The organism is Geomonas paludis, from assembly GCF_014193585.1.
GTDB lineage: Bacteria > Desulfobacterota > Desulfuromonadia > Geobacterales > Geobacteraceae > Geomonas > Geomonas paludis.
Window position 1 is genome coordinate 1 of sequence record NZ_BLXY01000018.1, and the last position, 51,038, is coordinate 51,038.

Below are 51,038 nucleotides of genomic sequence, written 5' to 3' on the forward strand. Positions count from 1 at the left end.
ACAAAAGGCGGAAGAGCATGTGGAGAGGACCTGTGCGAACCGGGCGGATGGCTTTGACTTGGAACACGCCGTGGAGCGAGTTGCTGGGTTGCTTAAGATGGATGTCGCGCAAGTTTGGCGACACGGCAAAGAACCTTTGCTCGTGAAAGCAAGAAGCCTGCTGTGCTACTGGGCAACGTCTGAACTAGGCATGACTGAAACTGAGGTCGCCACCAGACTGGGCATCACGCAGTCATCAGTGAGCAGGTCGGCCGTCCGGGGCGAGGCTTTAGCTGCCGCGAACGGATGGAAGCTGAGAGATTAGAGAGAAACGCATAATTTCATGGGCGTCCCCCTGCTTTTTCATTAGCTGCCGCGAACGGATGGAAGCTGAGAGATTAGAGAGAAACGCATAATTTCATGGGCGTCCCCCTGCTTTTTCAGCACCCTCGCAAGACCGTTTTTGAGATTTTGACATTTGATTGGCTGGTGTTAATGTTTCTGCCATGCCAAGACTTGCCCGCCTTGATGCCGTCGGTGCCCTGCAGCATGTCACGGTCCGCGGCATCGAGAAGCGTGATATCTTCTTCGATGACAAGGACCGCCACTCGTTCCCTGACCACCTGTCAACTCTACTCATCAAGACCGACACCACATGCCTTGCCTGGGTTTTGACGACCCACCATCTTCACCTCTTGCTAAGACCACAACGGTTTAAACTCGTTAGCTGTTTTTAAATCCACTGCTGGAAAAGGAGGCTCCCATGGACGTGGTTCGCGAGAAGAGCATGATCCTCTCACCCGCTTGGCTGGTGACTGCCATTGTCACCTTTATTTTCGGGTTCACGGTGCTGGGCTACCTTGCATACCGGAACGGAACCGACCAGCCTCCGATCCCGCGCGAGGTGCGGTCGGCCGACGGCGCCGTGCTCTACAGCGAGCAGGACGTGCTTGCCGGGCAACAACTTTTCCAGAAGTATGGCCTGATGCAGTACGGCACGCTCTTCGGTCATGGCGCGTACCTCGGGCCGGACTTTACCGCGGAGTACCTGCACACAAGCGGCCTCAAGGCACACGCCTACTACCTGGCCCAAGGGGTTCCGCAGGCTGAGGCGGCCGAGAAGGTGCGCGCCGAGTTGAAAGCGAACAACTACGATCCGCAGACCGGGACACTCACCTTCACCCCGGCGCAGGCCAGCGCGCACACCGACCTCATCGCCTACTTCGGCCAGATGTTCGGACCGGTCGAGACGCAAAAGGGATTGCGGCGCCCGTACCTGCAGGACCAGGAGGAAGTTAAAAAGCTCACCGCCTACTTCTCCTGGGCTGCCTGGGTGAGCGCTGCCACGCGCCCCGGAACCAACCATTCCTATACCAACAACTGGCCCCCGGACGACCTGGCCGGAAACCGGCCCACTCCGGGAGTCCTCATGTGGAGCGTGATCAGCCTCGTCGCGCTCCTGTGCGGCGCCGGCTTGATCTTCTTCCTCTTCGGCCGCTACGAGACGCTGGGTTGGCACGGTTCGGAAGAAGCCCCTCAGGGGAAGTACCCGGCTCCCGAGGACACGCGCTTGACCCCGTCGCAGCGCACCGTGGCGTGGTATTTCCTGATCGTGGCCGGACTGTTTCTGCTTCAGGGTCTCCTCGGGGGGATTAACGCCCACTACCACGTGGAGCGCGCCGGATTTTACGGGCTGGCGTTGGGCGACTTTCTGCCCTACAACCTCTCCAGGATGTGGCACGTGCAGTTGGCCCTCTTCTTTGTCGCCTCCAGCTTCCTCGCCATGGGGATCTTCCTGACGCCGATGATCGCGGGGAAGGAGCCGCGCCACCAGGACAAGCTCGCCCTCATCCTCCTGGGTGCGCTGGTGGTCGTGGTGCTCGGTAGCCTTTCCGGCGAGGCGATGAGCCTGCTCGGTAAGCTTGCCACCGCCGGCCCCTGGTTCTGGGTCGGATCGCAGGGGTGGGAATACCTCGACCTGGGGCGGCTCTGGCAGATACTTCTCACCGCGGGGATGATCATCTGGCTCGTGATCCTGATCCGGGGCATGGCCGACCGGCTGAAGGGGGAGCACCCGGGCAACATGCCGTGGCTTTTCATTTACAGCGCGATCTCCATTCCGCTCTTCTACGCAGCCGGGATGCTGTTCGGCAAAACGACCCACTTCAGCCAGATCGAGTTCTGGAGATTCTGGGTGGTGCATCTTTGGGTGGAGGACTTTCTGGAACTCTTCACCACCATCATGGTCGCCTACGTCTTCCTGCTTCTGGGCGTGGTCCGAGCCCGGGTCGCGACCACCATCATCTACCTGGACATCATCCTCTATTCCATAGGCGGCGTGATCGGCACCATGCACCACCTCTACTTCAGCGGCACGCCCGAGATCCACATGGCCCTCGGGGCGTTCTTTTCGGCGATGGAGGTCATCCCGCTGCTCCTTCTCACCTACGAGGCGTGGAAATTCATGCGGCTGGGGGCTCCGGCTGGAAGCTCGATGCTGAGCACCCAGGCCAACGTGTTCCCCCACAAGTGGGCGGTGATGTTCTTGATCGCGGTCGGTTTCTGGAACTTTCTCGGGGCAGGGGTGTTCGGGTTCCTGATCAACCTGCCGATCGTGAGCTACTACGAGATCGGGACCCAGTGGACGGCCAACCACGGGCACGGAGCCATGATGGGTGTCTACGGGATGCTGTCGCTCGGGTTTTTCATGTTCGTCGCGAGGTACTTCCTCCCGATGGACCGCGCCAGCGACCGTGCCATGGGCATCGCCTTCTGGTGCACCAACATCGGACTGGCCCTGATGCTGTTCATCAACCTCTTCCCCGTCGGCATGCTGCAGATGAACCAGATTCTGGCGACGTCCTACTGGGAGGGGCGCCAGCCCGAATTCTTCCTGCTCCCGCTGGTGCGATTATTCGAGTGGCTGCGGCTGCCGGGGGACATACTCTTCCTGGTGGGGATCCTCCCCGTGGTCTACCTGGCGGTCCGGATGTTCGCGAACCGCAATCGCGAGGTGCGGGAGCCCGGCAAAGGATAGCCGGAACGACGGACAAAGAAGGGAATCTCGGTCTAAACTGATGAGGCGATTGAAGGACACTAAATCTATGCCTGCTGGAGCTGGACCTGCCTTTGCCTCGTCAGCAAATAAAAAAAGGCACTTGCGCTTGGGGCGCAGGTGCCTTTTTTACTATTTCCCGGACAGCCGCCGTGCAGCTTGAAAGGTCTTCTTACCTTCAGTTCAACGGGCATTCACCGTCATTATGCGATTCAAACCTGTTTTTTACCGTTTCTATGATATCGCCGTTGTTGAGCGCCCCACAGAACTTCTCTATCACCTGTTGTGTCGTGTAGCTGTAATGCGATACGGCTTTAGAGTTCAGTAGCGCCGCCACCGCTTGCCGCTCTAAGGCATACAGCCCCCCACCGTTCGCATTCAACCCTTCTATCAGCGTGGTGGAACCACCGCAACCAAAGGCAGATTGAAAGGTCTGGTCAGGGGTGTATCCGATCCAAGAATCGAAATGCTGGGTCTGCTTCCAATAGCCGGGAGTGCAGCCGACATCCCATCCGAACGAGTAGGTGCTGAACCCAAGCAACATCGCGGCGGCCAGTACGACAGCTTTCTTTTTCATTGTTTTCTCCTTTTGAATTTGATGGTTACGGACATGCCAAATGTGTATTCCTCGAGCCACAGACGGCATCCAGCAGCCCCCAAATCTAAATTAGTTTGGTCAAATGTAAAGCGGGGACGGCTTAAGGGAATTTCTTATCTCGAATATCGGCGATAATGATGCGGTAGCCTGCCCGGTCCCTTGACCCGCTCGAGAATTCCCGTTCGCTGAGGACGACGGTTGCCGTGCTGGGATCGTCTTCCACAACAGAGACCGTCTCCGTCAGGAAAATACCGAGCCCCCGAAGAAAAAGTCTTCCCGCAGCCCGCCTAACCCGTTGACACTACACCCTTTCCCGTCTCGCCCCGTCGCGGCCCGTGCTGGACATGTCCCCACCCTGTGCTACCTTGGGGCCTGTTTTAGAGGTCGCTAATCTGGTTTGTTTGGGAAGCAGCGCCGACAAACACGTGGATCAGGTGAGCAGACGGACTTATGCCTGGAGCGGAAAGGGGGTGAGATCAGGTCACTTGTGGAAGCGACGTCATCTTAAACTAAAAACAACGGGAGGAACTATGCGCTTCAGATGGTTTACGTGGTTTGCAGCTTGCGTGTTGGCGCTGTCCCTTTGGGGATGCGGAGGGGACGGCAAATCAGGCGATGACCCGGTGATTCGAGGGACTATCACCAAGGTCAGCCCAAATTCCATCACGGTGAACGGCGTGGAGTACGACACCTCCGCTGCCACCATCACCATGGCTGACCCCTCGGATCCCGCGGTCCTCGAGCCTGGCATGGTGGTGACCATCATCGGAGAGATCGACGATCCCATTCGCGGCAGGGCAGTTGTGGTCAGGATGGCAAACGACCTGAAGGGCCCGGTCTCAGCCTTCAACAACATCTCGAGTTCCATCACCGTCCTCGGACAGAAGATTCGCATCGATCCGACGACTACCACCTTTTCCAATTTCTCGGGTGGCACCACCAGCGCCACCAGTAGGCTCGCAACCGGCCAGATGGTCAGGGTGAGCGGCCTGGTCGATCCGGGGGGGACGGTGCATGCCTCGTTCGTCCGGCGCACCCTGACCAACTGGACCCCGACCACCCCGGTAACCATAACCGGAACCGTAACCAGCGCGCCGGGGAGCACCACCCTCACCATAGGCGCCCTCACCGTCAATTTCTCGGGCACCACGTTGCCCGCCGGCACGGCCACGGACTCCCTGGTCCGGGTCACCGGCACGATCCCCACGTTGAGCAGCACCACCTTGACGGCAACCTCGGTGCAGTTGCTCCAGGCGGGTATCCAGCACCTGGCGCCGACCGGCGAAGCCGAGACCGAAGGATACGTGACGCAACTCTCGGGGAACACCTTCACGGTGGACGGGACACCGGTCAATGCCGGTACCCTGCCGCTGACCGGGATTGCGAACGGGTCAAAGGTGGTGGTGCACGGCAACCTCAGTAACGGCGTCCTTTTGGCCACCAGCGTCAACCTCAACAACCCCGCCTACCAGGAAACCATCCTGGTCGGCAACATCCCGGGCGTCGCGCAGGTAACCGACCCGAACTTCGTCAATTCCTGGGGGCTGGCACGGTCGCCGACCGGAGCCTGGTGGATCGCCAACAACGGCACCGGCACCGTATCGGTCTATAACGGATCAGGACAGCCGTTCCCCGCGGGTACGCCGTTGACGGTTACCGTGCCGCCTGCCTCAGGCGGAACGACGCCGGCACCGATTACCGGCATCGTCTTCAACAACTTCACCGGCTTCAACGTGACGGCAGGGGATTCGACCACGTCGGCCCGGTTCATCTTCGTGACCGAAGACGGGACCATCTCGGCATGGAACACCGGGGCTACGGCCACCCAGAAGGTCAACAACTTCGTCAGCGGGGCCGGGGCGGTCTACAAGGGGGTCGCCATGGCCTCCGATGCCGGCGCAGGGAGGCTCTACGCCGCCGACTTCCGGGGCGGGAAAATCGACGTGTTCGACTCCAACTTCGCACCGGTGACACTGCCCAACACGTCGACCGGCGCGCCCTTTACCGTTCCGAGTTCGCATGCGGTTCCGCCGACCGGCTACGCGCCGTTCAACGTGGTCAACATAGGTGGCAAACTCTACGTCACCTATGCCCTCAGGAATCCGGACACCAACCTGGATGACGTGCCGGGTGAAGGGCATGGTTTCGTGGAAGTTTTCAACCCGGATGGCAGCTACGTCATGAGCCTGCAGGGTGGCCTGTGGCTCAATTCACCTTGGGGAATAGTACAGGCGCCGGAATCGTTCGGAAAGCACAGCAACATGCTGCTGGTGGGTAACTTCGGCAGCGGACAAATCGCGGTCTTCGATCCGGCAACCGGCATGTTCCAAGGGCTCTTGCGCGATGCCTACGATGATCCCATCAGGATCAACGGCCTGTGGGGACTCGGCGTCGGCAACGGCGGCAACGGAGGGGCCACCAACACCATGTTCTTCACGGCAGGCCTAAACGATGAGTCTGACGGCCTCTTCGGCACGCTAACCCCCACGGCAGCACTGGTCGGCCAGGTCCGGTAGGGGAGGAACCGGAATACGACAACGATGTGTGACGGTACAGACGAGGGCACCCGGTAACGGGTGCCCTCTTTTTTGTTGAGGCGCGGATAGGGGCAAATCCCCGGCGGCCTGAGGACAGTCTGGTCGACGCCAAGCAGCCGTGTGTGTGGCCCGGAGTGCAATGCAAATGATGGGTGCTGCTGAATTAAGTGGAAATAGTTATTGACGTATGATATGAGTTACTGCTTTGTAGGCATTTTTTTTACTGCCTGTATTGAGCTTGCTTTAAAAGCTTATGTGATCTGATAATTTTTTTGTAATGTAGCGTTTGGAATTTCTATGTCTGACATAATCATTTTAGCTCATAGTCCCAACAGTTTTTCTGGTGAGCTTGGGCTAATCAATTCGCAACCGAAACAAGTACAATTTCATAGCAGCAACAATAAATCTGCTGTGATACAAGTAAGCAGTAAAGCTGGTGCCGACGCCGGATTAGTGGCTGTAGATATCGTACCAGAGTACAGTTATTCGATACCAAGAAGGATCGAGAGTATCGCTGACCCCACGCCGTTGCCCCTTCCTGCCCCGGATCCCAAATCCTACCACCTGCAAGCAAGACTGGCTTACGAGAACGCAGTGAGCCTGTGGGACCCCCCAAAAAAGATCCTGAGTATCTCGGTCTGACTCGGCTTCAATGCCCAATGACCATCGCTAACCACTTCCATCGGCACTACTCCCCTCTTTTAATCCTTTCCTCCCGCTGCTTCTTCCCTGCTCTCGGCGGGCCTGATCCAAATCGCAATCCATTGAGCGCTGCCCCTTTTTGTTAACAGGCCACAAAAACAGCTAATTCCTTGTCCATGGTTGAGCATTCCCCCACTGCCCCACTCACCTGCTTGACAATTTGTTGGCGCAGTCTAATCTGGCATCTTGTTCAGGCACACTTATTGGGGAAAACGGGTAAGGCGCTTTAGGTGCTGCATAGTGACAGTGAACAGGGAGGGCCTGGATATGAGAGTGCTACTTGCGTTGGTCTTCATGGTTTTTATAGCAGGGACTGCGCCGGCTAAGGAAATCGAAGGGGTGAAGGTCGAACCGCAGGTGACGGTGAACTCTGAGGCGCTGAAACTGAACGGCAGCGGCATCAGAAAGAAATTCCTCTTCAAGGTCTACGTCGGCTCCCTGTATTCCGCGAAACCCCTGGCCAGCGGACCGGAAGCGCTGAACAACACGGGCGACAAGTTGGTCAGGATGGATTTCGTTTACCCGAAGGTGGAGAAGGAGAAGATCGTCGAGGCGTTCCAGGAGGGCTTTCGTAACAACACGCCTCACCTCGCCGATAGCGCGGAGGTAAAGAAGTTCCTGTCATTTTTCACCGACGACTTCAAGCGCGGCGACCAGGTCGATATCTTTCTCGGCGGCGACGGCACCGTCATCGCGAAGCATAACGGCAAAGTCCTCGGCACCCTGGTCTCCCGCCCCCTCGCCAACGCCATCCTCGCCATCTACCTCGGCGACCATCCCGCCGATACAAACCTGAAGAGGGGAATGCTGGGCAAATAGTGGGTGTTTCAAAACTCGGAGGTGCTTGCATGAAGGTCGAACAGCACGTGTGCCTGGTTTGCGGCTTTAACATGATCGGCTTTCATCCCGACCGCTGCCCTTTCTGCGGAGCGGCGAAGAGCCATTTCATCACCGCGGAGGAGTGCTCTGCCCGGTTTCAAGTCACCAGCACTCGGGTGAACGACAAGGTGACGCGACTTAACTCGGACCCGCCGCTCGGCCTGGAGCATGCCGCCTACCGCGTCGAGACGGCTCACGGTCCCTGCTGGATCGACTGCCCATCGTCCTTCGACCGCTCCCTGGGCCGCGCCGACGCGATACTCTTCACCCACCATCACTTCCTGGGGGCGTCCAACCTCTACCGCGAGCTCTTTTCCGCACAGATCGACATACACCACGCGGACTCGGTCCACGACATCTGCCGCCCCTTCCCCTTCGACGTCACCTTCCACCAGGATTTCGTCCACAACGGCATCGAGGCCTTCCACATCGGCGGTCACACGCCGGGATTCACCTTCTACATCTTCGAAGACGTCCTCTTCATCTGCGACTACGTCTTCCTCCATGGCGACGGCCTGAAGTACAACCCGTTCGGGCCGGCGGACCAGACCATGGCGGGTGGGGATCGCATCCGGGACTACCTGGAGGGGAGGCAGCTAACAACGGTGTGCGGTTACAACTACACTATCGGGTACGACGACTGGAAAGCCAGGTTCGACGCGGGGCCGGTTTTCGGGGGATATTAAGGCGGGCAAGGGAGGGCAGATGGGAACAAGTGGAAGGTTACTTCGCCCGATGTTGATCGCCATTGGCATCCAGTTGTTAACGGCGTGCGCCGGGGGAAAAGAACATACACCACCGTTCAGCGATCTCGCCTGGGACGGCTCGAACAACGAAGTCGCGGTAGCGGTGCAGGCGAGGAAAGAGGATCCTTCCGGCAAAGGCACCCCAGGACAGCGCTGCTTGAATGAGGGCGAGCCCTGCAGCACGCTCAATAGTGAGTGCTGCCCGGGCCTCAGATGTCCGATGGGGCTGGACCCGAAATGCGTCCCTAACCCGTAAGCCGTTGCGCCTTACTTCCCCAAGAGTGCCGCGCGGCACGCGCCGGTATGGAACACACGGCTTGTTCCAAAAACTTCCTTTGTTCCAACTTCGACCATTGTGGTTGTTCCGATTTATGACACACAAGGACATCCTTCCATATCTCCCGCACTGTTGTATTAATAAATCTCCTTCTGTTTACGCACAGTAATCTCTCCCTCTCTCTTTAAATCCTTCTGTTGACGAAATAAAGGTATGGCTGTTGCTATAAAGGCATTCTATTTAACCGTATGCACTTTATTGCTGCGCGATTCTTGAATGTCAGGAGATGCTACAGTAACAATTTGTCATACATTGAATGCCAGTGAAATGTAATACAAAGAACACTATTATAGCAGGGTCTGGATATGGCGCCTCGTAGAGAAAGGCGACGTTGCATCGATGCAATGAACTAAAACAGGAGGAATCACATGCAGAAAAAGATGATCAGCATGCTGGCGGCACTGGCGGTCGCGGCGATCGCGCCTTCAGCGCAGGCCTTTGACATCGGGGGCGCCAACGGCTGGAAGTTTTCCACGGACGGTTTCCTCAACGTCTTCGCCACCTATGAATCGGTCGGCACCCGTCCGACGGGCGTCATCGGCGGCGAGATCGGCGGCGACCAGACCGGTACCGGCGAAAGCCAGCAGCAGTTCCGGGTGAGGACCGGCCTCTTGCCGGTGGGCTTCGGGCTCAACATCCAGGCTCCCACCACCAACGGCGTGGACTACGCGGTACGCCTGGGACTGTACCCGCAGGTGCAGAACAACGGCGGCAGCCGCACCGACCTCTCGCCCAACATCGACTTCCGCGAGATCAACATGACCGCGACGGGCAGCTTCGGTCAGATCCTCGCCGGCCGCGCCATCAACCTCTACCAGGCCAAGAACATCCTGACCGACATGACGCTCTTCGGGGCAGGGGTGATCGGTCCGGTGGACAGCGGGCCGACCATGGGTCACATCGGCTACGGCTACCTCTACCCCAACTTCGGCGCGCAGATCAGGTACACCACCCCTGACCTCAACGGCCTCAAGGTCGCCTTCAGCGTCAACGACACCAACAACATCGGGGCGGCAACCATCCGCAACGTCCCGCGCCTGGAAACCGAGATTTCCTACACCACCGTCTTCACCGGCGGCAGGTTGCAGACCTGGGTCTCCGGCCTGTACCAGCAGGCAAGCTTCTCGGACGCCAAGTTCGTGACCGTTCCGGTCACCCTGAATCCCGACGGCAGCATCACTCCTGAGCACGTGGTCCCGGCGGTTCGTCCGGGCGGTCACGTGACCTCGGTTGGCGGCGCGGGCGGCGTGCAGCTCGACATCCACGGACTCCAGTTGCTCACCTCCTGCTACGGCGGCAGGGCCCTGGGCATGCTCGGCATGCAGGGGGCGGACGCCCTGTCCGCGGACGGCAAGGAGAGGACCAACTGGGGCTTCCTGAACCAGGCGACCTACCAGCTCACCCCGGTGGTGAAGCTCGGCCTCAACTACGGCCAGAGCCGGGCGGAACTGGCAGGCAACGATACCGAGCTGAACATCCAGAAGCAGCAGGCGGCGACGGTCGCGGTGACCTACAACGTGAACAAGTTCGTCCAGGTGATCGGCGAGTACACCTGGGCGCAGGACCGCTGGTTCAACGGCGCCACCCAGGACGCCAACATCGGCGCCATCGGCACCTTCATCTACTGGTAGTTCCGCTGGGGCGGGAACGACCATGCTTCACCACGGGCGCATCCCATTCGGGGTGCGCCCGTGTTCGTTCCAGATGGGGAGGACGAAGGGGTTGGAGGAGGCAGGTACGGACATTTTGACATTCTGTTGGCTGCTGATAGAGTTTGGTCCTGCTGCAATTCGGGCAGCTAATCGCTATGACTGCGAAGCCATCGTCTGCTTTGGCATCAGTGGCTATCATAATGGAGGAATGACATGACCAAGCCGGCAAAGAACACGATCTGCCTTTGGTACGACGGCGACGCCGAAGAGGCGGCGCGCTTTTATGCGGAGACCTTTCCCGATTCATCCGTAGACGCGGTGCATCTGGCACCGGGTGACTACCCGTCCGGGAAGAAAGGGGATGTGCTGACGGTCGAGTTCACCGTGATGGGCATCCCGTGCCTGGGGTTGAACGGCGGACCGGAGGTGAAGCACAACGAGGCGTTTTCGTTCCAGGTGGCGACCGAGGACCAGGAGGAAACGGACCGCTACTGGAACGCCATCGTCGGCAACGGCGGACAGGAGATCGTGTGCGGCTGGTGCCGGGACAAGTGGGGCATCTCGTGGCAGATCACGCCGGTGGTGCTGACGGAAGCGATAACCGATCCCGATCCCGCTGCGGCAAAGCGCGCCTTCGACGCCATGATGCAGATGGTGAAGATCGACGTCGCCGCCATCGAGGCTGCGCGGCGGGGGTGAGTAGGGTTGGGCAGTTAGGAGGGTAAGCAATTCCCCCCCCCTTCGCAAAGGGGGGGACCTAATTGGCTCGTCTCATCCGTTGAATGAATATTGCCCTTCTGTCTCGGAACGCGGGGCTGGCGCGTTTTGCTTGCATCAATTTTTAAAAGTGGCTAGAGTCCGGCTCATGTCACTGGAACAGTACCTGGGCGGGCAGGGACGTAGCGTGGAGATCGGACTGGTCCTCCTGTCGGAACAATGGCAGGTGCTGGGGATGAACGAACACGCCCTGCGCATTGCGGCACCGGACATGGGACCGATAGGTCAGAACCTGTTCCAGATGCACCCGGCTCGGAGCCGGGAGAAGGTGCGCGGCATCCTGAACGAACTGTCGAGCCTGCAGGAGTCGACGCAGCGGTCGATGGTGATTGACTTCTTGGGCAAGGTGCTCATGATCAGCCTGTCGCGACTGGTGGTTCCGGGAAGCTCCATGGCTTGGGCGGTATCCTTCATGGACCTGTCGGAACAGACCGGCGCCAGCACCAACCCGAACAGCGGCCACTTGGAACTCAAAAAAATGCCGATCTACGAGAACGGCGCCTTCCATTTCCTGTCGGCCGAGCAAGTGTGCCTGGTCGAGGCCGATGGTAACTACTGCCGCATCCACACTCCGCACAAGAAGTTCTACCTCCTGATGAGCCTGAAGGCGGTGCTGCAACGGTTCCCGACCTCCGACTTCCTCAAGGTGCACAAGAGCTTCGTGGTGAACCTCCGCCACGTGCAGGCGATCGGGCCGGCCGGGGACAGTCGCATGATGGTCTCCTTCACCGAGCCTGCCATCCCCGCCGTTCCGGTGTCCCGTCGACTGATTCCCGAGGTGAAGAAGGCGCTCGCCGGCACCGTTCATCCATCGCTTTGACCCGTTCATCAAGTTCTCCTTGAGCCTTTGGCCGCCGGGTGGGATAGTGCGCAGCAATGGCGTTGCCCCAAGCGGGACCAAAAGCAACCCCCCCCTAAATCCCCCTTCGCAAAGGGGGACTTTTACTTTTCGTGTGAAGGAGAAGTTTGATGAGAGTCAGACGCACTAACTGCAAATCCATTACCAGCATGGCAATCCTGCTGCTGTCCCTGGCCGTCCCGGCATGGTCGCTTGCCGGCGGCCCGGGCGACGGCGCGGCGCAGCACCCGGACCAATCGGTTCAGTCCCCTGCATCGGCCCAGTTGTCGGAAGAGATCCTGAAGAGGAGCACTGCGTTCTTTGCGGCTCCCCCGTTCATGACGGCTGAGAATGTGTATGAAGATCTCGTGAAAGGGGGCGAGCAGGGGTACTTCATCGTGAGCCTGCAGTCCCGCGCCGACTTCGCCAGGGGGCATGTGCCGGGCGCGGTGAACATTCCGTTCGAGGAGGTTACCGAGCAGAAATCCCTCGACCTCCTGCCGCGCGACAAGAAGATTGTGCTGACCTGCGATGACGGGCACCGTTCCATGGTGGCCTCGCTGTACTTCAACCAGCTCGGCTACAGCGCAACGACCATGCCGCTGGGGCTCAGCCACTGGAACCGGGCCAGTTCCGCCGCCCCTTACACTGCTTCGCCGAAGTACCCGGTGATCACGGAAAAGAAAGACGCTGTGCCGGGACAGAAACTGCCCCGGGTCGTCGCCAAGGCCGTTGCAGGAAACGAACTGATTACGGAGCGGACGCGGGCGGTGCTGAAATCCGGCAGGAGCCTGTTCATGGACAGAAGCGAACTGTACCGCGAGGCGGCCAAGGATGGGGGCAAGGGGGTGTTCGTGGTGAGTATCCAGCGTCCGGAGGACTATGGCGCGGGGCACGTGCCGGGGGCGGTCAACATCCCCTTCAACCAGATCGCCAGCAAGGAGAGCCTCGCCAAGCTTCCCAAGGACCGCAAGATCGTGGTGGTCTGCTACATCGGCCACATGGCGGCTTCCGCCACGCTTATGCTGAACCAGGTGGGGTACGAGGCCTACGACTTGCGCTTCGGGACGCTGGGATGGAACGACGAGACCGAAGGGTTGGGAAAGCTGAAGGCGTTCATGCTCAGCATGACCGAGAACAGGAATTACCCGGTAGAAGGCATAAAAGAGAGGTAAGGGGAAGGCACTCCGTCCGGCGGGGTGCCTTCTTTTTTGGCGGTAGTCAGAGGGCGTCGCCGCCTTCCGCCTGTTGCGGCGATTTCTTGCGTTTCTGCTCGTCGGTATAGCCTGAGATGCAGCTGACCCCGGAAACGACGATGAGCAGGTACAGCCCCCAGGCGGCGCGATCCCCGAACTGCACCAGGAGCAGCAGTCCGATGGCGGTCGCGATACCGGCGGCGATGATCCTCAGTTGATGCTGCTCGAACCATGACAGTACGGCGTACCCCGCGGACGCTGCCAACAGCAGGTAGCTGATGCCGGCCACCTGGGACCCGGTCTGGTAGATGTCGATGCCCATGAAGCCGAAGTTGACCAGCGGCATGAACCACAGGATCACGCCGGCGAGACCGAGTACCACACCTTTCGTCTTGTGGTCCATTCCACCTCCTCCTCTGCAGTGCTTGTTTTAGCCCTCTGTGTCCTCTACCGATCTCTTGCCCGCGTCCCAATCGGAAACGGCAGCGAGCCAACTGAGCACGGAGACGATGTTGAGGCCGTACAGGCCCCAGGCGGCGTAGTTCCAGGCCTCCGAAAGCAAAAGCAGGCTGATGGCGGTCGATATGGTGGCCGCGATGGCGCGCAGCTTATGCAGGTCGAAAAATGAGAAAATAGCGTAGGCGAGGGAGCAGACCATCAGGATGTAGCTTACGTGTCCGATCTGCCTCCCCGCGGCATAGACGTTGAACCCCACCTTTACCAGCGGCATGAACCAGAGCACCATTCCCGCGACGCCCAGGGCAACTCCTATCGCTTTGCCTCTCATACAGTTCCCCTTTGGCCGCGACATGCAACGGACAGCGTCATGTGTTAGCCGGCGAGGCTGCCATCGTGGCTCTGGTGCTGAAAAAGATGCACGCTATCAGTGAACCAAATGAAAGTATCCTAATGCGGTGGTTTGTCAATGAGCCCAGGCACGAGCAGGTGATGCAGCGGCGCCGGAGCGGGTGGGGAGAGATTAGGGGGGAACGAAAAAGGCACCCGCGGTGAACGGGTGCCTTGGTGGATCGGGAGGAAGGTCAGTAGCCGGGGCGATGCCGCGCGATGCGGCGGTACTCCGGGCGGTAGACCCGGCCGTCGTAGTGGCGCCGGTCGCGCACGTAGTGCCGGTACTCGACATCGCGGTAGTGCCGGATGTTCACCGCCTCGTAGCGCACGAACAACTGGGGATAGGCCCTGCGCGGGACGTAACTCCACGGCCCGTTGTAGTAGGCCCCGCGATACCAGTTGCCGCCGTAGAAGTAGTAGTAATCGTTGCCGGTGTACACCAACTCGTAGGGGACGCCGACGGCGACATAGGCGTTCAACTGCGGCGAGTAGACGAACTCAGGCGGCTCGGCCTCGTATTCCTCGGGGGCAGGCACCATGACTTCTGCGGGCGGCGGAGGCGGAGGAGGCGCCACAACCGGCGGGGCGGCTACCGGCGGCGGAGGAACTATCCGTGCGGGAGGAGGCGGGGCCGGCCGGGCCGCGACCACGGCCGGCCTGGTCCCCGGGATCTGGTTGTTGTAGGTGTACATGCACTGGACATAGGCGTTGTCGTACTGGCGCTGCGCCTGCGCTCCGTAGACCTGGGAGGAACCGGAGCCCGCGGCGGTCCCGAACAGCAGCCCGGTCGCGGCGCCGATGGCGGCACCGGCTCCCGTGTTGCCCGAGGCGGAACCGAGCACGGCACCCACGCCGGTGCCGACCGCCGTACCCACCACGGCACTGGTGGCCATGTTCTTGTCGTAGGTTTCCTGCACCGGCGACCCGATCTGGGAATCAGCCCACTGCCTGCAGGTGGCGTCTTCCTTCATGAAGGTCTCGAAGGACTTGCCCTTGGTGGGCAGAACCTTGACGCTGGGCCCGGTGGGGACCGTCACGCACCCTCCCAGGGCCATCAGCACAAAAAGTGTCGAGATCCGTCTTTTCATTGTTACCCCCTTCTGTGTCGCTCTACCTGTCGCCCTTACCGGCGTCGATCAGGGAGATTCCCCATTGCACAGCATTACCTTACTCATGAAATAGGGAAGCAATGTGGCAGAAATGAGGAAGTTTCGCCGGAGTGGTTGCTTCAGGCGGGCTCCTGTGCCTGGTACGGCGCCCGTCCCGACCTGATCCGGCGCACCACCATCGGCACCACGAGCATGAGTGCCAGGATGATCCACATGGTGGTGTCCGGGTCCTTGATGTATTTGTTCAGGCGCAGGGTAGAGAAGGCGATCACCGCGAAGTAGAGCATGTCTCCCGCGATGGCGAAGGCCCATCCTGCCACGAAGCCGTGGCCGGCGGCAAGGGCGGAGGCCCGCCCGGTCATGGGATCGACTCCGAAGGCGATCATGATGAGCGCGATGGGGCCGGTGGCAGTGATCTGGAATTGGGCGGCGTTGCGGGCATTGGCGGCCCGTATGGCGGCGCTGACGCGGCGCAGGAACGGGACCTTGCCGCAGACCAAGGCGATGATACGCAACAGGGGCTCGAACGCGACGGCAAGGATGACGTCGGAGACGAGGTAGAGGAGCGTGGTGACCGGCCAGGCCAGCCCCTTGGCCTTGGCGAGGAGCACCCCGGCCGGGATGCCGCCTCCGACCGGGATCAGGAACAGCTTCAGCACCGACTGCATGGCGGCAGTCGGCGGCAGCCAGTCGAGGAGCATCTTGAACAGGTGGGGGATGGTTTCTGTCATCAGGTTGGTAGGCGCCCCGGCATCGGTTTCGGATGGTCACCTGCAACGGTTGACAACCCGCGGGCATCGTACCTTAAAGAAGGAGTCGACCGCAACAGCTTTCCAAGCGGCACCGGGCTAGAGGCCGCCGACCAGGGTCAGCGTCACTTCACCGACCTTCATGGCGGTGGTTATCTTCACGGGGATCCTGCGGTCGTCGTCGGTAAACCAGAAGGTGGCATTGCCGACCTTGGCCTCCTGGCCGTTATGACTGAGGCGGGAGGTAACCATCACGGTCTTGAACTTCCCCAACGGCGTCGCCAACTCCTGCCGCTGCACCACCCGGACTTCGGTATGCCACAGCCGCTTGGTGTCGTAGATGTCGAAGGAGATGGAGCGGCCCGGTGAGAGGTCGCTGCCCCGTATGAAGTAGATACTGGAGAGGTTGTCGTAGGTCCTCGGGGTGATGGCATCGGTCCGCTCGACCTTTTTCAGAAGGTCGATGCTGTTGGCCTTGAGCGACGAGAAGTTGAAGGTCGCCTGGCGCGCGGCGCGGTAGCTCCCCTCACGCTTGTTCTCCCGGAAGAATTTCGGGGCGCCGGCGCGGGTGGTCACCGATTCGGTGCGGTCGTCGATCTTGAAGAAGGCGGAGACGACGCCGGTCGAGCGGATGGTGTTGGTAAGGCGCAGCTCGTCCCCCTGCGGCGTCACTTCCAGGACTGCCGACCCGGCCTTCATGCCGGACCAGGTCACGTCGTAGACCAGGCGCTCGGGGACGGGAAAGGCCGATGCCGATGCGGCCATGAGCAGAAGGACAAGGATGGGGGATATCAGGGCGCGGAGATTTTCCATCCCTAGAGGGTACAGCAATATTGATTTTTTTAACCTGGGATTTTCAGGCTTCGGCGACCCGGACGGCGCTGCGGGTCAGCCGGTGATACCACTCGCAGGTCTCCGTTTTGACGCCGCACTGAAGGCAGGGGTTACCGCCGGTTCGAAACCAGAGGTAGACGAAACGGTGGGAGTTACTTACTGCTTCGCAACTACTGCCGACATAGTCGCTCATCGTTATTCTCATAGAGCACCTCCTTGATGGCAATAAGAGTACAAGATTGTGCTGTAGTTGCATCGAAGAGATAAAAAAAATGTCTATGTGAGTGAAAGGTACTTCACAATCAGTGCCCATCATGAGCAGGGGCTTGCGCCGCATAGGTCCACCTTCCCTCTCCCTCCGGGAGAGGGTGCCCGAAGGGCGGGTGAGGGAGGTGCAACCCAAGCGGGATCCTTGCCTGGTGCAGCGCCCTCACCCCAGCCCTCTCCCGGAGGGAGAGGGGGATGGGCATCTTGGCGGAAGATCATCGCTAGACAGGAAAAGCAAAGCGGCAGGAGCCTCAAGGCCGCCTGCCGCTTTACTGCCATCTTTTACAGTGCGGGAGCTAGATGTCCCAGTTGTCGATCTTCATGGTGCCCTTCTTGGCCAGGTTCACCTGCATCTTGAAGACGCGGTCCAGAAGCTGCGGCTCGTGGCCGGCCTTCCTGCCCAGGCAGTCGTGGGCGGCGCGCTCGAAGTAGTCGGCCAGAAGCGGCTTGTAGTCGGGATGCGCGCACTTCTGGATGATGAGCTTGGCGCGGCTCTTGGGATCGAGACCGCGCAGGTCGGCCAGACCCTGCTCGGTGACCAGGACGTCGAGGTCGTGTTCGGTGTGGTCGACGTGCGGCACGTGCGGCACGACGCAGGTGATGCCGGTCGGGTCGGTCTTGGTCGGGCGCGCCGACGGCGTGTGCATGATGGAGAGGTAGGCGTTTCTCAGGAAGTCGCCGGAGCCGCCGATGCCGTTGATCATCCTGGTGCCGCCGACCAGGGTGGAGTTGGCGTGGGCGTAGATGTCGAACTCCACCGGGGTGTTCATGGCGATGCAGCCCAGACGACGGATCGGCTCGGGGTGGTTGGCGATGGAGAGGGGGCGCATCATCACTTTGTTCGAGTACTTGTCCCAGTTGCCGTAGAAGCGCTTGAAGCCGTCCACGGAGAAGGAGAGCGAGACGGTGGAGGCGAAGTCGAGCTTGCCGGAGTCGAAGAAGTCGAGCATGGTGTCCTGCAGCACCTCGGTCCAGACCTTCAATCCGGTGAAGGGGCCGTTGGCCAGGCCGCCGATGACGGCATTGGCGATGGAGCCGACGCCCGACTGCAGCGGCAGGAGGTTCTTGGGCAGGCGTCCCGCCTTCACCTCGGCGGAGAAGAAGTCGATGATGTGCGCCGCGATGGCCTCGGAGGTGTCGTCCTGCTCGCTGAAGGCGCGGCCGTTGTCCGGCTTGTCCGACTCGACGATGGCGACGATCTTGTCGTTGTCGACGCGGACGTAGGGGGAGCCGGCGCGGTCGTCGACGCGGCAGATGAGGTAGGGCAGCCGGTTCGGCGGGGTGATCGGCTCGACGATGTCGTGCAGACCTTCGAAGTTCGGGATCGAGGTGTTGATCTCGATGATGATCTTGTCGGCGATCTGGACGATCTCGGGAACGGCGCCGCAGGAGGCGGTGAGCACCAGGTCGCCGTTTTCGGTGATGGCGGAGCACTCGATGATGGCCAGGTCGAGCCGGCCGCCGTTGTCCTTGGTGTAGAAGCCGTAGCCCAGGTCCTGGGCGAACATGGAGAGATGCTTGTCGCCCATGCGGATACGCCCGTCGTTGATGCCGGCCTGGATGTTCTTGCCGGTCTGGTAGGGCCAGCGGCGGTCGATCATGTCCAGGGAGGCCCAGCGGTCCTCGGTCTCGACGCCGACCGAGGCGCCGATGAAGAGGTTGAACCTAAGCTTTCCCTGCAGCTGGTTCTTTTCGACGTGGTCGGCGAGGGCGATGGGCACCGCTTTCGGGTAGCCGGCGGGGGTGAAGCCGGACCAGCCGAGATTCATGCCGTTTTTGAACATGGGTATTACCTGGTCGACGGTGGTGATCCGGGAGTGAAGGCTGGACTTTCTGATCCTGTTGTGCAACTCAGACATTAATCTGGATCCTCCTTTGCTGATGTCATCCCGTTCGTGCGACGGGAAAGAGAACAATTAAAATAAATTATCGAACGAACGTTCGGCGAATACAACATAACAGTACGATGTTTTATTTGCAATATAGAATTGGTATTTGGCCTGTTTTTTTGCTAATGTTGGCGCGCGTGAATTACGTGGCCGGGGTAGGCAATGGAAAAAACGGAGTGCAACAAGAAGTTATTGGATGTGGCGACGCAGCTCTTCTCGGAGCGGGGGCTGCATGGGGTGAGTATCCGGGAACTGTCCCAGGCGGCGGGGGCCAGCATCTCGATGATCTCGTATCATTTCGGGGGGAAGGAAGGCCTTTACTCCGCGGTGCTGCAGCGACAGTTCGCTTGCTTTGCGGAGATCCACGAGATCAGGGAGCGGGTGAGCGACCCGGTGGAGATGGTGGAGAGCTACCTGCGCTGGACCTTCCGCAGGCACCGGGACAACCCGTACCTCCTGCGCTTTTACACCAGTGAGTTGACCAACCCGACGGCTTTTTTCAGCACGCTGGTCATGCCGGTCATCGACGAGGTGATCGTGATCATGGCCAAGGCCATCGAGGAGGGGAAGCGGCAGCGGAAGTTCCGCGCGGATGTGGACCCGACCAACGCGGCGCTGGCGCTGGCGGGGATGGTGAATTACTTCTTCTTGAGCAGCCTGGCCACCGAGAACCTGATCAGCCACTCGCCGGAGCGGGACGAGGAACTGGTGCAGCAGTACCTGAAGATCTTCACCTGCGGGGTGGGGGCTAGCTGAGGGAGGGGGCGCTTTATCCTTCGAGAATGGCGCGAACCTTTAGGATGACTTCTTCGAGCACTCCCCTACTAGCCCTGCCGCCTTTCTCTGCTCGTCGTACTTGCCAGTCCAACGATTTCACCTGGTCGGCCAATATGACACCCCGGACAGTGGTAACTCCAGCAACTGCCACCTCGAACGGGTAGCCCTTTACCTGCGAGGTGATTGGGCAGCAGAGCATGAGGCTGGTTTTCTTATTGTAGTTGCGCGGCGACAGCACGAAAGCTGGGCGTCGGCCGGCATGCTCGTGGCCCGCCTGAGGATCGAAATCAAGCCATACCACCTCTCCTCTGTCGGGAACGTAACCCGCCGCTGTCATAGCAATTCCCTGCCAACTGGTTTTCCGCAACTAACCTCGGCATGCAGGTTTTCCTCGTTGATTCCATCGAGGAGGGCGTCCAGCGAAAGAACCTTGTTAACGATGGGCTTGATGACTATGTACCCCTCCTGCCTGGTGATCTCTACCGGCGACTCCGCTTCGATACCACACTCTGCCGCTATTGACTTCGGCAAGCGCACTGCCAGGCTGTTGCCCCATTTTTGAGCTTTCGCTACCATGTAGATCTCCTTTCTTCTGAATCCACCCAAGAGCGAGTGTAGCAAGGTATCTACAATGTATCAATAGGTCTGGAAGGGTTACACTTTCGCAGGGAGCTTGTGGCAGTCGACGGTGCAGCGCTCGCAGCCGCCGGGACAGGGCTCGAGGTGCACCAGGATGTGGCTGTAGGGGAGACGGCGCTCGATCTCGGCGGTGATCTCGTGGCTCACGGTGTGCGCGGCCTCAACGGTCATCTGCCTGGGGACGACGAGGTGCGTGTCGACGTAGCGCAGGTGCCCCGACTTGCGGGTGCGCAGCTTGTGGTACTCGATCAGGTGCTCGCGGTAGTGCTCCAGGACATCGTGGATCACGGCCTCTTCTTCTTCCGGCAGTTTCACGTCCAGGATGTGGAAGAAGGCGCTCCTGGTGAGGTCCCAGGCCGCCTTGATGATCATGAGGGCGACCACGATGGCGACGATCGGGTCGAGCATAGGGATCCCGGTGATCTTTATGGCGACCAGACCGCCCAGGACACCGGCCGAGGTGTAGACGTCGGTGCGCAGGTGCATGGCGTCGGCTTCCAGCGCCACCGAGTCGGTAGCGGCGGCCACGTTCAACAGGTGCCGGGAGACCAGGTAGTTGGCGACGGCCGAGACGGCCATCACCGCGGCACCCAGGCCGAGCCCCTCGATTTCCACCACGCCGGTGCGGAGCTTTTGCACCGCCTCCCAGATGATGTAGAAGGCGGCGCCGAAGATGAGGACGGCCTCGATGGTGCCGGCGACGTTCTCGATCTTGCCGTGCCCGTAGTGGTGATCTTCGTCGGCGGGCTTGCCCGACTCGCGCACCGAGTACCAGGCGATGCCCGCCGCCACCAGGTCCACGCCGGAGTGCACCGCCTCGGACAGCACCGAAACCGAGCCGGTGATCATGCCGACCGCAAGCTTGGCGACCACCAGCGTCGCGTTCGAGGCCACCGACAGACGGGCGGCTCTCCTTTTCAATAGATCGTGTTCTGCTGAAACCATGGCGCTCCCCTTTCACCTTGTGACCCGCTACGGCCTCCGGACGTGAAAAAGGCCACGTTTCACGCGGCCTTCTCAACTTCACCTGTTTTCAGCGGTATCTGTGTCTATACAACTTCCCACCGGGGCCTGTCAACCGTTAGAGCATTTGCACCGGCGTGCATGAGACGGGTGCTTAGAGCTTGAAGCGCTGCACGAGGTCCTGAAGCTGGGCGGCGTAGGTCGTGAGGCTTCCCGCTTCGACTGCGGATTCGCTGGCCCCCTGCGAGGTCCGCGCCACGACCTGGGTGATCCTGTGCATGTTGCCGGCGATTTCCGAGGTCGTTGCCGTCTGCTCCTCGGCTGCCGTGGCGATCTGCCCCACCTGCATGGCGACCGCCTGCACCAGGTCCAGGATTTCACCCAGGGCCGCACCGGATTTACCCGCCTCTTCGGTCCCCGAGGCCACCTGCTCGACCCCCTGTTCCATAGCGGCAACCGCTTCTCTTGTTTCGCCCTGGATCGCCTTGATCATTTCCGCGATCTCACGGGTGGCCCGCGTGGTCCTTTCGGCCAGGGCCCTGACCTCGTCGGCCACCACGGCGAAACCTCTGCCCTGTTCGCCGGCACGTGCCGCCTCGATGGCCGCATTGAGGGCAAGGAGGTTGGTCTGGTCGGCGATGTCCTCTATGGTGCCGATGATTGCCCCGATCTGGTCCGATCTCTCGCCGAGGCCCGCCACCGTCTGCGCCGATTCCCTGACCCGGTCCGCGATCTGCCCCATGACCGCGATGGTGCGCTCCACTACAGCCGCGCCGTCGCTTGCCGAATGCATGGCGCGTTGCGCGCCCTGCGCGGCTTGGTGACAGGTCGAGGCGATGTCGCCGGAGGTGGCGGACATCTGCTCGCCGGCAGTGGCTACGGTGCCGGACTGGGAGGCGACCTCTTCGGCCTCTTCGGCTATCCTGTCGGAGATGCCGTGCACCTGGTTGGCCGCGGCGCTGACCTGTTGCGAGGTGTTCGTCACCGCGCCGATCATGCCACGCAGGCTCTCCGTCATGGTCTTCATGGCGGCCATCAGTTGACCGGTTTCGTCCCGCGAGGTGACCTCGATGCTCTGGGAAAGATCCCCGGTGGCGACCGTTTCGGCGACGCGGACCAGACGCGCCAGCGGCAAGGTGATGGAACGGGTGATAATGACCGAAAGGATGATGGCCATGAGGGCAGCGATGAGCGAAATGAAGGTGATGGTTACCTTTATCCGGTCGGCACTGGTGCGGACGGCGGCGACCGTCTTGCCCATCTCGCGCTCCATAACTTTGGAAAACTCGCCTACCTGGCTTTCAGCCCGGTGGGTGGCGCTCTTGTAGGTGTCGATGGCGTGGTTGGCATCCTGGGTGGTGGTGATACGCCCGGCTTTTACTTCGTCGTACACCTTTTTGAACCCCGCCGCGTACTCGTCGCTCCCCTTCATGACCTTGCCGAGGATTTCCTTTTCCTCGGGGTGTTCTGCCAGTTTCAGCATGGCTTTATTCTGATCCTGAAACTTCTCGAAGGCTGCGTCCCACTTTTTCCTGTAGGCCTCCACCTTGGCGGCGTCGGCCATGTTGATGAACGCGTCCTTCTCGTAACGGCGCAGCATATTTATCTCGGCGCGGTTGGCCTGTGCCAGCTCGAGGAGCTTCGCGTGGGCGCCAGCGATCTCGTCTATGTGTGCGAGCATGCTGGTGGTGCCGGTGTACCCCAGCACCCCGAGCAGGATGATGATAATGGTGGCGATGGAAAAGCAGACGTTGAGACGGGTGCCGATCCGGAAGCGGGATAAGAAGTTGAGCATTGGGTTGCCTCCTGCATTTTTTATATGGACGGGTTAAGCCGGTTCGAGAGCGGGCGCACGTGCAGGCGCACTTCTTGGCGTATCGGCGACAGGTCGCGGTACTTGAGTGGAAGATGTTCCGGTGGGGACCGGAGTGAAGCGTGCACCGGGAGAAGTTAAGGGAATTGGCGGAGGAATGCGCCGGAGGAATGGTTCCGCAAGGTGCCTGGACCCTTGGTTCTCGGGGAAGGTGGCTGAGCTGAAAGGAGCGTTCCGCTCAAAGGGACAGGCACCTGACGGAGCCGGTCCCTTCTGCCGCGCACCTTCTGTTCTCCAAAGAAAAAGGCCGCTGATCTCTCAACGGCCTTTTCTTTGACGGCTACATGCTCACAAGGGAGTCGACCCGGGAGCGGGATCAACCTTTGCCAAGGATCTCCCTGGCCCGATCGCCCTGGTTGGGGAACAGGTCTTCCGGCACGGCATCTTTTCCCAGTTCCTTGCGCACGATGTAGCGCGCACATCCCTCGAAATTGTCGTTGCAGTACATCATCTTGAAGACGTTGCTGGTGGACGGCATGTTGGCCATCCTGTCGTTGAAGAAAATACATCCGGACAAAAGCTCACAATCAGGCATTACACTCCTCCTCGAGGGTCTGACAAAGGCACGACTGGCATACGCCTTTGTATTGTGACTGGCGTCGTTATACCCGCGTTAGTCGTGTGACAATGTATACCTTTGCTCTTTTTGCCGCAATAGGATTTTAAGAGGAGGCTAAGGGGTATTTGGGAATCCTGCGGGCGCTGATCAGGCTTGCTGCGGTGACCGAGCCGAGGATGAGCAGGCCGCCGGCGATGGTGTTGGCGGAAGGGGTTTCGCCGAGCACCAGGAAGACCCAGACCGGGTTGAACACCGGCTCGATGACTGCGATCAGGTTGGCGGTAACTGCGGAGACGCGCTTGATGCCGTAGGAAAAGAAGAAGGAGGCGAGGCCGATCTGCACCACGCCCAGGGCGAGGATGCTGGCCAGCGCAGTCGTGGTGAACACCGGGAGCGGCAGGAACACGGCGGCGCCGAGCGCGACCACGGCGGCCACGGCATGCGAGGCCATGAACGAGTGCAGCGGGTCCCCATCCTTTTGCATGCGGGTGAAGATGAACATGAGGGAGAAGGTGAAGGCCGAGGTCAGGGCCATGAGGTTGCCCGCGAGCTGCCCGGGGGAGAGGCGGTCCAAAAACAGCACCACCATCCCGGCGATGGTCATCAGGAGCGCCAGCACCTGTTCGCGGTAGAGGCGCTCTTTCAGGAACAAGACGCTGAAGGCGGCGGTGAACACGGGGGCCAGGTACTGCAGCAGGATGGCGTTGGCGGCCGTGGTGCTCTTGTTGGCGGCGACGAAGAGGAGCATGGTGGCGGCGTTGGCGAGGGCGGCGCCGAAAAGCGCCTTGGACCACTGCAGCCGGACGGTGCCGACCAGTGCCAGCAGGAACAGGAAGGCGATCAGACTCCTCAGACCCGCGATGAGGAACGGGTTCCAGTCCAGGATTTTGATGAAAAGGCCGGCGAGGCTCCACAAAAAGCCGCAGACGACCATGGCGAGGGCGCCGGAGAGAGCAGGTGAAAATCTGGGTTCCATGAGGCGACAGGGTAAGGTACGGCTCGGGGGATGTCAAAGGGTAAATGGGTTGGTGGCTGAAGGACGGCGGTGATGGGGGCGCCTACGAAAAAGCAAATCCCCCCTGCCCCCCCTTTGTATAGACTGGGGACATAGGTAACAAGTGTTCGGGGACATCGGTAACACTTATTATCAAGACATGAACCTTTTCCTGTAAGGAGGGCGGGGGGGACGCGGGGGCTCGCGCAGCGCTGCGTGGCATCAGTACCGCTGGTTCTATGGAAACATGGCAAAGGAATAGTGGCACCGCTGGAACGCTGGAGCGGGAAAACGGGGAACGGAAACGGGGAGCGGGTATGCGGAGGGGAAGCGGTATGAGGAGGGGGGGCGGGGGCTCCCCCTCTGAACTGCCTCAGACAGTTACTTGGCGGGTTCCTTCGGCCTCTGGATGATGGCGCTCTTGTCGCCATAGACCACGGTACAGTCGGTGCTGAAAGGGAAATACCAGGTGCCGGTCTGGCCGATGAGTTCGACGTTGTTGATGCCACCCTTGCGCGCAGCGGTCAGGATGGAACCGTCGCCGAAGAGCGGGATGACATAGAAAATGTTGAAGGTGCAGGCTTCTCCTCTTTTCATCTGGTTCAGATCGAGGAACTTGATGTTCTCGACTCCAACCGGTGTGTTGTCTGCATAACGCAGAGTTTTGGCGAGGTCGTGAGTAGGAAGACAGCCGCACAGACCAGCCAGTACCAGTACTACCGCACCCAGCCTTTTCATAGCGCCTCCTTTTCCAGCTTGTTGTGAGAGACAACCCATCTCAAATACTACTTCGCTGTCAGTTACTGACAATGATTATAATCCTTCAATGTATCATGGCGGCCGCTCAGAGAGTGGCTTGATTTATATTGGTTGGGGCGAGCAAAGCGGCTACAATCGTTGCCGGGCCGGGCGGCGCAATGCCGACTGTGCCGTGGAGGCGGTACATGGATACACCTGTTACGACGGAGGACGTGAACCTGTTCCGGAACACGGTCCTCGATCATTACCGGACGCACGGGCGGCGCCTGCCCTGGCGGGAGACCCGCGACCCGTACGCCATCCTGGTGTCGGAGATCATGCTGCAGCAGACCCAGGTGGACCGGGTGCGCGAGAAGTACCTCGAGTTCCTGGCGGTCTTCCCTACCTTACGCGACCTGGCCCAGGCGGAACTCTCCCGCGTGCTGTCGGTTTGGCAGGGGCTTGGTTACAACAGGCGCGCGGTATCGCTGCAGCAGTGCGCGCGGGTCGTGCTGGAGCGCTTCCATGGGACGCTGCCGCGCGAGGTGGTAGAACTGGAATCGCTGCCGGGCATCGGCCCCTACACCGCCCGGGCCGTGGCCGCGTTCGCCTTCGACGTCGCCACTCCCTTCATCGAGACCAACATCCGGTCGGTGTTCATCCAGCACTTTTTCCCTGACAGGGACTTGGTGCGCGATGCCGACATCCTGCCCCTGGTCGGGCTCACCCTGGACCGGGACGACCCGCGCCGGTGGTACTACGCGCTGATGGACTACGGGGCCCATCTCAAGCGCGGCAGGGCAAACCCAGGCCGCAAGAGCGCCCACCACGTGCGCCAGTCGCCGTTTAGAGGCTCCAACCGCGAGCAGCGCAGCCTGATCCTCAGGAGTATCCTGGCGGAACCAGGGGTGACCCGGAGCCGCCTGGAACAGGAGCTGCGCCTGGAGGCGGCGCTGCTGGCGCGCAACCTGGAGCAGCTCGAGAAGGAGGGGTTCATAAGGGAGGAAAGCGACCGACTCTGGATCGCGTGAGTGAGCCGCGGCGGCAGGGGCAAGGGCTCCGGCGAGGGTGGAAAAGGCCTATTGCACAAATGTATACACTATTCTATATTGAGCGAAATTTGGTGCGCCACCTGCAGGTCACCGGCAGGCAGCACAAGCGATGCAGCTTACAGGAGGTTTCCCCATGAAAACGGCAATCCTTGCCATAGCGGCTCTTTGTACCTTTACCCTGGGTCAGGCTCCCCCGGCAACGGCCGCCCCCGAATCCGCTGCGCCCATTTACGGCGTCGGGGCGGAAAGGGCCATCCCCGGGCGCTACATCGTCGTGTTCCGCCCCGGCAGCGCCGGGCACCAGGTGGGAGCCGCGGCGCAGGCGGCAGCCCGGCTGGGAGGAAAGGTGCACTACGTCTACACCGACGCCCTGCAGGGGTTTGCGGCGACCCTTCCCGACCAGGCCTTGCAGGGGGTGCGCCACAACCCCAACGTCGAGTACATCGAACAGGACCAGGCGGTCTCCATCGGTATCGAGGCCTCGCAGGCGGTCTCCACGTGGAACCTGGACCGCATCGACCAGCGCAGCCTGCCCCTCGATGGCTTTTTCGGCTACACCAGCACCGGCGTCGGCGTGACCGCCTACGTCATCGACACCGGCATCCGCACCTCCCACACCGAGTTCACCGGCCGCGCCTCCATCGGCTACGATGCCCTGGGGGGGGACGGCCAGGACTGCAACGGACACGGGACCCACGTCTCGGGTACCATCGGCGGCTTCCACTTCGGCGTGGCCAAGGACGTGACCCTGGTCGGCGTGCGGGTACTGGACTGCTCGGGCTCGGGTACCACCTCGGGCGTGGTTTCCGGCGTGGACTGGGTCACCCGTAACCGGAAACTGCCCGCGGTGGCCAACATGAGCCTCGGCGGGGGTGCCTCGACCGCGCTCGACAACGCAGTGGCCAACTCGATCGGCAGCGGGGTGACCTACGCCATCGCCGCCGGCAACAGCAAGCAGGACGCCTGCCGGTACTCGCCGGCCCGGGTCCCGGCCGCCCTGACCGTTGGCGCCACCACCTCGAGCGACGCGCGCGCCTCCTACTCCAACTACGGCGCCTGCCTCGATATCTTTGCACCCGGCTCCAACGTCACCTCCTCGTGGTACAGCAACGATACGGCGACCAATACCCTGAGCGGGACCTCGATGGCCACACCCAACGTGGCCGGTGTCGCAGCGCAGTACCTGCAGCTGAACCCGACCGCCACCCCGGCCGGCGTCGCCTCGGCCCTGACCGGAAACGCGACCACGGGTGTGGTGGGTAACCCCGGCAAGAAATCGCCCAACCTGCTTTTGTACACCGACTACTGATCCGCACCGCGACAGGTCAGGTAGCACGGAGGCCGGCTGCGACAATGCGTCGCGGCCGGCTTTTTTGTGGTCGATGCAATGCGTACCTTTGTACCCCATCTCCTTGCGGTGCCATCATTTCCAGTGGTTGCGGCTTCACCCACCCCCCGGCCCCCTCCCGCCTTCGCGGGACGAAGCGCTTCGGCGTGCAGGCCCGTCAAGGGAGGGGGAGCCATGCTCTTCGCAGCTGTTGACTTGCAATGGCTGAAGTTGTACGGTGCAACTGTATGGACGCCCTGACCGAATACAAATTGGACAAGTCGCTGGGACACCTGGCCTCCCGCTTCTCCAGGATGGTGCTCAGGCGCTTCAACGCGGTGCTGCAGCAAAACGGGATGCCGATCACCTCGGAGCAGTACTCGCTGCTGGTGCAGCTTTGGGACAGCAACGGCCTGCCCCAGGGAATGCTGGCGGAGAAGACGGCGAAGGACAAGACCACCATGGCGCGGCTGGCGGCCGGGCTGGAGGCACGCGGATTGATCGCCCGGCTCCCGTCCCCCAGCGACGCCAGGGAGCGGCTTTTGTACCTGACCGACAAGGGGAAGGAACTGATGGACCGCGCCACCACGCTGGCCCGCGGCATCCTGGAAGAAGCACAGCAGGGGATCGATGCGCAGGAATTGGAAATCTGCCGCGATGTCCTGCGCCGCGCCTGCAGCAACCTGAAGTAGTTTTCTTTTGTCTCGATAGTTGCATGAAGCAACTTGTTTGCAGCGAGGTTTCACCAATGGGTTTCCCCAAGGCAACAACGATGATTCACCCCGCCGAGATGACCCGGCGCCAGATGACCGTGTTCGTCCTCATCCTGGGCGCCTTGACCGCCTTCAGCGCCATGTCCATCGACATGTACCTCCCGGCCTTCCCACAGATGGCCCGTGATCTCAAGGTGCCGCTCAGCACGGTGCAGCTCTCCGTCTCGGCCTTCCTGTTCGGCTCGGCCGCGGGTCAGCTTTTCTACGGGCCGCTGGCGGACCGCTACGGGAGGCGCCGGCCGCTGCTCCTCGGCCTGTCCCTGTACGTCGCCTCGACCATCGGCTGTGCCACGGTGCACAGCGGCAGCGGCCTGTTGGCCTGGCGGGTGGTGATGGCGCTTGGCGGCGGGGCCGGCATGGTGATCTCGCGCGCGGTGGTGCGCGACCTCTACGACACCGCCGAGGCGGCCAGGATGTTCTCGCTGCTCATGCTGGTCATGGGGCTCGCGCCGATCCTCGCACCGTTGGCGGGGGGGCAGCTGCTGCTTCTCACCGGGTGGCGGGGGATCTTCCTCTTTCTCGGCGTGTTCGGGCTGGCTTCGCTGGTCGCGGCGGCGCTGGCGCTGCCGGAATCGCTTCCCGCGGAGCGGCGCATCCGGCGCAGCGCCTCGGATATGACCAAGGTGTACTGGCACCTCTTGAAGAATCGCCACTACCTGCGCTACGCCGTCGCCCTCGGCTGCGTGGCCGGCGTCAACTTCTCCTACATCTCCGGCGCCCCTTTCGTCTTCATCGAGCTGCACGGGCTGTCGCCGCAGTTCTTCGGCGTCTTCTTCGGGGTCAACGCCTGCGGGCTGATCGGCGCCTCCCAGATGAACCGCCGGCTCCTGCGCCGCTACTCGCCGGCGGCAATCGCCCGCAGCGCCTTCATGGTGGCCGGCGGCGCCGGCGTCGTTCTCATCGCGGCGACGGCGTCGGGGTTCGGCGGGTTCCCGCTGCAGATGATCCTCATCTTCGCGAGCCTCTGCATGACCGGCCTGCTCTACCCGAACATCACCGCGCTGGCGCTGGCCCCGTTCGAGAAGGCGGCGGGGAGCGCCTCGGCTCTGCTGGGGACCATCCAGTACCTGCTGGGCGCCTCCGGCGGCGCGCTGGTCGGCGTCTTCCACAACGGCACCGCCCTCCCCATGACCGGTGTCATGGCCCTGTGCGGCAGCTTGGGTTTTTTGGCCGTGCTCGGCGCGGGACGCAAGAAGGCGCAACAGTAGCAGTTCCTGTTGCGCCTCCTGGTCCCTCGCCGTGCTTAGAGGATAGGAATTGACGGCAGTGCGTCAAGCCGGTCGCGGCTGCCTGGCCTGAAACTCGTCGGTGGGGCAGCAGTAGTAGTCCCTGCTGCACCAGATCATGACCTTGGTGCCGGGGCTGGGCGGGGTGTCGCTGTCGATGGCGAACTGGCGGTTGTCGCAGTAAACGGTCCCGTCGGGACGCACCTCGGCCAGGTAACGACCGTAGAACAGGGGGGTGAGCGCCGGGGGGAAGATTTCACGTAACTCGATGAGATGGTAGATGTGCATCAAAGGCTCCGGTTGGTGCGGCTTCTGTATCCCCTCATCGGCACGACTGCAAAATTAATTACGGTGCGCGCACACAAAAAGGGCCTCCCTGGTATGGGAGGCCCTTTGTCTTTGCGGATGCTGCCGGGAGGGTAAAGCGCCACTGCCCCGATCAGGAGTGGGCGCCGTTGGTTTGGCTCTTGGCCACCAGGTAGTAGACGATGCCCAGGATGAGGAGCGTGCCGGCCAGGAAGGCCTGGGTCTCCAGGGCGTCGTGGCGCAGGGTCGAGATGAGGATTTCGCGGATCAGGGCCACGATGATCACGCCGATGAAGATGAGGATGTTGAACTTGCCCCCCTTGAGCGTCTTGATCTCGTTGTCCATGAGCTCGATCATCATCCAGAGGATCAACAGCGAGCCGAGGGCGGACAGGATCCCCTTTTCGAAGTCGCCCCGGAAGATGTGGACCAGGTCCCAGAAAAAGAGGCTCACCACGGACAGCGACACCCCGGCCAGGGCGACGACCAGCACCAGGTTGAGACCGTAGGTGAAGCGCTCGGCGGCGTGGATCAACTGGGATTCCAGCCGGTGCGAGACGAAGACCCGGCGCAACTCCTCCTCCTGGTAGGAGGTGCTCATGATGTCCAGGTTGATGTCGAGGATCTTCTCCACGGCGATCCGGTACTTGCGGCGCACCGAGATCTCGGGGAAATTGGCCTGCAGCATCTCGATCAGGAAGCGGCGCACCACGTTCATGGCCGCGTTGACATAGTGGGCGCTCACCTTGATGCGCACGTGCGCCTGGCCTATCGACTGCAGGGTGAGCATGTACTCGTTGTCGTAGCGCCCGCCGAACAGGGAGAGGAACCACTCGGCGTGGGTCTTCTTGAGCCGGGCCAGCTCCTTCGGCTCGCGCAGAAAGGCCGCCGTCTCGGGGATCTTCAGAAGGTAGGTGTAGAACTCTTCGACCATCGCCTCGCTTTTGCTTTGGGCGAGGGGAAAGAGCTCTTTGAGCAGTTCCGCATCTGTGTCGGTGAAGTAATAATGGTTCTTTATTTCCTGCATGGTAAGCATCGATTCTCTCCTGCAACAGTAACAACTCTATTCTTGACAGTAGTCATCCCCCATCCAACGGGCGAGAACCAATGCTAACACACGCGGGTCCTTTTGCCAGGGTCGTATACGCCTGTTGTGGCGACGAAAGGCAATGAGAAACCCGATTAGTGACAACTTTTCGCTAATGCCCTCTCCCTCTGGGAGAGGGTGCCCGAAGGGCGGGTGAGGGAGGTGCCACGAGGGCACCATTGCCTATTGCAGCGCCCTCACCCCAGCCCTCTCCCGGAGGGAGAGGGGGATGGGGATCTTGGCGGAATCACTCTCGGCGGGTCATTCGCCTGCGGCAGAGGGGGAGCCGAGCAGGGAGAGAAGCCCGAAGGAGAGCGCCATGGCGGCATAACCGGCGGCCAGGTGCCACGCGATGGGGAGGGGCGGGGCCAGGGGGGAAAACATGGCGCCCGAGGCGAGCGGCGAGTGGATGATGCCGCACAGCGACAGGGCCGAACAGAGCAGCAGGTAGACGGCGGCCTTGCCGGGGCGGTGGTCGAGCACGTTGGCGAAGGCGGCGCCCCACAGCAGCGAGGTGACGATGAAGCCGTTGCCGAGGATGGTGGTGGCCTGCCAGGTGGCAAGGAGGTCCCCGGTGAGGTCGGCGGCACTCTTCCCCAGGCCGCCCAGCATCTGCCCGAACTCGATGGTGGTGAGGCAGGCGATTACCGGGATGAAGGAAACGGCGACGGCGCGGTAGTGGCGCTTCTCGGTCGCCTCGAACGCCTGCGCGGTGATCTCGATGCCGATGAAGATCAGGATCGGCGCGACCGCGGCCTCCGGGAGCAGGCCGACCAGGAACGAGAGGCACCCGGTGACGGCGGCGGCGCCGATGAACAGGGCGGTGGCGATGGTGTAGCCGGCGCGCCCCCCCATGTCCTTGTAGGCGGGATGGCCGATGTAGGGGCAGGACTGCATGACGCCGCCGCACATGCCGGCGACCAGGGTGGCGACCCCTTCGACCAGCAGGATGTCGCGGGTGTTGTAATCGTCGCCGGCGACCGCGGCGCTCTCGGTGACGTCGACCCCGCCGACCACGGTGGCCAGGGCGAACGGGATGGCCAGCGGCAGGTAGCCGAGCGCCCGGGGGATGCCGCCCAGGAACTCGAGCGAGGGAAGCGGCAGGTACAGCTCGAGCTGCGGCGCGGCAAGGGGTGCGGGAGCGCCCCCCGGCAGCAGCCCCGCGGCCCCGAGGAGGTAGTAGGCGACGGTGCCGGCCGCGATGCCGGCCAAAGCACCCGGCAGTCCCATGGGGAGCCGGTAGCGCGCCAAAAGCGAAATGAAGACGATGCCCAGCGAGAGGAAGCCCACCACCGGGGAGGCGAACAGCTTCAAAAAGGGGAGGTAGGCGATCAGCAGGAGCGCGACCGCGGCGATGCTCCCCAACAGGCCGGCACGCGGGATGCTTCGTCTCAGGGCCGGGCCGCAGAAAGAGGCCGCCACCTTGAACACTCCCATGAGGACGATGGTGGCCATGCCGACCTGCCAGGTAAGGTGGGGGTCTTTGGTGGCCAGGAAGCAGGGGCCGATGACCCCGAAGGCCATGCCGAAGGTGGAGGGGGTATCCAGCCCCAGCGGCATCGCGGTGACGTCGCTGCGCCCGGTGCGGCGCGCCAGGCGCCAGGCGAGCCAGGAGTAGAGCAGGTCGCCCAGCAGCACGCCGACCGCGCTGCCGGGGAGCATCCGGGACAGGACCAGGTCGCGCGGCATCCCGAACACGCCGGTGAGGATGCCGGCCATGATCACCAGGCCCGACATGTTGTCCAGCATCAGCCCGAAAAAGGCGTTGACGTCGCCTGCGGCAAAAAGAGTGGCTTGGTTGCGTTTCATGGGGGCTCTCTCCTCCGAGGGCCCCAAAGTTGCCATAGCGCAACGATATTTGCAAGGTCAATGTGGCTGGCGGTGGGGGGAGTGCCGGCACGGTCCAGGCGGGATGGGGCAATTGCCCCACCTCACTCCCGGGGCGGCATTGCGTTCTTAAGCGAGCTTAACTTTATGCGTGGGTTGCCAAAATGTTGTTCCGCATTTTGCTAATAATAACAGTAGGAAAAACTGGTCGGCAACTGTGGGGCGGCTGCGGTCGACGTCGTTGGAATAAATGTTGCTAATCTCCGGCTGCCCGCGGACGGAAAGGGAGCAGGCTACTATTTCCGCGTTCAGATGCTCATAACTACTACTAAAAAAGGTATGCGAATGGAAAAGCAAGAGATCAGCAATGCTATCACTGAACATGCCATCTACAAATTGAAGCTCAACGAGATGGTCCGCAAGGGGGAACTGGAAGACCACCAGGGCCCCTGCACCGAGACCGATTGCCGGTTCGGCAAGTGGTTTTACGGCACCGCGGTTTCCTCCCGCCATCGTTCCTCCTATTTCTACAAACAGGTCAAACAGCTGCACGGCGAGTTTCACGAAGTAGCGTGCCGCGTGGTCGGGCTGGCCGCCCAGGGTGACACCGAGGAGGCCGAAAGGCTCATGGACCACGAGGGCGAATTCAGCCAGGTCTCCAATAAGCTGATGGAGACGCTGATGCGCTGGCGCGATCTGGTCTGACCAATTTTATACGTTGTTTAATTAGATCAAAAAAAGGTGAACTGCGCCGAAAAACGTGCTAGTTTTACGCCGCTTTTGCAGCGGAAACGTTTGACAAGGTGAGTCGCGCCCGCAAGGGCGCAGCGGTTCGTCTCCTGCGCTGTATCCCCCTTCAGCAGAGAACCACCCCCAGCCTGCGACTTTCCCCGTAAAGAGTGCCCTGTCGACCATGCCGGTACGGCCCACCGCTGCCTGTCACGCAGCGTTGCGCCTGTTTCTCGCGCGGTCGGCACTTCCCTGAAGTGCGTTTTTCAGCTACCACGAGTAGTCAGCATGTACCACAAAAGGAGAGCACCTTGAAGAAGAGATCGATCCGTAGCGCCCTGTCCACCGGCTTCAAAGCCCTGGCCCTCGCCGCCCTGCTGCTGGCGCCTTTCGCCGCGCAGGAGGCGCATGCCGGGATGACCCTCTGGAACGAGACCAACATCCAGACCCTGTGGGGCGGGCAGTTCAAGAACCCCTTCACCGGCACCAAGGGGACCCAGTCCACCATCACCGTGGAACACGCCAATGCCTGGAAGTACGGCGACAACTTCCTGTTCTTCGACGTGACCGACGCCGAAAAGGACAAGACCTCCATCTACGGCGAGATCTCCCCGAGGCTTTCGCTGGGCAAGATCACCGGCCGCGACTTATCCGCCCCGTTTGTCAAGGACGTGCTCCTGGCCGGGACCGTCGAGGTCGGCCAGGGCTTCCGCAACTACCTCTACGGTGTCGGCCTGAGCCTTGACCTGCCCAAGTTCAACTTCGCCAACCTCAACGTCTACGTGCGCAACGACCCCAAGCAGTCCGGCAGCACCTACCAGGTGACCCCCTGCTGGCAGCTCCCGTTCACCGTGGGCAAAGCCGACATGATCTTCGAAGGGTTCACCGATATCGCCGGCAGCGAGGGGAACCTTGCCTTCAACATCGACGCGCAGCCCCGCCTGCTGCTCGACCTGGGCAAGTTCTTTGATGCCCCGGGCAGCGTCTTCGTCGGCACCGAGGTGATCTACTGGCACAACAAGTACGGCGTCAAGGGCGTCAACGAGTTCGCGCCGCAGGCGATGCTGAAGTTCGTGATGTAGTAAGGCGCGGCGCCTGCAGAGTGGCCGCGAATACAATAGAAACAGGAAGGGGGCCGGGATGTCGACGGCCCCCTTTTTTCATGGCTTTTGACGACGAGCTGTGAAAGTACCACTTTGCCAAAGGGGGAGGGGACTGGCTCCGCCAGGTGCCTGTCCCCCTAGGGTTTTGTTAAGCTGGACAGGCGGAATGGAGCGTTCCGCAAGAGGGACAGGCACCTAACGGAGCCAGTCCCTTTCCTCATTGGAAGCCTTGCCAACTCAGCCGGCGCACGCTAGAGTGTCCCTCATGCCCGAAAGCGTCCGCCGTCACTACGAACTCTACCCGTACCCCGATTACCCTCTCTTCGCCTCGGTGCGCCGCCGCGACACCTACGCCAACAACCTGGACGCCCTCTGGTCCCTCTTCAACGGGGAACTCGCCCCCACCGGGTCCCGCATCCTGATCGCCGGCTGCGGCAGCTTCGCCCCCTATCCCTTCGCGGTCGCCAATCCCGGCGTGCCGATCACGGCGCTGGACCTCTCCACGAAGAGCCTCAAGCGGGCACGGCTGCACTGCCTGCTGCACGGCATCTCCGGCATCGACTTCGTCTCCGGGGACCTCTGCGACGCCGCCCTCGCGCCCGGCCCCTACGCCTTCATTGACGCCTACGGGGTGCTGCACCACCTGGAGGAGCCGCAGGCGGGACTGCGCGCGCTGGCGGCACGACTGGCTCCCGGCGGCGTCCTGAGGATCATGGTTTACAGCCACTACACGCGCCGGGAGGAAGACTCCATCCGGCGGGCGCTCAGGCTACTGAAGGTGCGGGATCCGGAACAGGTGAGAAAGATGGTGCGCAAAAGCGCCCCCCAGTCGCGCCTCAGGGCCTTCTTCGAGAACTCCGAAGAGGTCGGGAGCCGCTCGGGGCTCGCGGACGCGCTGCTTCACCCGCAGGTGACCAGCTACCGGATCGATCCACTCCTGGAACTCATCGCCGCCAGCGGCCTCACCCTGCTGCGCTTCGCGCACCGCGGGGCGCAGCCGGAACCCGGGCGGGAGATCGCCAGGATGCGGGCCCTGGAAGCGGAGCAGGAGGCGCCGGGGAACTTCGTGCTCTACCTGGGACGCAACTGCGCGGGGCCCTGTCCGCATGGGGACGGTGTGTTCCGGGTGAACCCCTGTCTCGAGGGGGCGCTTTCCCCCTGGCGCCCGGGGACGCTGCACCTCCCGGGGCGGCTCGGGCACGAAAAAGCCGCCCTGGACGGCGCCGAGCGACGCTTCCTGCGCCGCTTCCGCAACCCCGTCCCGGCGGCTGATCTCTCCCCCACCGAACTTCCCCGGGCCGGCGCCTACGCCGACCGCCTTTTGCTCATGCACAGCCGCGCCTGACGCTCAGCTGTCCAGCATCTCCCGGACCTTCTTCAAAAGCTCCAGCGGCCGCACCGGCTTCATGAGCAGTTCCGTCCCCTCCTCGAGCAGATCGCGGCTCTTGATGATGTCCATGGTGTAGCCGCTGGTGTAGAGTACGCGCGCGTTCGGGTCGATTTCCCTGATCGCGTTGCAGGCGTCCTTGCCGCTCATCCCGGGCATGATCATGTCCATGAGCACGAGCGAGATCTCCCTGCCGAACTTCTGGTACTGCTGGATCGCCGCGGCGCCGTTCTCCGCCATGATGGCCCGGTAGCCCGCGCCGGAAAGGATCTGCTCCAAGAGGACGCGCAGTTCCGCCTCGTCCTCGACCACCATGATGGTCTCGCTCCCCCCCTTGGGCTGTTCCAAATCCCGCAGCGCCGCCTCGGCCAGCGGGCTGGTCACGCTGAGCGGCAGGTAGATCCTGAAGGTGGTGCCGATGCCGGGCTCGCTGTAGACGTTGACGAAGCCGGAGTGCTGCTTGATGATCCCGTACACGATGGACATGCCCAGGCCGGTCCCCTTGCCCACCTCCTTGGTGGTGAAGAAGGGCTCGAAGATCCTCTTCCTGGTGGCGTCGTCCATGCCGACCCCGGTGTCGGAAATGGAGATGACCGCGTAGGGGCCTGGCTCTCCGATGCCGTTGGCCTGGACGAACGCAGCGTCGATGCGCTGCAACGAGGTCTGCACGGTAAGGAGCCCGCCCTGCGGCATGGCGTCGCGCGCGTTGGTGGAGAGGTTCACCAGGACCTGCTCGATCTGGTTGGCGTCGATGTCCACCGGCAGGGGATGCCCGGCGAGCACGGCGCGCAGTTGCACGTCCTCGCCGATGATGCGGGACAGGAACTTCTCCACGCGCCGGATGACGTCGTTGAGGTCCGCGGTCTGGGTCTTGATCACCTGCTTGCGGCTGAAGGTCAACAGCCCGGAGGTGAGCTGCGCCGCCTTGTCCGCCGCGTCCATGATCCGGTCCACCTGCTCGCGGTGCTGTGCCGACAGCGATGCGTCGTTTCTGAGCATGCTGCCGTAGCCCAGGATGACCATGAGGATGTTGTTGAAGTCGTGGGCCACCCCGCCTGCCAACTGCCCGATCGCCTCCATCTTCTGGGACTGGACCAGCTTCTCCTCGAGCTGCTTGCGCTCGGTGATGTCCTCGGCGATCCCCAGCAGGTAGCGGGCCTTGCCCTGCTCGTCCAGCAGCGGGATCTTCTTGGTGCGCAGGACCCGGTCGCCGTTGCGGGTGCTGACTACCTCTTCAGGGATCTCGACCAGTTCGCCCCGCTCGAGGGTCTCCCGATCCTTCTGGCTGAAGAACGCGGCCTGCCCGGTGGGGAAGAGTTCGGCATTGCTCTTGCCCAGGATCTCACTCCTCGTGAATCCGAGCAGATCCTCGCCGTACTTGTTGATGGTGATGAAGCGCAGCTGCCGGGCGTCTTTGGCGAAGATCATGGCGGGGATGTGGTCGACGATGTTCTTGAGGAACTCCTCGCTCTGCCGCAGCGCCTCCTCGACCGCGCGCCTCTGCGTGATGTCGCGGGCGACCGCCAGGACGTAGGCGCTGTCCCTGAAGTGCATCCGATTCAGCATCAACTCGGCCCAGAAGGCCTCGCCGTCCTTTCGGTACAGTTCGGTGACGATCACGTCGCGCACGTCGGCATCCTCGTCGCTACGGATCAGGGAGACGGCGGCGGGATTGTCCTGCAGGTCGGAAAGGTCGAAGAGGGATTTTTCCAGCAGTTCGGCGCGGCTCCAGCCCAGCTGCCGGCAGGCGGACTCGTTGAGGTCGACGATCCTGCCGGTCAGCACCTCGACCAGGAGGATGGCGTCGTTGCTGTGATCCAGGAAGGCCTTGAGGCGCTCCAGTTCCTCCAGGCGCTGCTGCAGCTCGGGGTAGTAGGTTTTGCGCATTGAGGTTTCCCCGAGCCCGGCCAGCTTGCGCTGCAGAGCCTCCAGCGGGTCTTGCATCGGGGGAGCACCGGCATCGTGGGGGGCATCGGGGTCACCGGGGGGACGGGGGTCAGAGGGATTCTTCATAGACGACCTCGATGTCCCTCTTGGAGGCGCGGCGCGGGTTGGTGGCCATGCAGGGGTCCTTCAGCGCATGCTCGCTGTAGAGCTTCAGGTCGTCGTGCCCGACCCCGACCTCCGCCAGGGTGCGCGCTACACCCGCCTCGGCCTTGAGTTTGCGGACGTACTCTAAAAGGCGCTTCTTCTTCTGGGGGAGGGGGAGTCCGCGCAGGTCCAGGCCGAACGCCTCGGCGATCTTTTCGAAACGCTCAGGAGCGGCGTCGAAGTTGAAGTCGATGACGTGGTCGAGGAGTATGGCGTTGCATTCGCCGTGGGCCAGGTCCAGCGCACCGCCCAGGCTGTGCGCCATGGCATGGTTGGCGCCGAGGATGGCGTTGGAGAAGGCGAGGCCGGCCTGCAGGCTCCCCATCATCACCTGGCTCCTGAACTCCTCGTTGTCGAGGTTGCGGATGCTGGGGATCAGGTTCACCGACAGGAGCTTGAGCGCCTCCAGGGCGTGCAGGTCGGTCATGGAGGAGCTCGCGGTGGAGACGAAGGCCTCGATGGCGTGGGTCATGGCGTCGAGCCCGGTACAGGCGGTCAGGTAGGCATCCATGGTGATCAGGGTGACCGGGTCGATGAGGGCTATGTCCGGCACGACCGACTTGCTGATGATGGCGATCTTCACCCTCTCGCGCGGGTTGCTGATGATGGTGAACTGGGAGACGTCGGCGGAGGTGCCGCCGGTGGTCGGGATGCAGATCAGGGGGGGCATGGGGGCCTTGACCATGTCGACCCCCTCGAACTCGAGGATGTGCTTGTGGTTGGAGGTGACGATGCCGATGCCCTTGGCGCAGTCGATGGGGCTGCCGCCCCCGACCGCCACCAGCGCGTCGCAGCGCTCAGCCTGGTACAGGGCGACCCCGGCCATGACCTCGTCCGCCTTGGGGTTGGGGGTGAGCGCGGTGAAGAGGACCCAGGAGACGCCGGCGGCATCGAGGCTGTCGGTGACGTCCTTGGTCCATCCCGCCTGAACCACCCCCGGGTCCGAAACCACCAAAACCTTGCGGCCGCCCAGGTTCTTGGCGTAGCGCCCGGCCAACTCCCGGGCTCCCGCGCCGAAGATGAACTCGGGGGCAAGAAACTTTCTCAGCTGCAAACCTTCCGCCATCTCCCGTCTCCCTGACTCGACAGATCGCTCTATCATAACATGAGTTAAGGACAGCCAATATGTGGACAACTTGTGTAGTGTAGCAGTATTTCATGTTTTTTGCCACGAGAAGCTGGCACAGTCTTAGTGGTGCCTAATCGGTCGTTCAGTGGAGAACTTTAAGAAAAACGTGCAGCGCTGACGAAGTGGCAGCGACCGCGAGCGCAACTGCTGACGAGGCTGTGACAGCAGGCGCAGTGACAGGAGAAAGCGCAGCCGTCATTACGATTCCGCTGATACATCAAAAGGCGACGCCAGCCGATAGATAGTAGCTGACGCTGTTCAAGATGGCAGGGACAGGAGGGTAACCATGGCGACCATCCGCGCGAAGATCATCATGAACATGGCGATCATGCTGATTACCATCGCCGTCATCACGACGCTGGAATTCCGCACCATTGCCACCTTGGGGAGGATGCAGGATGAGAGCGCGCAGCGCTCGGACGCCGCGGTGTCGGCCAAGGAGGCCTCGATGGCAGGGCTCGCGCTGTACCGGGTCATCGCCGATGCGGAGATCAGCCGGGACCTGGAGCGCGCCCTCAAGGCGTGGGAGACCAAAAAGGCGGAAGTGCTCAAGAACATCGAGAAGACGGTTGCCAACGCCGATACCGCCGAGGAAAAGAGGCTTCTGGCCGAGGTGCAGGGCGCGGCGACCGGGATAATCGGGACCTTCGAGCAGAAGATGGTGCCGCTGTTGCGGGGGGGCGAGGACACGCTCCAGGAAGTCCGCGCCCTGGACCGGCAGATCGAAGCGCAGGTGGAAAAGATAGAGTCCCAGATGGACAAGGTGACCGAGTCACTGGTCCAGGAGATGCGGCAGGCGGACGGGGAATTCGATGCGGAGCGGCGTAAGGCCCTGGTCGAGGGGGTGGTGATCGGCCTGGTGGGCGTCCTGCTGCAGGCGGGGCTGGGGGGCATGCTGCTCAGGGCGATCATGGCGTCGGTGAACGCCATGCGGGCGCTGCTGACCGCCGTTACCGCCGGGGATCTCACCCGGCAGGCGGAGATCGACTCCAGGGACGAGCTTGCCGAGACGGCGAGGGAATTCAACGGGTTCGTGCTGAACCTGCAGGACATGGTGCGGCAGATCGCGGCAACGGCGGATGTGGTGGTTGCCTCGTCGCAACAGCTCAGTTCCGGCGCGGAAAAGATTGCCGCGGCGGCGGAGGAGGTGGCGCAGCAGTCGGCCACGGTGGCCACGGCCGGGGAGGAGATGTCCGCCACCTCCGGCGACATCGCCCGGAGTTGCCAGCGGGCGTCCGAAGGTGCCGACGTTGCCAGCCGCTCCGCCCAGGACGGCTCCCAGGTGGTGGAGGCGACGGTGTCGGTGATGGGACAGATCGCCGCGAAAGTCCAGGAGTCCTCGAGGACGGTGGAGCAGCTCGGGGAACGCTCGGACCAGATCGGGGCCATCATCGTTACCATCGAGGACATCGCCGACCAGACCAACCTGCTCGCCCTGAACGCGGCCATCGAGGCGGCGCGCGCCGGCGAGCAGGGGCGGGGCTTCGCGGTCGTTGCCGACGAGGTGCGTGCCCTGGCGGAGCGGACCACCCGCGCCACTCACGAAATCGGGGAGATGATCAAAGCGATCCAGAAGGAGACCAGGGGTGCCGTGACGGTCATGGAGCAGGGGGTGGGACAGGTCACGACCGGCACGGCGGAGGCGGCGCGTTCCGGCGAGGCGCTGCGGGAGATCCTGGAACAGGTGCAGGGGGTGGCGATGCAGGTGAACCAGGTCGCCACCGCAGCCGAGGAGCAGACCGCCACCACCGGGGAGATTTCCCGCAGCATGCAGCAGATCACGGAGACTGTGCGCCAGACCGCCTCCGGCGCCCACGAGTCGGCCGCCGCGGCCCAGGAACTCTACGGCAGCGCCGAAAAGTTGCAGCGTCTGGTGGGGCATTTCAAACTGTAAAACGCGTCGCTCGGGCGCCCCGGATGGCCAAGCCGAACGGGCGCCTGCCACACCGCTCTTCCCCCCCCCCGCCTCAACACCTGTATTGCCGGAGTGGAAGTGCGTGGCGCTTCCCCGCTGCGCCTTCGTCCGGCACCGCTCCCGCACTCATTGCCTCTCTCACCCCACTTTTCAGCAGCCGTTTTCGCTTTTTCTTACCCCGGCACACATAGAATAATTTGAAGTATGTTTGACAGGCGACCGCAAAGCAGGTAGGCTCTGTGGCCCAGCGAGTATACGTGAAAATGTTAATGATCTGCGTACAGTTTATGTGCTTGGAGCTACTGTTCAGATGATGTGATTACAGGTTATTAGCCTGTTAAGCTGCGCGAACGATAATTAAATCGAAGACTGAAATGGCAAAGCCGGGGTGACCCGGTGACGCAAAGCTACCTGTCCAGGCAACGGCTCGAGGCGACACCGCAAGCGAGGCTGGAAAGAGGGGCTGCCGAAGTCGGGTGGATGGGAAGGGCTATCCTAACGCGATAGCCTTTTTTTGTAGCTGGCGTGACGTGCAAATTACCGTGGCAAGCCTCGCGGAAGGCTGTCATCAGACTGGAGGTGTTATGAGGAAGTTGGTGAGGATCGCCAACCTGCTGCTGGCCGTCTTCTTGCTGGCCCTGGCAACCGCATCCGTTTCTCAGGGGGAAGAGCAACCGGCACTGGTCACGGACGCCTGGGTCGACGCAGCGTCGCTGAACTCGCTGGGCGAGGTGGTGTGGTCGCAGTATGACAGCAGCACCGGCTCGCAGCAGTTCTTCTCGTCGATGCGCGGCCAGCTCACCACCGACGTGACTTCACGCTTCAGCCCTGCCGTCAACAACATGGGAGACATGGTCTGGAGCGAGTACAGCAACGGCTATCCCGGCGGGTACGTACTCTATGGCAGGATCAAAGGGGAGGTCGTCACCCTGGCCAACAGCACCAACTGGCTGGGCCAGGCCGACATCAACGATCGGGGCGAGGTGGTCTGGACCCAGAGCGACAACTCGGGCGAGAGCCAGATCTACTCGAACCTGCGCGGCCAGTTGACCAGCGGCAGCCTCCGGCACGACATGCCCTCCATCAACAATAGGGGGGAAATCGTTTTCAGGCAGTACGACTCCTTCCAGCCCGGTCCGCCCCAGATCTACAGGATCGCCGCCGCGAGCACCACGCCGGTGCTGGTGGCAACCGAGGGCCTGGACTACGGCAGCAGTGCCGCGATCAATGATAATGGCGAGATCTTCTGGACGGTGCGGGACAACGCCAACTCGACCACGCAGATCGTCTCCAGCGTGCGCGGCCCCGTGCTGCCGGCGCCGGTACCGTCGGGCATCTTTAGCGTTGATGTCAACAGCTGCGGCGACGTCGCCTACATAGCCGACGAGGGGGGCGGGCGCAGACTGTACCGGCTGGGGAGCAATGCCCCCTGCGTGACCTACCCGGCGGGTAACGATACCCAGGCAGAGGCGACGCCGGTTGCTTTGGGTGACATCTTCACCGGGATGGTGAACTGGGACACCAACAACGTTACCGACTGGTACCGCTTCGATGCGAGTGCCGGCGACACGATCTACGTGACCGCCAATTACGACACCCGCGCGCCCAACAGTTTCATGATCGGCCTCTACGATGCACAGGGAAATCCCGTCGGCGCCTACCAGCCCGGCTTCCCGGTCAGCATCATCAGCAAGGCCGCCTACAGCGGCAGCTACTATGTCAAGGTTGAAGGTGGCGGCTCGCGCAATGGCTATGCCGTCTCGCTCAGCAAGTACAGCGAAAACTGCGGCGCCGGGCCGTGCCGGGAACTGCTGGCCACCGACGTCTGGACCGGCTCCATAAACTCCCTGGGTGAAGTGGTCTGGGGCAAGTACAACCCGGAGATCGGAACCCAGCAGTTTTACTCCTCCACCGGGAGGCAGCTCCCCGAACCGATGGGCGGCAGTAACCCGGTCGTCAACAACTTGGGCGACCTGATCTGGAGCGAGTACAGTTACGGCTACCCCGGCGGCTACCTGCTGAAGGGGACCATCCGCGGCGTGCCCGTGATCATCGCCAACAGCGCCGACTACATTGGCGAGGCGGACCTCAACGACCGCGGCGAGGTGGTCTGGAGCGCGGCCGACAGCAACGGCACCCGCCAGGTCTACTCCAACCTGCGGGGGCAGCTGACCAGCGGGCCGCAGCAGCACGGCAAGCCCTCGATAAACAACGCCGGCGATGTCGTCTGCCTGGAGTCAGATCCCATGCAGCCCGGGCCGGGACGCATCGTCCGCATCGCGGCAGGCAGTACCGTGCCGGTTGTGGTAACCACCGACCCGCGGAACTACCGTGCCGCCGCGATCAACGACAGCGGCGAAATGGTGTGGGCGGTGAATACCTTCGACAATGGCATTCCCGCAGCGCAGATCTTCTCCAGCGTGCGCGGAGTCATCGTGGAGCGGGTGAGCAACGACATCTTCACCCTTGATGTGAACAACTGCGGCGACATCATCTACAGCGCCTTCGACGGCGGGTTGACCAAGCTGTACCGCTTCGGCAACAGCGGTGCATGCACGACGCATCCGCTCGCCAACGACACCCAATCGCAAGCGGCTCCCGTAGGCCTTGGGGACATCTTCACCGGGGTGGTAGACGGTTCGGCCAGTCCCTTCGACTGGTACCGCTTCAAGGCCGGTGCAGGCGACACCATCTACGTCACGGTCAACTACGATAACAGCGTCCCCAATCTCCTCGGCGTCGGGCTCTACGACGGGAGCGGCAACCTGGTGGCCCCGGCGCAGGGTATCCCGATGAAGGTCACGTTCCCCGTCGGGGCGACCGGGACCTACTACCTGAAGGTGGAAGCGGTAGCGGGACACGTGGGCTACGCCGTCTCGCTCAGCAAATACAGCGAAAACTGCGGCGCCGGACCCTGCCGGGAACTGCTGGCCGACGATGTCTGGAGCGGCTCCATCAACTCCCTGGGAGAAGTGGTCTGGGGCAAGTACAACCAGGAGATCGGAGCACAACAGTTTTTCTCCTCCACGCGGGGACAATTCCCGGCACCGACGGGGAGCAGCAACCCGGTCGTCAACAACATGGGCGACATGATCTGGAGCGAGTACAGCTACGGCTATCCGGGGGGGTATCTGCTGAAGGGGACCATCGGCGGCGTGCCGGTGACTATCGCCAACAGTGCCGACTACATGGGCGAGGAGGACCTCAACGATCGTGGCGAGGTCGTCTGGAGCGCAAACGACGCCAACGGGGTCCGACAGATCTACTCGAACCTGCGGGGGCAGTTGACCGCCGGGCCGCAGCAGCACGGTAAGCCGTCGATAAACAACGCCGGCGATGTCGTCTGCGTGGAATCCGATCCGATGCAGCCGGGACCGGGACGCATCGTCCGCATCACGGCAGGCAGTTCCGTGCCGGTTGCGGTGACCACCGACCAGCAGAACTACCGTGCCGCCGCGATCAACGACAGCGGTGAGATGGTGTGGGCGGTGGCCATCTATGGAAATGGCGCTCCCGCCTCGCAGATCGTCTCCAGTGTGCGCGGTGTCGTGGTGGACCGGGTGACTTCAGACATCTTCACCCTCGATGTGAACAACTGCGGCGACATCATTTACAGCGGGTTCGACGGCGGGATGGCCAAGCTGTACCGCTTCGGCAACAGCGGCGCCTGTGCGACCCATCCCGTTCCCAACGACACGCAATCCGAAGCGACTCCGGTAGCGCTGGGCGATATCTTCACGGGGGTCGTCGACAGTTCGGCGAATACCTGGGACTGGTACCGCTTCCAGGCCGCTTCCGGTGACACCATCTACGTCACGGTCAACACTGACAGCAGCGCCCCCAACCTCCTCGGCGTCGGCCTCTATGACGGGCAAGGCAACCTGGTGGCTCCGGCGCATGGTACCCCGCTGCAGCTCACATTCCCCGTCGGCGCGACCGGGAGCTACTACCTGAAGGTCGCAGCGGGCGGGGGACGCGTGGGCTATGCGGTGTCCCTGAGCAAATACCGCCAAAACTGCGGAGCGGGACCCTGCCGCGAACTGCTGGCCGACGATGTCTGGAGCGGCTCCATCAACTCCCTGGGGGAAGTGGTTTGGGGCAAGTACAACCAGGAGCTCGGAGCTCAACAGTTTTTCTCCACCACCCGGGGGCAACTCCCCGCCCCGCCGGGGAGCAGTAATCCGATCGTCAACAACATGGGCGACATGATCTGGAACGAGTACAGCTATGGCTATCCTGGCGGCTACCTGCTGAACGGGACCATGGCCGGCGTACCGGTCACCATCGCCAACAGCGCCAACTACATCGGCGAGGCGGACCTGAACGATCGCGGTGAGGTGGTCTGGAGCGCGGCCGATGACAACGGCATCCGCCAGATCTATTCCAACCTGCGGGGGCAGTTGACCGTCGGGCCGCAGCAGCACAGCAAGCCGTCGATAAACAACGTCGGGGACATCGTCTTCCTGGAGTCCGATCCGGTGCAGCCGGGACCGGGGCGGATTTTGCGGGTAGCGGCAGGCAGTGCCGTACCGGTTGCGGTGACTACGGATCCGCAGCATTACCGCGCCGTCTCGATCAACGACAGCGGTGAGATGGTATGGGCGGTTGCCAGTTTCGACAATGCCATTGCCGGATGGCATATCGTCTCCAGTGTGCGCGGCGAACTGCTGACGGACCGGGTGGGCAACGACCTCTTCACCCTCGACCTGAACAATTGCGGCGACATCATCTACAGCACCATCGAGGGCGGGTTGGCCAGGCTGTACCGGTTTGGCAACAGCGGTGGGTGCATGGCCGTCCCGGAACGCTCCTTTTCCCTCGCTGTTGCCAAGGTCGGAACCGGCAACGGTGAGATTACCAGTTCGCCTGCAGGCATAGCGGTCACCGTGACCGACACCATGGGCATGGCGGCGTTTGGCGCCGGCACCCCGGTCACCCTGACCGCCACCCCGGATGCCGGTTCCCGCTTCGTGGGTTGGATGGGTGTAGCCGGCGGAAGCGAGCCCACCTGCACGGTGATGCTGGGGCAGGCGGCAAAGGCGGTCGCCATTTTCGAGGTGAAGCCGGTAGATACCGAAGCGCCGACGGCCCTTGCCGTCGACACCATCTCACTTCCCTTCGGAACCAGCGGCACCGCCTACAACAGGAGCTTGTCGGCAAGCGGCGGCATGCCGGGGTACACCTGGTCTGTCGCCAGCGGCAGCCTTCCGGACGGGTTGACCCTGGACCCTTCCACTGGGGCCATCTCCGGGGTCCCCGACACGACCGGCAGCTATGCCTTTACGGTCAGGGTCGCCGACAGCGCCGGGGCGAGCGCCACCGCCTCCTTCACCATCAACGTCACGACATGTGCCACTGCACCGGTCAGCCTCGCCACCCTGCCGGCGGCGGGCTTCAATGATCCGTTCACGGCCTACCTGCAGGCCCAGGATGACGACCTGATCATGCTGCAGCATTTCTTCTTCGGCAGCGGGCTCACCCTGAACCGCAACATCCGGGTCACCCTGAGGGGCGGCTACGACTGCGGCTACACGGGAAGCACCGATAGCTCCGTTTTCAACGGCGTGCTGCGGGTGCAGGACGGCACCGTGCGGGTGGACAAGCTGGTTTTCAGGTAGAAGCTGCTACAGCTGCAGCAAAAAAGGGCGCCCCCAAGACGGAGGCGCCCTTTTTGTTATTGATGGGAATCGAGGCCTGGTCCTAGCAACTCTCCCGCTCTATCCGTTCCAGCAGCCCCAGGGCCGCCTCGTCCTCGTATTCTTCGAAGAGCTCCCGGATGTTGTTGATGTAGGAGTGGACCAGGAACAGCTCGTCCAGACAGCGCCCGCCGTTTTGGTCCGGTTGTCCGACACGCGCCAACTTCTCCTTGAACTTCTCCCAAAATGCGTTGCTCTTCTCCGGGTCGTCGATGTGCCGGCGCAGCAGCGCCATCAACTCCTCCGAGTTCCTATCGCCGTCGATGCCCACGAAAGAGACGTAGCGGTCCGGCTTCTCCTGTTGGTGCATGTGTAGGTCTCCTCGGTGGCTACCGGATCAGGTCCAGGCGCAGGGCGAAGGTGAGATTGCAGCCGGCCAGGGGGTGGTTACCGTCCAGGGTCACCGCCTCGTCGCTCACCTCGGTCACCAGCATCACCCGGGCGGTCCCTCCGGCGAACTCGATGCCCAGTTTTTGGCCCGGCTTGATCTCTTTTTCGGCAGGAAAAGAGCCGCGGGCGACGCGGATGACGTTCTCCTTGAGCCGCGCCCCGTAGGCCTCCTCGGCGCGGAGAAAGATGTTCCGTGTCTCCGTCGGCCTCATCCCGACGATGGCGGCCTCGAGCGCCGGGAAGAGCTCGCCAGCCCCTAAAGTGGCCGTGAGCGGGCCTTCGGCCTCGGTGCTGTGGAAGATGGTGCCGTCATCGAGGGTCCCGATGTAGCTTATCGTGATGGTGTCTCCCATGCTGGCTGTGGCCATGTCCGTGTCTCCTTCGTGCTGTTTTTGCTGGCGCCGACATGCCGGTGCCGACGGGGCGTAAGCCTGAGTTGCAACTCCCAGACCAGTTGTGCATCCAGCACTCCCCCTCCCTTGACGGGAGGGGGCAGGGGGGTGGGTGAAGCAGCCAGCTGAGGACATGTTGGCCAGTTCCCCCACCCCCTGACCCCCTCCCGCAAGGGGAGGGGGGTGTCTTGGTCCGCTAAGGTGTGGTACCTGGAATGATGGGAGGGGCGCGAGAGGGAGGAGGGCAGAGGACAGAGGGTAAAGCGCGTGTGAGAGCAGGAACCGGGGACGGGACCTACGAATTGCCGGCGTACGGATCGGTATAGGGATCCTGGGGAGTGGGCGCGGCCGGCAAGGAGGGCTTGAGCGGCGTCCGGTCCTTCACGCGGAACACCTCGATGGCGGCTTTACCCTCCAGAGGACAGACGTTCTCGCAGATGCCGCAGCCGTTGCAGAGTTCCTCCACTACGTAGGGCTGCTGCACCGTTTTCTTCACCCCATCGAAGCCGGCCAGCTCGACCCGCTCGGAGCGGATCGCCTTGCCCGGGATGGGGCAGTGCTCCTCGCAGACGATGCAGTCGATCCTCCTGGCGAAGGGGAGGCAGTGGTTCTTGTCGAAGACGGCCTTGCCGATCACCTGGCGCTGCTTCTCTTCCCTGGGGAGATCGGGAATGGCGCCGGTGGGGCAGACCTGGCCGCACAGGGTGCAGTTGTACTCGCAGTAGCCCAGGCGCGGCACCACCAAGGGGGTGTAGAGCCCTTCCGCGCCGGCCTGGAACAGGGCGGGGTAGAGCGCGCTTCTCAGGCAGACCTTCATGCACTCGCCGCAGCGCACGCACTTCTTCAGGAATTCATCCTCGCTGCGCACCCCGGGCGGCCGTAACAGCTTCGCCTCGGCGGCCGGTTCCCGAAAACGGAACCCCCTGGCCAGTACCACCCCGCCCAACAGTCCCCCCAGAAAGACGCGCCGTTCCATGAACGGCCCGGCCTGCGGCGGCCCCGCGGCAAACCGGAAGCGGACCCGGCGCGACGGGCAGCGCAGAGCACATTCCATGCAGAGGATGCATTCCTCGGTTTGCAGGAGATCCTGGTCGAATGAGGTGGGGCAGTGCTCGCGGCAGGCCTGGCAGTCGGCACAGAGCCTGGCGGGGGTGCGGCGCAGGGGCCCCAGGCGGGAGACCAGCCCGAGCAGCGTTCCCAGCGGGCAGAGGCGGCGGCACCAGGCCCTCCTCTCGTAGCGCTCCAGGAACAGGATCAGCAGGAACAGGAGCGCGGAGAGAAAGGCGAGCGGGTAGAGGGTTTCCCGGAAGGGAAGCAGGTAGTCGCGCAGCAGGCGGTAGCCGGGGTCGAGGAGGTCGCGCCGCTCGCCCATGATGCCGTACAGGGAGCGCCAGCCGCCGCGCACCGTGTCCCCGAAGAGGGGATGGAAGAAGAAGGTGAGCGCGCGTAGCAGTAGCGCGATCGGGTCGAGCAGGCCGGCCAGGTTCACCCCGAACAGGGACGCGGCCAATAGCGGCAGGAGCAGCCAGTATTTCGCGCGGCCGGTGAGGGCGCGCACGGCGCCGACCTTGCGGATCCTGCCGGTGACGAGGTCCAGGACGGTCCCGAGCGGGCAGATCCAGCCGCAGAAGAATCTCCCCAGGAAGAGGGCGGCAACGAGCACGATCAGGCCGGGGAGGAGCAGCGGCAGGTATTCTTTGGTCGCCAGCATGGTGCTGGCGGCGGTGAGCGGGTTGGCCCGGAAGAAGCCGTTCACCGCGGCCACGATGCGGTCGCTGCCGCGGTACTCGGTCATCAGGAACAGGACCAGGAACAGGGCGAGGAACAAAAGCTGCGAGATGCGGGCGGTGGTTACCTTTCTCACACCCGGACGATCCTCATTTTGTCGAGGTCCATCTCGCCCAGCCCGCGCTGGTAGGCGGTGCGGGTCACGGCGATGTCGGCGGGTTTCAAGCCGAAGAGGGTGGTGGCGTAGGCGTCGGCGGCGACGATGTCGGTGGAGGCGATGACCTGGTTCAGGACCTTCACGTCGGCCAGGTTGCCGCCTTGCGGGCCGTGGGCGGTGAGGATCCTGGTGGCGTCGATCAGGGTGAGTTGGGGGCGGAAGGAGGCGTTCACGTCGGCGAGCGCCTGGTCAATGTTCTTGTGGATGGAGCCGCGGTTGCCCCCCATGATCCCCATCACGTTCTTCATGCCCAGGGTGAGCCGGCTCAGGCCGTGGTGCTTGGCGACGGGGAGGTTGATGTAGACGTCGGCCGAGAGCGCCTCCCCGTAGAGTTCCCACTCCTTGAGCACCTTGCCGTTGAGCGCCACCTTCTTGAAGCGCTCTTCCTCGAGGTGTTTCATCTCGACCCCCTTCATGCCGCGCAGGGCCGATTCGATGCCGCTGGAGGCGTAGCAGCGCCGCGGGTCGTTGCAGGTCCGGTCGAAGACCTTCACCCTTTTGGCGCCGGCCTTCAGGCACTCCTCCACCACGGCCTTCACCACCAGCGGATTGGTGGTGGCGGCGTACTCGGGCGTGCGGTCCCAGCCGATGTTCGGTTTCACCACCACGGTCTGTCCCGGTTTCACGAACCGTTGCATCCCGCCCAGCGCCGAGAGTGCCTTGCGGGTGATGCCGGCATGGTCGGTCCCTTGCGCCACCGCCACCACCGGTCCTTGTGCCGCGAACAGGTTGCGCAGCCAGCCATGCAGGAAAAGAGATGACATGCCCAGTATCTTGATGAACTGCCGTCTTTCCATGGAAACCTCCCGGCAAAGGTGTGAGCGGCCTGACGCCAGCTCTCATTATATGGGCGCCCGCCGTGAATTCAACGCGTGCTGACGAAAAAGGAGCAGGGTCCAAGCATCGGCCTCCCATGTCTCACCCTCGAACGCAGCACGCAGAACCGCAGAACCGCAGAACCGCAGAACCGCAGCACGCAAACGTAGAACGTAGAACGTAGATGTTGAGTGCCACGACATCGTGGACAGATTTTGATGCCAGGACATCGTGGACACTCGTTCCCTCAACGTAATTTGTAGTCGAATTCCTCGACCTGGATTCGGTCTTGGAAAACTTTCAGTTTCTGC

At 62.3% G+C, this 51,038-nt stretch carries 44 protein-coding genes and 1 riboswitch; of the genes, 19 read left to right on the forward strand and 25 right to left on the reverse strand.

Annotation, left to right across the window (positions count from 1 at the left end; translation table 11 throughout):
* Window positions 1–304: hypothetical protein (locus tag H7687_RS21845; protein ID WP_281376741.1), on the forward strand; the 304-nt coding region annotated here is incomplete at its 5' end.
* A gap of 115 nt (window positions 305–419) precedes the next feature.
* Here H7687_RS21845 and H7687_RS20370 read toward each other — a convergent pair.
* Window positions 420–587 (reverse strand): hypothetical protein, encoded by a 168-nt coding sequence (locus H7687_RS20370; RefSeq protein WP_183350859.1) that lies wholly within the window; start codon window positions 585–587, stop codon window positions 420–422.
* 155 nt (window positions 588–742) lie between these two features.
* On the opposite strand from H7687_RS20370, the gene H7687_RS20375 reads away from it, so the two are divergent.
* On the forward strand, window positions 743–3,016 hold the full coding sequence (locus H7687_RS20375; protein WP_183350861.1) for a nitric-oxide reductase large subunit: 2,274 nt from the start codon (window positions 743–745) through the stop codon (window positions 3,014–3,016).
* A 196-nt stretch (window positions 3,017–3,212) separates the two neighbouring features.
* Here the strand turns inward: H7687_RS20375 and H7687_RS20380 are convergent, their stop codons facing one another.
* Window positions 3,213–3,611: a hypothetical protein gene (locus H7687_RS20380; protein WP_183350863.1), complete on the reverse strand. Its 399-nt coding sequence runs from the start codon at window positions 3,609–3,611 to the stop codon at window positions 3,213–3,215.
* A 644-nt stretch (window positions 3,612–4,255) separates the two neighbouring features.
* Here H7687_RS20380 and H7687_RS20385 point away from each other — a divergent pair.
* The 7 genes from H7687_RS20385 to H7687_RS20415 all read left to right on the forward strand — a co-directional run bounded on the left by H7687_RS20385 (window position 4,256) and on the right by H7687_RS20415 (window position 13,275).
* Window positions 4,256–6,148: a TIGR03118 family protein gene (locus H7687_RS20385; RefSeq protein ID WP_183350865.1), complete on the forward strand. Its 1,893-nt coding sequence runs from the start codon at window positions 4,256–4,258 to the stop codon at window positions 6,146–6,148.
* 990 nt (window positions 6,149–7,138) lie between these two features.
* Window positions 7,139–7,690 (forward strand): chalcone isomerase family protein, encoded by a 552-nt coding sequence (locus H7687_RS20390; protein WP_183350867.1) that lies wholly within the window; start codon window positions 7,139–7,141, stop codon window positions 7,688–7,690.
* A gap of 29 nt (window positions 7,691–7,719) precedes the next feature.
* Window positions 7,720–8,436 carry an MBL fold metallo-hydrolase gene (locus H7687_RS20395; protein WP_183350869.1) on the forward strand — a complete coding sequence of 239 codons (717 nt, stop codon included), beginning with the start codon at window positions 7,720–7,722 and terminating at the stop codon, window positions 8,434–8,436.
* A 765-nt stretch (window positions 8,437–9,201) separates the two neighbouring features.
* Complete coding sequence (locus H7687_RS20400) at window positions 9,202–10,464, forward strand: hypothetical protein (RefSeq protein ID WP_183350871.1); 1,263 nt, start codon at window positions 9,202–9,204, stop codon at window positions 10,462–10,464.
* Between the two features lie 234 nt (window positions 10,465–10,698).
* Window positions 10,699–11,184 carry a VOC family protein gene (locus H7687_RS20405; RefSeq protein WP_183350873.1) on the forward strand — a complete coding sequence of 162 codons (486 nt, stop codon included), beginning with the start codon at window positions 10,699–10,701 and terminating at the stop codon, window positions 11,182–11,184.
* A gap of 166 nt (window positions 11,185–11,350) precedes the next feature.
* On the forward strand, window positions 11,351–12,082 hold the full coding sequence (locus H7687_RS20410) for a LytR/AlgR family response regulator transcription factor (protein WP_183350875.1): 732 nt from the start codon (window positions 11,351–11,353) through the stop codon (window positions 12,080–12,082).
* Window positions 12,083–12,231: 149 nt separating this feature from the next.
* Window positions 12,232–13,275: a rhodanese-like domain-containing protein gene (locus H7687_RS20415; protein WP_183350877.1), complete on the forward strand. Its 1,044-nt coding sequence runs from the start codon at window positions 12,232–12,234 to the stop codon at window positions 13,273–13,275.
* A gap of 46 nt (window positions 13,276–13,321) precedes the next feature.
* On the opposite strand, the gene H7687_RS20420 is transcribed toward H7687_RS20415, so the two are convergent.
* From H7687_RS20420 to scpC, 7 genes are all read right to left on the reverse strand, one after another.
* The gene (locus tag H7687_RS20420) at window positions 13,322–13,699 is read right to left on the reverse strand and encodes a hypothetical protein (protein WP_183350879.1); all 378 of its coding nucleotides are present in this window, start codon (window positions 13,697–13,699) and stop codon (window positions 13,322–13,324) included.
* Window positions 13,700–13,726: 27 nt separating this feature from the next.
* Window positions 13,727–14,083: a hypothetical protein gene (locus H7687_RS20425; RefSeq protein ID WP_183350880.1), complete on the reverse strand. Its 357-nt coding sequence runs from the start codon at window positions 14,081–14,083 to the stop codon at window positions 13,727–13,729.
* A 253-nt stretch (window positions 14,084–14,336) separates the two neighbouring features.
* Window positions 14,337–15,233, reverse strand: a complete 897-nt coding sequence (locus H7687_RS20430) for a glycine zipper family protein (protein WP_183350881.1) — start codon at window positions 15,231–15,233, stop codon at window positions 14,337–14,339.
* Window positions 15,234–15,373: 140 nt separating this feature from the next.
* Complete coding sequence (locus tag H7687_RS20435) at window positions 15,374–15,985, reverse strand: hypothetical protein (RefSeq protein ID WP_246405040.1); 612 nt, start codon at window positions 15,983–15,985, stop codon at window positions 15,374–15,376.
* Window positions 15,986–16,102: 117 nt separating this feature from the next.
* Entirely contained in the window at window positions 16,103–16,816 is a 714-nt protein-coding gene (locus H7687_RS20440; protein WP_183350882.1) for a DUF3108 domain-containing protein, read from the reverse strand.
* Between the two features lie 43 nt (window positions 16,817–16,859).
* Window positions 16,860–17,042, reverse strand: coding sequence for a hypothetical protein (locus H7687_RS20445; RefSeq protein ID WP_183350883.1), 183 nt, complete (start codon window positions 17,040–17,042; stop codon window positions 16,860–16,862).
* 358 nt (window positions 17,043–17,400) lie between these two features.
* Window positions 17,401–18,963, reverse strand: a complete 1,563-nt coding sequence (gene scpC, locus H7687_RS20450) for a succinyl-CoA:acetate CoA-transferase ScpC (protein ID WP_183350884.1) — start codon at window positions 18,961–18,963, stop codon at window positions 17,401–17,403.
* A gap of 192 nt (window positions 18,964–19,155) precedes the next feature.
* Between scpC and H7687_RS20455 the strand changes: the two genes are divergently transcribed.
* Window positions 19,156–19,749: a TetR/AcrR family transcriptional regulator gene (locus H7687_RS20455; RefSeq protein ID WP_183350885.1), complete on the forward strand. Its 594-nt coding sequence runs from the start codon at window positions 19,156–19,158 to the stop codon at window positions 19,747–19,749.
* A gap of 13 nt (window positions 19,750–19,762) precedes the next feature.
* Here H7687_RS20455 and mazF read toward each other — a convergent pair whose 3' ends face one another.
* The 7 genes from mazF to H7687_RS20490 all read right to left on the reverse strand — a co-directional run bounded on the left by mazF (window position 19,763) and on the right by H7687_RS20490 (window position 25,536).
* Window positions 19,763–20,107 carry an endoribonuclease MazF gene (mazF, locus tag H7687_RS20460; protein WP_183350887.1) on the reverse strand — a complete coding sequence of 115 codons (345 nt, stop codon included), beginning with the start codon at window positions 20,105–20,107 and terminating at the stop codon, window positions 19,763–19,765.
* Window positions 20,104–20,346: an AbrB/MazE/SpoVT family DNA-binding domain-containing protein gene (locus H7687_RS20465; RefSeq protein ID WP_183350889.1), complete on the reverse strand. Its 243-nt coding sequence runs from the start codon at window positions 20,344–20,346 to the stop codon at window positions 20,104–20,106. Before H7687_RS20465 ends, mazF begins: the two co-directional genes overlap by 4 nt.
* Window positions 20,347–20,424: 78 nt before the next feature.
* On the reverse strand, window positions 20,425–21,354 hold the full coding sequence (locus H7687_RS20470; protein ID WP_183350891.1) for a cation diffusion facilitator family transporter: 930 nt from the start codon (window positions 21,352–21,354) through the stop codon (window positions 20,425–20,427).
* Between the two features lie 172 nt (window positions 21,355–21,526).
* Window positions 21,527–23,167, reverse strand: coding sequence for a methyl-accepting chemotaxis protein (locus tag H7687_RS20475; protein ID WP_183350893.1), 1,641 nt, complete (start codon window positions 23,165–23,167; stop codon window positions 21,527–21,529).
* A gap of 394 nt (window positions 23,168–23,561) precedes the next feature.
* Window positions 23,562–23,780, reverse strand: a complete 219-nt coding sequence (locus H7687_RS20480) for a hypothetical protein (RefSeq protein ID WP_183350895.1) — start codon at window positions 23,778–23,780, stop codon at window positions 23,562–23,564.
* A gap of 127 nt (window positions 23,781–23,907) precedes the next feature.
* Window positions 23,908–24,780 (reverse strand): DMT family transporter, encoded by an 873-nt coding sequence (locus H7687_RS20485; RefSeq protein ID WP_183350897.1) that lies wholly within the window; start codon window positions 24,778–24,780, stop codon window positions 23,908–23,910.
* 399 nt (window positions 24,781–25,179) lie between these two features.
* Entirely contained in the window at window positions 25,180–25,536 is a 357-nt protein-coding gene (locus tag H7687_RS20490) for a TRL domain-containing protein (protein WP_183350899.1), read from the reverse strand.
* A gap of 206 nt (window positions 25,537–25,742) precedes the next feature.
* Here H7687_RS20490 and H7687_RS20495 point away from each other — a divergent pair, with 206 nt between their 5' ends.
* The 4 genes from H7687_RS20495 (at window position 25,743) to H7687_RS20510 (ending at window position 29,896) form a co-directional block, all read left to right on the forward strand.
* On the forward strand, window positions 25,743–26,567 hold the full coding sequence (locus H7687_RS20495) for an A/G-specific adenine glycosylase (protein WP_246405043.1): 825 nt from the start codon (window positions 25,743–25,745) through the stop codon (window positions 26,565–26,567).
* A 154-nt stretch (window positions 26,568–26,721) separates the two neighbouring features.
* Window positions 26,722–27,897 carry a S8 family peptidase gene (locus H7687_RS20500; RefSeq protein ID WP_183350904.1) on the forward strand — a complete coding sequence of 392 codons (1,176 nt, stop codon included), beginning with the start codon at window positions 26,722–26,724 and terminating at the stop codon, window positions 27,895–27,897.
* Between the two features lie 266 nt (window positions 27,898–28,163).
* Window positions 28,164–28,607 carry a MarR family winged helix-turn-helix transcriptional regulator gene (locus tag H7687_RS20505; protein WP_183350906.1) on the forward strand — a complete coding sequence of 148 codons (444 nt, stop codon included), beginning with the start codon at window positions 28,164–28,166 and terminating at the stop codon, window positions 28,605–28,607.
* 56 nt (window positions 28,608–28,663) lie between these two features.
* Window positions 28,664–29,896 (forward strand): multidrug effflux MFS transporter, encoded by a 1,233-nt coding sequence (locus tag H7687_RS20510; RefSeq protein ID WP_183350908.1) that lies wholly within the window; start codon window positions 28,664–28,666, stop codon window positions 29,894–29,896.
* A 63-nt stretch (window positions 29,897–29,959) separates the two neighbouring features.
* Here the strand turns inward: H7687_RS20510 and H7687_RS20515 are convergent, their stop codons facing one another.
* The 3 genes from H7687_RS20515 to H7687_RS20525 all read right to left on the reverse strand — a co-directional run bounded on the left by H7687_RS20515 (window position 29,960) and on the right by H7687_RS20525 (window position 33,116).
* Window positions 29,960–30,202: a hypothetical protein gene (locus H7687_RS20515; RefSeq protein ID WP_183350910.1), complete on the reverse strand. Its 243-nt coding sequence runs from the start codon at window positions 30,200–30,202 to the stop codon at window positions 29,960–29,962.
* Window positions 30,203–30,353: 151 nt separating this feature from the next.
* Window positions 30,354–31,256, reverse strand: a complete 903-nt coding sequence (locus H7687_RS20520; protein WP_183350912.1) for a protoglobin domain-containing protein — start codon at window positions 31,254–31,256, stop codon at window positions 30,354–30,356.
* A gap of 312 nt (window positions 31,257–31,568) precedes the next feature.
* Window positions 31,569–33,116: a SulP family inorganic anion transporter gene (locus H7687_RS20525; protein ID WP_183350915.1), complete on the reverse strand. Its 1,548-nt coding sequence runs from the start codon at window positions 33,114–33,116 to the stop codon at window positions 31,569–31,571.
* A gap of 363 nt (window positions 33,117–33,479) precedes the next feature.
* On the opposite strand from H7687_RS20525, the gene H7687_RS20530 reads away from it, so the two are divergent.
* The 3 genes from H7687_RS20530 (at window position 33,480) to H7687_RS20540 (ending at window position 36,311) form a co-directional block, all read left to right on the forward strand.
* Window positions 33,480–33,839, forward strand: coding sequence for a CZB domain-containing protein (locus tag H7687_RS20530; RefSeq protein WP_183350917.1), 360 nt, complete (start codon window positions 33,480–33,482; stop codon window positions 33,837–33,839).
* Between the two features lie 335 nt (window positions 33,840–34,174).
* A complete protein-coding gene (locus tag H7687_RS20535) occupies window positions 34,175–34,945 on the forward strand; it encodes a DUF5020 family protein (RefSeq protein ID WP_183350919.1) in 771 nt (256 codons plus the stop codon).
* A gap of 286 nt (window positions 34,946–35,231) precedes the next feature.
* Window positions 35,232–36,311, forward strand: coding sequence for a class I SAM-dependent methyltransferase (locus tag H7687_RS20540; protein WP_183350921.1), 1,080 nt, complete (start codon window positions 35,232–35,234; stop codon window positions 36,309–36,311).
* 3 nt (window positions 36,312–36,314) lie between these two features.
* Here the strand turns inward: H7687_RS20540 and H7687_RS20545 are convergent, their stop codons facing one another.
* Window positions 36,315–38,366 (reverse strand): hybrid sensor histidine kinase/response regulator, encoded by a 2,052-nt coding sequence (locus H7687_RS20545; RefSeq protein WP_183350923.1) that lies wholly within the window; start codon window positions 38,364–38,366, stop codon window positions 36,315–36,317.
* Window positions 38,350–39,510, reverse strand: coding sequence for an alcohol dehydrogenase-like regulatory protein ErcA (ercA, locus tag H7687_RS20550; RefSeq protein ID WP_183350925.1), 1,161 nt, complete (start codon window positions 39,508–39,510; stop codon window positions 38,350–38,352). The genes H7687_RS20545 and ercA overlap by 17 nt, the downstream gene beginning before the upstream one ends.
* A 349-nt stretch (window positions 39,511–39,859) precedes the next feature.
* Between ercA and H7687_RS20555 the strand changes: the two genes are divergently transcribed.
* Both H7687_RS20555 and H7687_RS20560 read left to right on the forward strand, forming a co-directional pair.
* Window positions 39,860–41,467: a methyl-accepting chemotaxis protein gene (locus H7687_RS20555; RefSeq protein ID WP_183350927.1), complete on the forward strand. Its 1,608-nt coding sequence runs from the start codon at window positions 39,860–39,862 to the stop codon at window positions 41,465–41,467.
* Between the two features lie 387 nt (window positions 41,468–41,854).
* Window positions 41,855–41,959, forward strand: a riboswitch (cyclic di-GMP riboswitch).
* Window positions 41,960–42,072: 113 nt separating this feature from the next.
* Window positions 42,073–47,106, forward strand: coding sequence for a putative Ig domain-containing protein (locus tag H7687_RS20560; RefSeq protein WP_183350929.1), 5,034 nt, complete (start codon window positions 42,073–42,075; stop codon window positions 47,104–47,106).
* An 82-nt stretch (window positions 47,107–47,188) separates the two neighbouring features.
* Here the strand turns inward: H7687_RS20560 and cowN are convergent, their stop codons facing one another.
* The 4 genes from cowN to H7687_RS20580 form a co-directional block, all read right to left on the reverse strand.
* Window positions 47,189–47,494, reverse strand: coding sequence for a N(2)-fixation sustaining protein CowN (cowN, locus tag H7687_RS20565; RefSeq protein ID WP_183350931.1), 306 nt, complete (start codon window positions 47,492–47,494; stop codon window positions 47,189–47,191).
* 19 nt (window positions 47,495–47,513) lie between these two features.
* Window positions 47,514–47,942: an FKBP-type peptidyl-prolyl cis-trans isomerase gene (locus tag H7687_RS20570; protein WP_183350933.1), complete on the reverse strand. Its 429-nt coding sequence runs from the start codon at window positions 47,940–47,942 to the stop codon at window positions 47,514–47,516.
* A 319-nt stretch (window positions 47,943–48,261) separates the two neighbouring features.
* A complete protein-coding gene (locus H7687_RS20575; protein WP_183350935.1) occupies window positions 48,262–49,830 on the reverse strand; it encodes a 4Fe-4S binding protein in 1,569 nt (522 codons plus the stop codon).
* Window positions 49,827–50,708, reverse strand: a complete 882-nt coding sequence (locus tag H7687_RS20580; RefSeq protein ID WP_183350937.1) for a DUF362 domain-containing protein — start codon at window positions 50,706–50,708, stop codon at window positions 49,827–49,829. Before H7687_RS20580 ends, H7687_RS20575 begins: the two co-directional genes overlap by 4 nt.
* Window positions 50,709–51,038 lie beyond the last annotated feature (330 nt).

What these genes read in the sequence shown, in the direction of transcription:
- H7687_RS20375 (WP_183350861.1), top strand. Translation starts at nt 743, where the DNA reads ATGGACGTGGTTCGCGAGAAGAGCATGATCCTCTCACCCGCTTGGCTG.
- H7687_RS20380 (WP_183350863.1), bottom strand. Translation starts at nt 3,611, where the DNA reads ATGAAAAAGAAAGCTGTCGTACTGGCCGCCGCGATGTTGCTTGGGTTC.
- H7687_RS20390 (WP_183350867.1), top strand. Translation starts at nt 7,139, where the DNA reads ATGAGAGTGCTACTTGCGTTGGTCTTCATGGTTTTTATAGCAGGGACT.
- H7687_RS20395 (WP_183350869.1), top strand. Translation starts at nt 7,720, where the DNA reads ATGAAGGTCGAACAGCACGTGTGCCTGGTTTGCGGCTTTAACATGATC.
- H7687_RS20400 (WP_183350871.1), top strand. Translation starts at nt 9,202, where the DNA reads ATGCAGAAAAAGATGATCAGCATGCTGGCGGCACTGGCGGTCGCGGCG.
- H7687_RS20405 (WP_183350873.1), top strand. Translation starts at nt 10,699, where the DNA reads ATGACCAAGCCGGCAAAGAACACGATCTGCCTTTGGTACGACGGCGAC.
- H7687_RS20410 (WP_183350875.1), top strand. Translation starts at nt 11,351, where the DNA reads ATGTCACTGGAACAGTACCTGGGCGGGCAGGGACGTAGCGTGGAGATC.
- H7687_RS20415 (WP_183350877.1), top strand. Translation starts at nt 12,232, where the DNA reads ATGAGAGTCAGACGCACTAACTGCAAATCCATTACCAGCATGGCAATC.
- H7687_RS20420 (WP_183350879.1), bottom strand. Translation starts at nt 13,699, where the DNA reads ATGGACCACAAGACGAAAGGTGTGGTACTCGGTCTCGCCGGCGTGATC.
- H7687_RS20425 (WP_183350880.1), bottom strand. Translation starts at nt 14,083, where the DNA reads ATGAGAGGCAAAGCGATAGGAGTTGCCCTGGGCGTCGCGGGAATGGTG.
- H7687_RS20430 (WP_183350881.1), bottom strand. Translation starts at nt 15,233, where the DNA reads ATGAAAAGACGGATCTCGACACTTTTTGTGCTGATGGCCCTGGGAGGG.
- H7687_RS20435 (WP_246405040.1), bottom strand. Translation starts at nt 15,985, where the DNA reads ATGACAGAAACCATCCCCCACCTGTTCAAGATGCTCCTCGACTGGCTG.
- H7687_RS20440 (WP_183350882.1), bottom strand. Translation starts at nt 16,816, where the DNA reads ATGGAAAATCTCCGCGCCCTGATATCCCCCATCCTTGTCCTTCTGCTC.
- H7687_RS20445 (WP_183350883.1), bottom strand. Translation starts at nt 17,042, where the DNA reads ATGAGAATAACGATGAGCGACTATGTCGGCAGTAGTTGCGAAGCAGTA.
- scpC (WP_183350884.1), bottom strand. Translation starts at nt 18,963, where the DNA reads ATGTCTGAGTTGCACAACAGGATCAGAAAGTCCAGCCTTCACTCCCGG.
- H7687_RS20455 (WP_183350885.1), top strand. Translation starts at nt 19,156, where the DNA reads ATGGAAAAAACGGAGTGCAACAAGAAGTTATTGGATGTGGCGACGCAG.
- mazF (WP_183350887.1), bottom strand. Translation starts at nt 20,107, where the DNA reads ATGACAGCGGCGGGTTACGTTCCCGACAGAGGAGAGGTGGTATGGCTT.
- H7687_RS20465 (WP_183350889.1), bottom strand. Translation starts at nt 20,346, where the DNA reads ATGGTAGCGAAAGCTCAAAAATGGGGCAACAGCCTGGCAGTGCGCTTG.
- H7687_RS20470 (WP_183350891.1), bottom strand. Translation starts at nt 21,354, where the DNA reads ATGGTTTCAGCAGAACACGATCTATTGAAAAGGAGAGCCGCCCGTCTG.
- H7687_RS20475 (WP_183350893.1), bottom strand. Translation starts at nt 23,167, where the DNA reads ATGCTCAACTTCTTATCCCGCTTCCGGATCGGCACCCGTCTCAACGTC.
- H7687_RS20480 (WP_183350895.1), bottom strand. Translation starts at nt 23,780, where the DNA reads ATGCCTGATTGTGAGCTTTTGTCCGGATGTATTTTCTTCAACGACAGG.
- H7687_RS20485 (WP_183350897.1), bottom strand. Translation starts at nt 24,780, where the DNA reads ATGGAACCCAGATTTTCACCTGCTCTCTCCGGCGCCCTCGCCATGGTC.
- H7687_RS20490 (WP_183350899.1), bottom strand. Translation starts at nt 25,536, where the DNA reads ATGAAAAGGCTGGGTGCGGTAGTACTGGTACTGGCTGGTCTGTGCGGC.
- H7687_RS20495 (WP_246405043.1), top strand. Translation starts at nt 25,743, where the DNA reads ATGGATACACCTGTTACGACGGAGGACGTGAACCTGTTCCGGAACACG.
- H7687_RS20500 (WP_183350904.1), top strand. Translation starts at nt 26,722, where the DNA reads ATGAAAACGGCAATCCTTGCCATAGCGGCTCTTTGTACCTTTACCCTG.
- H7687_RS20505 (WP_183350906.1), top strand. Translation starts at nt 28,164, where the DNA reads ATGGACGCCCTGACCGAATACAAATTGGACAAGTCGCTGGGACACCTG.
- H7687_RS20510 (WP_183350908.1), top strand. Translation starts at nt 28,664, where the DNA reads ATGGGTTTCCCCAAGGCAACAACGATGATTCACCCCGCCGAGATGACC.
- H7687_RS20515 (WP_183350910.1), bottom strand. Translation starts at nt 30,202, where the DNA reads ATGCACATCTACCATCTCATCGAGTTACGTGAAATCTTCCCCCCGGCG.
- H7687_RS20520 (WP_183350912.1), bottom strand. Translation starts at nt 31,256, where the DNA reads ATGCTTACCATGCAGGAAATAAAGAACCATTATTACTTCACCGACACA.
- H7687_RS20525 (WP_183350915.1), bottom strand. Translation starts at nt 33,116, where the DNA reads ATGAAACGCAACCAAGCCACTCTTTTTGCCGCAGGCGACGTCAACGCC.
- H7687_RS20530 (WP_183350917.1), top strand. Translation starts at nt 33,480, where the DNA reads ATGGAAAAGCAAGAGATCAGCAATGCTATCACTGAACATGCCATCTAC.
- H7687_RS20540 (WP_183350921.1), top strand. Translation starts at nt 35,232, where the DNA reads ATGCCCGAAAGCGTCCGCCGTCACTACGAACTCTACCCGTACCCCGAT.
- H7687_RS20545 (WP_183350923.1), bottom strand. Translation starts at nt 38,366, where the DNA reads ATGAAGAATCCCTCTGACCCCCGTCCCCCCGGTGACCCCGATGCCCCC.
- ercA (WP_183350925.1), bottom strand. Translation starts at nt 39,510, where the DNA reads ATGGCGGAAGGTTTGCAGCTGAGAAAGTTTCTTGCCCCCGAGTTCATC.
- H7687_RS20555 (WP_183350927.1), top strand. Translation starts at nt 39,860, where the DNA reads ATGGCGACCATCCGCGCGAAGATCATCATGAACATGGCGATCATGCTG.
- H7687_RS20560 (WP_183350929.1), top strand. Translation starts at nt 42,073, where the DNA reads ATGAGGAAGTTGGTGAGGATCGCCAACCTGCTGCTGGCCGTCTTCTTG.
- cowN (WP_183350931.1), bottom strand. Translation starts at nt 47,494, where the DNA reads ATGCACCAACAGGAGAAGCCGGACCGCTACGTCTCTTTCGTGGGCATC.
- H7687_RS20570 (WP_183350933.1), bottom strand. Translation starts at nt 47,942, where the DNA reads ATGGCCACAGCCAGCATGGGAGACACCATCACGATAAGCTACATCGGG.
- H7687_RS20580 (WP_183350937.1), bottom strand. Translation starts at nt 50,708, where the DNA reads ATGGAAAGACGGCAGTTCATCAAGATACTGGGCATGTCATCTCTTTTC.